The sequence below is a fragment of the Bacillus sp. EB106-07-01-XG149 genome (assembly GCF_058791555.1).
In genome coordinates, this window is sequence record NZ_JBYTDP010000002.1 from 460,081 (window position 1) to 517,518 (window position 57,438).

The window sequence follows — 57,438 nt, forward strand, 5'->3', positions numbered from 1 at the left end:
ATTCTGCTGTTTTATCACTGTTTTTCGGAAGGGCAATTGCTGCTCCTACTTCTTCTGGTGCTTCTTTAATTTCAATTCCTTGTAATTCTTTCATTTTTTCTAAATAATTTTTAGCAACTGTGTCTTCTATAATTGCAGCTTCAAAACGACCAGCTTTAATTTCTTGTACGATTTCTGGTATACGGTCACGTCCCTCAACTTTGAAATCTACTTGTTTTTTAAATTCTGCTGCTTTCTCTTCTTGGATAGATCCTGTTTGTACCCCTACTTTTTTCCCTTTTAAATCCTCTACAGATTGAATATTAGAATCCTTTTTAGAAACGACCATGTTTTTCGCAACAAAATATATATCTGTGAAATCAACATTATTTTTACGCTCTGCCGTTGGCGTCATACCTGCCATTACGAAATCAACTTTTCCTGAGCTAAGGGATGCTAATAAACCACCAAAATCCATATCTTTCACTTTCACTTCATAACCAAGTTCTTTTCCGATATATTTAGCAACATCAACATCAAAGCCGATAATTTCATCACTTTTTGAAGCTTCTACGTATTCATATGGTTTATAATCTGCTGAAGTCCCCATAACCAGTACTTTCTTATTTTTTCCACTAGCCTTTTCTTCCCCATTACTACAAGCACTGAACATACTTACAATTAAAATAAGTGCAAACGATATTGATAATAACTTCTTCATCTTTCTTCCCCCTAATAATGTATATTTAAAAGTTTAATAGAATATTTATTCGATGTTTGTATTGTATCAGCACTTTAATTTTTATGCAATATATAAAATAAAAATAAATAAAACATCAATACAAACACCGTTCGGTATGTATAAAATGTTGCATAAAATAACAAAACTATGCATGTCCCATAAATTTTAATACTAAATAAAAAAAGGCGGTACATCCACTTCATTGTGGACGTACCGCCTTTTCGCTTATATTTATAGTTCTTCACAATTCTCTTCGAAATAAGATTGTAGTTTTGCAATAACTTGCATTGGTTCATGACCTTCAATTTCATGACGTTCTACCATCGTTACAATTTTTCCATCTTTTAATAAAGCGAATGATGGAGAAGAAGGTGGATATCCTTCGAAATATTCACGAGCTGTTGCTGTCGCTTCTTTATCTTGACCTGCAAACACCGTTACAAGATGGTTAGGACGTTTATCATAATGTACGGAATGCGCAGCAGCAGGACGAGCAATACCACCTGCACAACCACATACAGAGTTTACCATTACAAGTGTTGTTCCATTTCTTTTAAACGCTTCTTCTACTGCTTCCGGCGTCGTCAATTCTGTATATCCAGCAGAGACAATCTCTTCACGCGCTTGGCGGACAACATCATTCATAAAAAAGTTAAAATTAATCAATCTTTTCCCTCCTCTAAAACTACCTATTTGTATCTTACCAGTTAATGTTTATGAAATACAAGTAAGTTTACTTGTATTTGGGTATAGAAAAGGTGTTAGAGCTCTTGCTCTAACACCTTTTTTAATGGCCACGATGCTTTTGCTTTGCTTTTTGTACTTTAATTAAGCGTCTTCTTTGTTTTTCAGCTTCTCGCTTCTCTTTAGACTGCACTTTCTTTTCTTGTTTATGCAGTTCATAAGATAAGCTAATTGCCTCTTGCGCCTTAGTAAAACGGTTTACATTTACTTCTTTTGCTGCTTGTCGTATAATCCGCTTTATAGTTTTTGGACGCTGTTTTTCTTTCACTTCCACACCACATTTTGCAAAGTGCTGAAAATACGCTAACATTGAACCGTTCACAAATATAAGCACTTCTTCGTCTGAAGGTTCCGTTCCAAAAATATACCTTGCTCCATACAACTTCCCTTTTTCTTTACATGTAATAATTCCTACGAAAAATTGACCATCGTGATATACTGTCAAATCCATTGACAGCCCCTCCTTTAAAAAATTAGAAATACTGGACATCCCGGAGGGGAAGGTTACTGACATAAAATCATGCGTCTGGACTACCAACCAGAGCTGTGTTTTTGTATTTCTTTCACTATTATTATATCTTTTTTTCCATAATCTTCATATATTCAACAATCATTTTTTTATGAGATCCTACAATATAGTCAGGTAGTTCTGTTACTTGAAAAAATTTAAGCTGAACCGCTTCTTCTTTATTCATAACAAAATCCCCTTCGTATTCATCTGTATAATAAGCGGTCGTTACAGATTGAAATTCATCACCGTTTGCTAATTTTGTAAAATAGTTCGCTCCAGAAAATACATTAATTAATCGTAAGTTCTTCACTTTTATTCCTGTCTCTTCATATACTTCCCGGTAAGCTGTTTCTTCTGGTGATTCACTAAGTTCCATGAGCCCACCAGGCAGCCCCCATTTTCCGTACGGCTCTGTTCGTTGCTGTAGTAATACATATCCATTTTCATTTATAACGAGTACAACAGCACCAACTAAAATTAAAGGGCGATGACCAACTATTTTTCGTAATTCTTCTACATATCCCATCGTATCCCTCCTTTTTCGTTGTCCACACTATTGTATCATATGTATGAAAAGACAAAATGCGTATATTTTTCATTTTTTTAACAAAATATTTATTTTATGCGCTTCATCCACTGTAGCTAACATAATGGATTCGATTTCCGCACTCTTCTCTAAAAACTCTTTCGCCCACTCTTCTGTTTTTCCTAATAAAGCTAGAACATCTTGCTGAATCCTCCCATCCTTTACTAATATAAAAGAAACTGGAGATTTTTTTCCCGCTACTTTCAGATCCAGCCGCGAGACTGCTTCATATTCTGGATACCGAAATATAGAAACAACACCGCTCGCTTCCCATAGTGCTAATTTAATCGTCTGAATATCGCTCACATTTCGCATACGAAGTTCCGAAAATAAATATTCCACAGTAATTCTCGCTTTTTTCAAATTGCTAAAATCAATGAAACCATTGTGTATAAGAATAATAGGTGCTGGCTCTAAAAAGCGTCTCCATCTATCCCATTTCAACATTAGAACTGAGCTTATAATGTGAAGTACAACGAGTATGAACGTTGTAATCATCGAACCGAGTAATCCCACTTTTTCATCAGATAATGCGTTAGAAATATTCCCACCAAGCAATAACACTAATACGACATCTAAAAAACGAAGTTGTGCGATGGACCTTTGCCCCATCGCTTTCGCAACTAATATTAAAAATATGTATGCTATAATAGCCCGAATAACCCATTCACTATTAGAAAGATGCCGTGCCCCTTCAAAAATATGCATATGCATCACTTTACACTCCTTACCCGTCTCAAACTGCTACTTTGTTTTAGTTTGCAACGTTTAAGAGCATATATGTAAAAAAGCTGATTCGTTTTTAAACGAATCAGCTTTTTTACTTGACGGAAAACATATACTTTTTATACGTTTTTCGTACGGATAATATGAGACCCATCATAATCATATTCGAGAACAAGGAACTTCCCCCATATGATAAGAACGGTAATGCAATCCCTTTTACAGGCATTAATCCAACGATCATACCGATGTTTTGGAATATTTGAACCGTTAATATCCCAATTGATCCAGCACATAATAATGTACCGAATAAATTATCAGCAGAATAACCGATAATAATTGTTCGATATAGTAATAATAGGAACAAGAATACAACTAACGCTGCTACGATAAATCCACCTTCTTCGGCAATTGTAGCGAAAATAAAGTCAGTATGCTTCTCAGGGATATAGACGTTCCCTTCGCCAAATCCTTTCCCTTCCATACCGCCACTACCTACAGCTAAAATCGATTGCTGTGTTTGATAACCTTGATCTGTATGTTCGAATGGATCTAACCAACCTAAAATACGTGATTGTTGGTGAGGTTTTAGTAACGTAACTAACTTATTAAAGAAGAAATCTTCATACCTTACGTAAATAAATATTAACGTAGATAATATGGTGACTGGAATAACTGTACATAACGCTATCAATTTCTTCTGAATACCTGACATAAATAAAATACATGCAATTGCAGCAGCATATAAGAACACCATCCCTGTATCCGGTTGGCTATATACAACAGCCATAGGCGGGAGGGATACTAACACAATTTTACCTACTAATTGTAAATCCGTTTGGAATGTCCTTGCCATATACTGTGCATTATGTTTCACTGCTATACTTGCTACTACGAGAAGCAATGAAATTTTGAAAAACTCAGATGGTTGAATTTGTCCAACTAACGGAAATACAAACCATCTTTTTGCACCTAATTTTTCAGGTGTGAAAGTGGAAACCGGTAGTATTTTCAAAAGAATAAGTGAACCAAATCCAACGATATAAAGTGGCCAAGACAATTTTTGTAATTGATCTAAGTCGATGCTTGCAACAAGCAATAACAATACAACTCCAATTATGTAGTTCAAACCCTGTTTCATCGCAAAGTTTGCCTCTCCATATTGGCCAGTTTGCTGACTGCTATATATAGCAGCTATACTTGTAACACATAATGCTAACAAAATTAATATTAATTTTACATCTAAACTTTTTAGAAACTCGGTACTTCTTTTCATGACATCCTCCTGAAACATTGTTACAGCAAAATAAAAAACCAGGAGTCAACATTCTTCATGTTTTGACGACTGATTACACATTATCTATAAAACACTTATATAGAATAACTCTCTTTTTCATACAATACAATATATTATACTACAGTTTCGTCAGTAAGATTTGCCAAAAAAATTATTCTTTTCTTATTTTATATCCATATACCATATATCAGCAATGTATTTTCATAAATTCCTAATACATAATCGTTCATTGTAAGATTACTGGGGAAGATATTATACATATAGTAGGATGTAGATGAAGAAATAAGATGATAAAAAGCTCGCATAAGCGAGCTTTTTATTAATATACAGATGTATTATTTTCTGACGTATTTTCTAAAATTTCTTTTACACGTCCTAAGAACTTACCACAAATTAAGCCATCTAGTACACGGTGATCAAGTGATAAACATAAGTTAACCATGTCGCGAGCACCGAACATACCATTATCCATAATTACTGGGCGTTTTACAATCGATTCAACTTGTAAAATAGCCGCTTGTGGGTAATTAATAATACCCATAGATTGAACAGAACCAAATGATCCTGTGTTATTAATTGTAAATGTTCCACCTTGCATTTCGTCCGCTTTTAACGATTTTGTACGTACTTTTCCTGCAAGCTCTGTAATTTCACGAGCGATACCTTTAATCGTCTTCTCATCCGCGTGTTTAATTACTGGTACAAATAGTTCGTCCTCTGTTGCAACAGCGATAGAAAGATTAATATCTTTCTTCTGAACGATCTTATCGCCAGCCCACATTGAATTGATTTGAGGATACTCTTTTAACGCTTGCGCTACTGCTTTTACGAAGAAAGCAAAGAACGTTAAATTAAAGCCTTCGCGCTTTTTGAAATCACCTTTAATTGAATTACGGTATGACACAAGGTTTGTCACATCTACTTCAATCATCATCCAAGCATGTGGTGCTTCGTGTTTACTACGTAACATGTTCGCTGCAATTGCTTTACGCACACCTGTTACTGGAATTTCGATATCGCCAGGCATTGTTGGTACAGAAACTGGTTTTGCAGCTTCTACTTTTTGTGCTACTGGCGCTGCTTTTGGTGCTTCTGGACGCGCTTCTACTACTGCTGCTACCGCTTCCTCTTTCTTCGCACCTGCTTGCGGAATATTTCCAGATTCCACTAGCTTTAAAATATCTTTACGAGTGATACGGCCATTTGCTCCCGTACCTTCTACTAAATCTAAATCAACATTATGCTCACCTGCAAGTTTTAAAACAGCTGGTGAAAAACGTGGTTTTCCATCAGTTGGTTGTTTTGCTTTCGGTGCTTTTTCAGGCGTAGCTACTTCTGCCTTTGGTTCTTCTTTTGTTTTTTCCTCAACAGCTGTCGCTGCTACTTCATCTGCGCCTTCTACTTGAATAACACAAACTACTTCACCTACAGCTAACGTCTCACCTTCACCAGCGATTAATTCTTTCACAATACCAGTGAAAGAAGATGGTACTTCAGCATTTACTTTATCAGTCATTACTTCTGCAAGCGGATCATACTTGTTTACGTGATCGCCAACATTAACGAGCCATTTACTAATTGTACCCTCTGTAACGCTCTCCCCGAGCTGAGGCATTGTGATATTTTCTACAGCCATGTATAGTCCCCCCGATTAAAATTCCGCAAGTTCACGCATTGCTTTTTCAACTTTATCTGGATTTACCATAAAGAATTTTTCCATTGTTGGTGCATATGGCATTGCTGGAACGTCTGGACCTGCAAGACGTGCGATTGGCGCATCTAAATCAAACAGACAGTTTTCAGCAATAATTGCTGCCACTTCACTTATAATACTTCCTTCTTTATTGTCTTCTGTTACAAGAAGAACTTTACCTGTTTTAGAAGCTGCTTCAATGATTGCTTCTTTATCTAATGGATATACAGTACGTAAATCAAGAACATGTGCAGAGATGCCATCTTGCGCTAACTTTTCAGCTGCTTGAAGAGCAAAGTGAACACATAATCCGTACGTGATAACAGTAATATCATCACCTTCGCGTTTTACATCTGCTTTTCCGATTGGTAATACGTAATCATCCTCTGGCACTTCACCTTTAATTAAGCGATATGCACGCTTATGCTCAAAGAATAATACTGGATCTTCATCACGAATTGCTGCTTTTAATAAACCTTTTGCATCATATGGTGTAGAAGGAATAACAATTTTCAAACCTGGTTGGTTCGCAAACATCGCTTCCACAGATTGCGAATGATACAATGCACCGTGAACACCGCCGCCAAATGGCGCACGAATTGTAACTGGACAAGTCCAATCGTTATTAGAACGATAACGAATTTTTGCTGCCTCAGAAACAATTTGGTTTACTGCTGGCATGATGAAATCGGCAAACTGCATTTCAGCGATTGGACGCATACCATACATTGCCGCACCAATTGCTACCCCAGCAATTGCAGATTCTGCAAGCGGTGCATCAAGCGCACGATCTTCACCAAATTGATCATATAATCCGTGTGTCGCTTTAAATACGCCACCTTTTTTACCAACATCTTCACCTAAAACAAATACTTTCTCATCGCGTTCCATTTCTTCGCGCATTGCTAATGTAATAGCATCAATATAAGACATTACAGCCATGAAACGTTCCCCCCTATTCTGCGTATACGTGCTTCAATGCATCTTCAGGTGCTGCATACGGAGCATTTTCTGCATATTCTGTTGCTTCATTTACGATATGCATAATTTCGTCTAACATTTGTTTTTCAAATTCCTCAGTTAACACGCCAGCTTCTTTTAAATAAGCTGCAAATGTTATAATTGAATCTTTTTTCTTTGCTTCTTCTACTTCTTCTTTATCACGATAAACACGATCATCGTCGTCACTAGAATGTGCTGTTAAACGATATGATACTGTTTCAATTAAAGTTGGGCCTTCACCACGACGGCCGCGGTCTGCTGCCTCTTTTACAGCTTTATATACTGCAAGCGGATCGTTTCCGTCTATTGTATATCCAGGCATACCGTAACCAATTGCACGGTCTGATACGTTTTTACATGCTAATTGTTTTTCAACTGGAATAGAGATTGCGTATTTATTATTTTCACACATGAAAATAACAGGTAGTTTGTGTACACCAGCAAAGTTTGCCCCTTCATGGAAGTCACCTTGGTTTGAAGAACCTTCTCCAAATGTAACAAACGTTACTAAATCTTTCTTTTCCATTTTTCCAGCTAATGCAATACCAACTGCATGTGGTACTTGCGTTGTTACTGGAGATGATCCTGTCACAATACGATTTTTCTTTTGCCCGAAGTGACCAGGCATTTGACGACCACCAGAGTTTGGATCTCCAGCTTTCGCGAAAGCAGACAACATAAGCTCTTTAGCTGTCATACCGAACGCTAGTACAACACCCATATCACGGTAGTATGGTAATGCATAATCTTTCTCTCTATCAAGAGCGAATGCTGCTCCAACTTGTGCAGCCTCTTGTCCTTGACAAGAAATTACGAATGGAATTTTACCCGCACGGTTTAATAACCACATACGTTCGTCGATTTTACGTGCAAGTAACATCGTACGGAACATTTCTAATACTTGCTCATCACTTAAGCCAAGCTCTTCATGGCGCTTTTCTTTTACTTCTGCCATTTTTCATAACCTCCTAAATCCACATTTTTATGCGTGTAACGCTTTTCCATCTACAGCTAATGCTGCTTCACCAATCGCCTCAGATAATGATGGATGCGGATGAATTGTATGTGCTACTTCCCACGGTGTTGCATCAAGTACTCTTGCAAGACCAGCTTCAGAAATCATATCTGTTACATGTGGTCCAATCATATGAACACCAAGAATGTCATTTGTTTCTTCATCAACTACAAGTTTTACGAAACCATCTGATTCGCCGTATACAAGTGCTTTTCCGATTGCACGGAATGAGAACTTACCTACTTTTAGCTTATAGCCTTTTTCTTTCGCTTCTTGTTCTGTTAAACCGACAGAAGCAACTTCCGGACTGCTATATACGCATTTTGATACCATAGAGTAATCAATTGGTGTAACTTCTTTACCAGCAATATGTTCTACTGCAACAATTCCTTCATGAGAAGCAACGTGAGCAAGTTGTAAGCCACCGATTACATCTCCAATTGCGTAAATATGAGATTCTTTCGTTTGATAAAACTCATTTGTTTGAATGTATCCTTTTTCCACAACGATATCCGTATTCTCTAAACCAATATTTTGCGTATTGGCTTGTCTTCCTACAGATACAAGCATTTTTTCTGCTTTAAATTCTTTATTCTCACCGTTATGTTCAGCTTGAATTGTTACTCCATTATCTTTTACCAATGTTTCTGGTAATACTTTTGCACCAGTTACCACTTTAATACCTTTTTTCTTGAATAGACGTTGCATTTCTTTTGAAACGTCCTGATCTTCTAGTGGTAATATCGTTTTCGCATACTCTAATACTGTAACTTCTACACCGAAGTCAGCAAGCATAGATGCCCACTCAATACCGATTACACCGCCACCAACGATAATAATTGAGCTAGGAAGCGTTTCCATTTTTAGAGCATGATCGGAAGACATTACATACTCTCCGTCTAATTCTAAACCTGGTAATGAATTCGGACGAGAACCTGTTGCAACAAGTACATTTTTTGGAATTAACATTTCATTCTCTTCTCCACTTGCAAGTTCAACTGAAATTGTCCCTGGCATTGGAGAGAAAATAGATGGGCCAAGAATACGGCCGATACCTTCAAACACATCAATTTTACCTTGTTTCATTAAGTGTTGAACACCTTTATGAAGTTGCGTTACAATCTTCTCTTTACGCTCTTGCACTTTCGCAAAGTTTAGTTCTACATTACTTGCAATAACTCCGAACTCTTCGCTTTTTTTAGCAGTTGCGTATACTTCCGCACTACGTAAAAGAGCTTTACTAGGAATACATCCTTTGTGCAAACAAGTACCACCAAGATTTTCTTTTTCAACAAGTGCAGTTTTTAAACCTAGTTGTGATGCTCGAATAGCAGCAACATATCCACCAGTACCACCGCCAACGATGACTAAATCATATTCTCTTGCCATTATCTCAACCCCTAGCTACTGTTTGTTTTTCTCGTACAACATACTCTTTCGGCGCTTCTTCTTCACGTAATACACGAAGTGCTCCTTCTGCTAATGCTTGTAATTCATCTTCCCCTGGATGTACGATAACATCTGCAATCCAGTCAACACGTTCTTTTATTTCATCAACAAGAATTTTACTGTACGCAAGTCCACCAGTTAAAACGATTGCATCAATTTTCCCTTGAAGTACAGCGCTAGCTCCGCCAATCTCTTTTGCAACTTGATATGCCATTGCTTTATAAATAAGAGTTGCTTCCGGATCACCTTTTTCAACCATTTGTTCTACTTTGATTGCATCATTTGTACCGATTAGGCTTACAAGTCCACCTTGTCCAACAAGTTTTTTAACCATTTCGTCACGGTAATACTCACCAGAGAAACACATCTCCACTAATTGCCCTACCGGTACTGTACCCGCACGCTCTGGACTAAATGGGCCTTCTCCGTTTAAGCCGTTATTCACATCAATAACTTTTCCTTTTTTATGAGCACCAACTGTAATACCGCCACCCATATGTGTAACTAATAAATTTAAATCCTCGTATTTGTGATTTAATTCTTCAGCCACTTTACGAGCAACCGCTTTTTGGTTTAATGCATGGAAAATACTTTTACGTTCCATACCAGCAATACCGCTTATACGAGCAATCGGCTCCATTTCATCTACAACGACAGGATCTACTATGAATGCCGGAATATTTAATCCAGAAGCGATTTCATATGCTAAAATGCCTCCAAGGTTTGAAGCATGATGACCGCTAAACCCATTTTTTAAATCTTCTAACATCGAATCGTTTACTGTGTATGTTCCGCCTTCAATTGGACGAAGTAATCCCCCACGCCCACAAACTGCGTTTAACTTTGAAATGTTAATACCGTGAGAATGTAGAACTTCTAAAATCGTTTCTTTGCGAAACTCATATTGATCGATAATTCGCTTATATTTTCCAATTTGTTCTTCGTCATGACGAATAGTTTCTTCTAAAACGGGCCTTTCATTATCAAAAACACCAATTTTTGTGGATGTACTACCCGGATTAATAACAAGAATTCGATTTAAAGACACTGTTGCTACCTCCACTAATAAATTCAAAAGGAGGTGGAAACCTCATAAGAGGTAACCACACCTTTTGTAAAAGTAATATATGAATGATTAGCGACGGCTAATAATGTCGTGACCGTTGCGTAAGTATGTGCTACGAGAGTTTTTCAAGCTTGCAATGCGCTCTTCAGCTAAACGATCTGCTGCTACATAAGTTGCAATGCCATCGCGTTTTGAAATTTCGATTACTTTTGCAATTGTGTCATAAATAGACTCAACACGTTTTAGTGCACGTTCTCTATTGTATCCATATAATTCGTCTGCTACGTTAATTACACCACCAGCATTAATAACATAGTCTGGTGCGTATACAATACCCATTTCATGAATCATGTCGCCGTGACGATTTTCTTTTAATTGGTTATTTGCAGAACCTGCGATTACTTTTGCTTTAAGTTGTGGAATAGTTTCGTCATTAACTGTTGCGCCTAATGCACATGGTGCGTAAATATCACATTCAACACCGTAAATTTCATTTGGCTCAACTGCTGATGCACCGAATTCTTCTACCGCGCGTTGTACAGCTTCTTTATTAATATCTGTAACGATTAATTTTGCTCCTTCAGCGTGTAAATGTTTGCATAGGTGATATGCTACGTTACCAACACCTTGAACAGCAATTACTTTTCCTTCTAAATTATCAGTACCGAAAGCCTCTTTAGCAGCTGCTTTCATACCACGATAAACACCGTATGCAGTTACTGGAGATGGGTTACCAGAAGAACCGAATGATGGTGAAATACCTGTTACAAAGTCAGTTTCTTCGTGAATAATATCCATATCATCTACTGTTGTACCAACATCTTCAGCTGTAATGTAACGTCCGTTTAGTCCTTGAATGTATCGTCCTAATGCACGGAACATCGCTTCGCTCTTATCTTTACGTGGATCACCGATAATTACTGTTTTCGCACCACCTAAGTTTAAGCCAGCTGCTGCGTTTTTGTATGTCATCCCTTTTGCAAGACGCAATGCATCTTCAATCGCCGCTTCTTCAGAATCATATGTCCACATTCTTGTTCCACCAAGAGCTGGTCCAAGTGTTGTATCATGAATTGCAATGATTGCTTTTAAACCAGATTCTTTATCTTGACAAAATACTACTTGCTCATAATCATATTTTTCTAAGTATTCGAAGATTTCTAATGTCATTGTCGTTTCCCCCTAGTGTTTTACCCTTTTTGGTTTATTTTGAAGCAGTCGCAACTGCCAATGCTAATGAATATACTTTTGTTTCTGCTGAATCAGCACGAGATGTTAAAACAATCGGTGCTTTTGCGCCAGCAATCATAGCTCCTACTTTTGCATCCGCAAAGTATACGAGTGATTTGTATAGCACATTTCCAGCTTCAATCGTTGGGACGAGTAAAATGTCTGCCTTACCTGCTACATCACTTACTATGCCTTTATGTTCTGCTGCAATTTGTGATACTGCATTATCTAAAGCAAGTGGTCCATCAACGACACAATTTTTAATTTGTCCGCGGCGATTCATTTGAGTTAACATCGCTGCATCAATTGTCGCTTGCATCGCAGGATTCACAACCTCTACCGCTGCAATTGGTGCTACCTTTGGCAAATCTATTCCTATTGCCTGGGCAACTTCTACAGTATTCTGTATAATAGCAGCTTTTTGTGTTACATCAGGTGCAATGTTCATCGCTGCATCTGTAACAAAGATAAGACGATCGTAATTTGGAACTTCAAATGCTGCAACGTGTGAAAGTACGCTACCTTTACGAAGTCCCCACTCTTTATTTAATACAGCTTTCAAAATATTTGCTGTCGGGATGTTTCCCTTCATAAGCACATCTGCTTCGCCATTTCTTACAGCTTTAACAGAAAGTTCTGCAGCCTCAGCACTTGACGCTGCTGCAATCACTTCAATGTGTTCTGAAGTTTGTAAACCATGTTCTTGTAGCATCCCCATTATTTTTTCTTGATTTCCATATAGACGAAATTGAGCTAGCTGTAATTTAATTGCTTTCGCTACAGCTTCAATTACTTCATGATCTTCAGCTACTGCTACAGCCACAGTTTTTTTAGGCTGTCCTGCTGCTTGATCAATTAAGTGTTCTAACTTCATATTTTGTAATCAACCCTTTCCGTCGTCCCTCGTCTATTTATAAAGCAAATACCGTGCCAACTTTTAAAAGTGGTCTTACCAATAATGAAAACGCATTCAAAATGCAGTAAAATCAATACTTTGGAAAATAACAAAACATTCTGTCTTTTTTTGTCGCATTTTGTATACCATGCAATAAATTGCATGGTACGCAATTTATTGCATGCTATTTTTTGCACACTCATACTTTTCTAGCTTGTAATATAAATTTCGAACCGAAATTCCTAATGCTCTTGCAGTTTTTGTTTTATTTCCATCAAACCTCTCTAAACATTCATGAATGATACGCCCTTCAAACTCTGTCACTAAATGTTCAAGTGGCTTTTCTTCTAATTCAGGTAATAATTTATTTTGTTTTACCTCAGTCTGCTCTTCCGTATGTAAAGGTGGTAAATGATGGACATCAATATATATTTCGTTATAATTCATAAAGATAATAGCTCGTCCTAAAATGTTTTCAAGCTCCCTCACATTTCCTGGCCATTCATATGATTGTAAATATGAAATAGCCGAATCAGTGAGCCCCTCTACATTCCGGCCATAATCTTGGTTAATTTTTTGAATCAATCTGTCTGCAATTGCTGGTATATCTCCTTTTCGCTGACGAAGAGACGGAATTTGAATTGGAATTTTATTTAATCGATAATATAAATCCTCTCTAAACTCTCCTTCTAGAATGCCCTTTTCTAAATTCACATGTGTTGCTGCAATTACCCGGACATTTATAGGTATCGCTTTCGTTCCACCAACTTTTACAATTTCTTTTTCTTGCAACACGCGAAGGAGTTTCGCTTGCGTATTTGCAGACAATTCTCCTATTTCATCTAAAAAGATACTACCGTTATTCGCTTCCTCAAAAAAACCTCGTTTTCCGCCTCTTTTTGCTCCTGAGAATGCACCTTCCTCATAACCAAATAGTTCACTTTCTAATAAAGTCTCGGAAATAGCAGCACAGTTTACCCGGACGAATTTATTATATTTTCGATTACTTCCATTATGAATTGCATGTGCAAACAATTCTTTACCCGTTCCAGATTCTCCGCGTAGTAATACTGTTGCTGGTGTATTCGCCCCAAGTTTCGCCTGCTCAATAGCAGCCGTTGTTTCATCTGAATTTCCGACAATGTCATCAAATGAATATTTCGCTTCTAACGTTCGAATAATTTGCCTTGCCCTATTCAATTCATTTGTTAACTTTTGAATTTCTGATACGTCACGAATTACACCAACGCTTCCTTTCAATATCCCATCCACTATAACTGGCGCTACGTTTACAATTACATCACGCTTCTTTTGTCCAATCTTCATATGTATTCCGCGTACCGCCCTACGCGTTCGAAGTACTTTCATATGCATACTTTCACCTTCTACAATATCAGTTGTAGCCGGTTTCCCAATAATGTCCTCTTCTGTTAAACCTGTTAATTTCGTATACGCAGGGTTAATTACTAATCCTCTTCCCTTTTCATCCACGACCGAAATTGCTTCCTCAGACGAGTTGATAATCGCCTCAAGTAACGTTTGAATCTCCTTTAAATCTGTAACTTCTTCCGCAAGATCTACAACCTCTGTTATATCTTTAAAAATCGCAAATGCCCCTTGCACCTCTCCTCCCTCTTTTAATATTGGAATACGGGTTGTAATAATTTTCTTTTCATTCTCTAATGTCAGTTCATAATTTACTTCTATTTGTTTCGTACGTATAATACGAAGCAACTTACTAGTCGGAATAACTTCTAAAATATATTTCCCTACCGCATCTTCTTTTTTATATCCGATAATACGCTCTGCACTTTTATTAAATAGGCGTACTTGTCCCTCTCGATCAATCACAATCATACCGTCATGCGTAGAATTTAAAATTAAATCCCCTTGCTGCGTCTGTTCTTCTAACTTTCCAATTAAACCTTCCTTCTCATGTGCTAATCTCGTAACAATTTTCGCAATATCACCTGGTATAAGAAGAGTATCTTTATGCTTTTTCTTTATTAAATCTTTATGTAAATCATCGTCACCCGTCATATCAAACATTACATCAATATGCATAGAAAGAAACGGCGTTACACTCTCTCCAATTGTAACCCCGTATTCCTTAGCCATTTGTAATCCCTTTGCTATCGGATTTATATCAATAATCCCTATAATTTGAAATATATTTGAACTTTGTAACAGATTCAGCAGTGTACTACCACCTTCACCTGCGCCAACAATTAAAACTTTTTGTTTCATATATTACACTTCCTCTCGAAGTATCTCTGCAAAATTTTTCACACCCTTATCTTACTCGTTCAGCCCCCTCTTGACAAACCCCCTTTTCATATAACATCATTAAAATAAACAAAATAATCTGAAAAGGAGCGTTTATATGCAGCGTTACCTTGCTCTATCATTAGCACTCATCCCTATTTCATTAGCTGTGTTTGGCATTAAGTTAATGAGAGATACTGTATTCGGGATTCTATTTCCTCCACTCTCTATACTATGGTTACAATTTTTAATCGGCGCTCTCTGCTTCGGGCTCGGGTTTTATATCTTCGGAGGCTTCGTCTTGCACCGAGACCGTAAACGAAATAAAGTACAAGCTCGCTTTAGAAGGTAGGAAGGCCCCACTATTTATAAATAAAAAATGAGACCGTTACATGCGGTCTCATTTTTTTATTGGCAATAACATTCTTGCCGTTTCAGGATAATCAGTAATAATCGCCGAAATATTCATATCAAAATATTTACGCATAAGCGTTTCTTCATTAATTGTATAAGGGCGAACCTCTACACCACTCTCCATCGTTAATTCAGCAACGGCATCTTGAAGATAACGATAATTAGGATGCACTGCTGTGGCGCCCATTTTTTTCGCATATGCCCACGGACTATGCAAACCTTCGCGATATAAAATCGCTGTTTGAATATCAGGAGCCATCATATGACACCTTTTCATACTGTAGTGATTAAATGAGGAAAATATAACACGATCTTCTAGATTACATTTCCGTACAAGCGTTATAACTTCTTCCTCTAAACCTCTGTATGAAATTTTATTATTTTTAAGTTCAATATTAAGTAGCAACTCTGTTTTTTCAATCCATTCTAACACCTCTTCTAAAAGAGGTATTTTACAAAAACCTACTTTATCACCGAATTTATAGCTCGCATCTAATTTACATAAATCCTCATATAAATAATTACGAACCGCACCTTTTCCATTTGTTGTCCGGTCCACTGTTTCATCATGAATGACGACAACTTTTCCATCTTTCGTTAATTGAACATCGAGCTCAATTCCATCTGCTCTAAAAGATTCAGCTGCTTCAAATGAAATCATTGTATTTTCTGGGTACGTTCCCGCTGCACCACGATGTGCAAATATAAGAGTCATCCTCACTCCCCCAATCTTATGCTATACTATACGAAAAAGGAGGTACTTCTATGAGACCATTACAAATTTCTCCAGACACTGCAGTCCGCCTATCAAAAGCATTAGGTGTTCCGCTTGAACAACTCATGCATATGCCGCAGCACATTTTAATTCAAAAGTTAGTTGAATTAGAAAAACAAAATAAAGACGAAGAATAATACAGTCCTGTTTTGCAGGGCTTTTTATTATTTTCTATTATATCACGGATGACTTCCCTACTAAAATCCTTTAACAGATATACTATGATTCCATTTAATCTTTTCTTCAAACATTTATAATCAATAAATTAAAACCCCTCTTTTAATAAAAGAGGGGTTTCTTACTACTCATTTCAGTTACTCAAATTATGCAGTTTTCTTTTCTTTGTTAAAAATCATAAACAATTTATACAATCCTAAAGAAGCTGGAATATTCATAAATGCAAATGCCTCATAAGTATAATGAGGAGCTGTTTCCCATAGTAATAAGAAAGTAAACACCCCTAACGTACTAATCATCGCAATTCGTATAACTTCCGATTCATTTTCATCTTTCTTTTTATAAAGAATAATAGCCGCTAGAACAGCTCCATACACGAATAATTTGATAACATACGAATATACAGTAACGATTTTATAATTCGTTGTACTATAGTTCGATACGTAATTAGTTACAGTGTCGTTCTTCTGCTCAAACCATTGTCCAATACGGTACATGGAGAACTGGCTCGATACCCATTCTCTAGTTATTTTTTCGTTTAAATGCTGTACATAACCCATTACGCCAAGTTCATTAAAACGCTGGACTATAACTTTTTTATTATGTTCATCCAAATCCTTTGTATTTTTTATATTTTCATCATTAATATAATCTGTATCTGCCTGATTCCAAACACCATACGTATCTTTATTCAAACCCATTTGCACCCAATGGGTATATGGAATTTTTTCAATTTCATTATCGGTGCTGAGATTTAACTTTGTCGTTATACCTTTAAAACTTACAATAAGGATTAAACAAAATAAAACACTACTTAACACCTTTACAGAATACTCCTTACGAAATTTAAAAATATTTTCAATTAAAATCGCTAACGCTACCGCCAATGCTGTCGGTCTTATAATATAAGTACAAGCCGCAAAAACTCCTAATAAAATCCATAAAATAATCTTCAGCCTTTTTGTTTCCGCTGTTTTCAAGCACAAATATGTATACATCGTTGCTGAAATAAAAAATATTACTAATGTATGCGTATAGAAAACTGGCGCCTGCCAATATATAAAAATGTTTAGCACAGATAACACAATCGATATGTGGGCAACTTTAAAGTTTGTAATTTTCTTTACAATCAATACATTTAAAATAATACTACCTGTTATACATACTATTGGTAATATTTTTATCGCCACATCTACGCTTCCTACTAATTTAGCAAAATATCCTCCTAATAATACAATATGTGTATTATATGGATAAAATAAAAGCTGTCCCATTTCTAAAAATTGATTATCTCCCTTAAACACAGAGACAATTCCTTCTTTAAGGATGGCATAATCTCCTACAACAGGGTTAAATGCTATGGAAGTAATAACTATTTCCATCGTCAAAATGATTATAATACCTAAAGCAATCATAATATTTGTGTACGTTTTTTTCATTGTATTAATAACCAATTTATAATACATAAAGAAGATCGCAAATAAAAGCAACGTCGCCGCTATAACAGCACCGACTTTTTTTGGAGTGTACTCCTCAGTCGGATAAGGGAATTCACCACTCATCAAAATTGTTTTTGGGATAAAAAATTTACTTACTATCATTGAAAATATAGATAAAAACACCGTCATAACAATGATTGGGTAAGCTCGATTCACTATTTTTTTAAAAGTCATTCATCCATTCTCCTATATCTCTAACTTTTCCCAATCAATGATACGTTATAGAGATTATGATGTCAAACCCACGTATTTCCTGTACATATCCTTCTTTTCACTACATTTTTCCACATAAATTTATATATTCCCTCAAAACCCTTAAATCGAAGGAAATAAAAAAACTCCCTAAAAGGAAGCTTCTTCATAATCTATAGTTTATCTCACTATTTATAGGCAGTAAGAATCCCGGCACACCATTTGAGGAAGGCGTTAGGTGCGGGATGGGAGCCCCTACTAATTAAAGGTTCATTTTATTGCACATGTGGCGCATCTCCTGAATCGTATAGTTCTTTCGCTTTTTCCTCCCCGAATGTAGTTAAAATATAATGTTGCTCTTCTACCGCATCCATCGCTCTAGTGGCTTTACAAGTGCTACCTTCTTGGGCATCCGAGAAATAATTGTGATCTTCTACAATTTGACTAAAATCTTTTTTCGCCCATCTATCAGCAATCTCTAAAAGCTCATTTTTTTTCGCAAAGCCACTCTTATTTATGATTTTTTTAATTTTTCAGCATTATTTTGAATCATTGGAATGGATTCTGATTTTCGTTCTGCCACTACTTTTTGATGAGTCATGTGATGCATCACTGTAATGACTTCGCTTTCAGTAGAATTTTCAGTAACATACACATCAACAAAGACTCCATCTACCTCTCTACCTACTATCGTTGGATCTTCTTTTTTTCTATTTGAGCATTCACTTCTTTATCTACTGGATTATCGGCAAGTTCTAACATTCCAAATGTAACTGCAACAGCAAGAACTCCCATAGCTGCTACTATTCCTAGCCAAGTTAATATTTTATTTTTCATTTCCCTTCTCCCTATCAATACCTATTTAATTATCTTATAAAAAAACTCACTTATATGTAATATTACTAAAAACAGGATTTATCTTCCATGATATCAAATGATCTCTTGTTCTCAATAAAATAAAAAGACCAACGAATTCTAAAATTCATTGGTCATTAAATAAAAAGTTCATTGGTTTTACATTTAATATCGAGTATAAATTTAAAGAATGATTAAGCTTTACTAAAACTTAAATCCCTTACTATCTTTACTCTCAGCTAGCCTTATGTTCAAGTCTCAGCTTATCGGCAACCATTGCGATGAACTCGGAATTCGTAGGTTTTGCTTTTGACATGGATACTGTATAACCGAATAAGGACGAAATAGAATCAATATTCCCACGACTCCATGCTACTTCAATTGCGTGACGGATTGCACGCTCGACGCGGCTTGCTGTTGTATTATATTTCTTCGCGATATCTGGATACAATACTTTCGTAATAGATCCAAGTAATTCGATATCATTGTACACCATAGAGATCGCTTCCCTTAAATACATATACCCTTTAATATGAGCAGGCACACCAATTTCATGAATGATACTCGTAATGCTTGCATCTAAGTTTTTCGGCTTTCCATCTATTGTCGTTGCTGAACGGAAAGATGGAAGTGGACGTTTAATGGTAGCGTTCGCCTTACCGCTCACTTGACGAATATGACTCGTTAAATTCTCCATATCAAATGGTTTTAATATGAAATATGAAGCACCTAAGTCAACTGCTTTTTTCGTCACATCTTCTTGTCCAAATGCTGTCAACATAATTACGCTAGGCTGTCTCAGCCTTTCAATATGTCGCATTTTCTCTAATACAGCTAAACCATCTAAATGTGGCATAATAATGTCTAAAACAAGTACATCCGGCTGCATATCATTTAATAAATTTAAACACTCTTGACCATTATAAGCAGTACCGATTACTTCCATATCATCTTGAGCAGCTACGTAACTCTCTAGCATTGATACTAATTCTTTATTATCATCCACAAGACATACTTTAATTTTCTCCACAGCTTTTCCTCCCTTACCGAATCGATTCTCCGACATGTGTATCCTTCTAGGCTACATGAATTGTTCGACAATTGTGTGAAAATTCCCTTTTAAAGTTTGTTACTTTCCGATAAAATCACAAAAAAATATGTTTATCGCTCATTTATTCCCTTTCGCAACACATTCCATCATAGAAATACAACGAAACGTTCAACCCTTTTCTTTTATTTTACAACAAAAAACACCTCTTGCGGAGCTTTTACAAAATTTCAACGAATTTTTCAACAGAAAAGCGAGCTAATTAATAATTAGCTCGCTTTTCTTTCTTGTTCATAAATGTTAATTCCAGCCTCATGTAACATCCATTCAATATGAACACCATATCCTGATGTTGGATCATTTACAAATACATGTGTAACAGCACCAATTACTTTCCCGTTTTGTACAATTGGACTTCCGCTCATGCCTTGTACGATACCACCCGTTTTCGCTAATAAACGTTTGTCCGTTACTTTTATTACCATGCCTTTTGTAGCTGGAAACTTTTGCGGTACTGTACTTACAACTTCAATATCAAACGCTTCCACTTTATCTTTATCAATAACTGTTAATATTTTTGCCGGTCCCTCTTTCACTTGATGAGATAGTGCAATAGGCATCGCTTTATCCATTACGCCATTTGGTATATTTGTATTTAATTTCCCGAATATACCAAACGGACTATTTATTGTAATATTACCAATCACTTCACGATCTGGTGAGAACCTCGCTAATTTCTCTCCTGGATTCCCATGACTACCTCTTTCAATTGATGTAACTGTCGAACGCATAATTTGTCCATCTTCGACTTGAATCGGTTTTTTCGTATCGTTATCAGAAATGACATGACCAAGTGCCCCATATTTCATAGAATCGGGATGAACAAATGTCATTGTTCCGATTCCAGCTGCCGAATCACGAATATATAAACCAATACGATAAGACGATTCTCCACTGTCTTTTTGTGGTGTTAACTTAGTGCGGATATGTTTTCCATCTCTTAACAAAACAAGATTAAGCGGTTCACCTGTTTCACCACTATTATGAATAAATGGTGCTACATCACTCATTCTTTCAATTGTTTTACCATTAATTTCAGTAATCATATCTCCAATTTGCACACCAGCCGTTTCACCAGGAGATACTTTCCCTTTTTCAGTTTGAATTAAATGATGGCCTACAACAAGTACCCCTTTTGTATTTAACTTCACACCAATTGATTGTCCACCTGGAATAACTTTAAAATCTTTCAATACTTTCACATTTACTTTTTTCACTGGAAAACCAGCAAGCTGAAACACCATATCTGCTTCACCATTTTGATGAGGATTTACCATAAGTCCTTGTTTTTGTTCATTGGAACTTACTGTAAACACATGACGATCTGTAGATGAAGCTTGAAAAACTGGTAATGAAGCTATTTCTGATTGTTGCCCTTCAAAAACAACAAGTTGCTTCGGGGATGAAATAAACGTCCGAAGCGGTTTAAAACACCCAATAAAAACTAAAGAAACAAGGAGACAAAGACCTATTATTTTGCGAAATCTTTCTAATCTCAATTTGTTCACTCTCCTCGCTCCTACCCCACATTCAGCCTCTTGGCTTCACTTTTTAATCTCTCCTTGCAATGCTTTATTTATAACCGGAAGAATTAAGAAATCATTATTTGAGAAAAAAAGCTATCCATTACTGGATAGCCTCTGCTGTCTGTTTAAAATGATGCGCTTGCGTAAGTAATTCTTTCGCATGTTCTGTCGTTAAATCTGTAATTTCCACACCAGAAATCATTCGAGCTATTTCTGTTACTTTATCCTCCATAGTTAAAACGGTAACTGATGTAATTGTCCGATCATTCGCTACTTGTTTTCGAATAAATAAATGTGAATCTGCCATTGAAGCTACTTGAGGTAAGTGCGTAATACAAAGTACTTGCGAGTTTACTGATACTCGATAAATTTTTTCCGCAATAGCCTGTGCAACTCGACCACTTACACCAGTATCCACTTCATCAAAAATAACAGATGCAACACCTTGATGCTTAGAAAAAATGCTTTTTAAAGCTAAAATAATTCGAGATAACTCTCCGCCAGAAGCGACCTTTGAAAGTGGTTTTAGCGGTTCACCTGGATTTGTCGAAATATAAAATTCCACATGATCGTAGCCATCCGCCGTAAGTCTTACCGGGGCCCCCTCCACAAGAGGCTCTTCAGCATTTCCTTCTCTCTTCATGATTCTCACTTCAAATTTTGTTTTCTCCATATATAATTCTTTTAATTCCTGATGAATGGCATTTGTAAGATGCTCTGCAAGCTCATGACGCATAGTACTTAACGACGTTGCTTCTTTCAGAATAACACTTTCTAATTCCTTTAACTGCTTCTTCGTCGTTTCAATATGAACGTCTTTATTTTCAATCGTAAAAATTTCTTGTTCAATTTTATCAGCATACGCTAAAATCTCTTCTACAGTATTTCCATATTTTCTCTTTAGCATACGAATTTCATTTAAACGCGTTTCAATTTCGTCTAAACGCTTCGGATCATATTCCATCATATCGAGCTTTTCTCTAAGTTGATATGCAACTTCTTCTAATAAGTAGTAGCTATTTGCAATTGAATCATGATTTTCTTGATACACTTCATCTAAATGTGTAATACTCTCCATTTGTCCCATTGCGCTTCGTACATTATCTAACCCTTGTCCGTCAGCACTTAACGAGCGATATGCATCGCCTAATGCTTTGTAAATTTTTTCGAAATTAGAAATTTGCAATCGTTCTTCAGTTAATTCAATTTCTTCATCCATCTTTAAATCTGCCTTACTGATTTCTTCATGCTGGAATTGAATTAAATCTAAGCGATGCGCCATTTGTTGTTCATTTTCACTTAACGATTTTAACTGTTTTTTTAATTTCTCATAGTCAGCGTATACATTTTGATATATACCCAATTGTTTAACAATGCGATCTCCATCAAAATGATCAAGCATAAACATATGACGCTCTTCATTCATTAAATCTTGTGTTTCGTGCTGCCCATGAATATCAACAAGTGTTTTTCCAATTTCCTTTAATATACTAAGGGTGACCAGTTTCCCATTTACACGACATACACTTTTTCCGTTTGCAGCGATATCACGCTTCAAAATAATCATGCCGTCTTCTATTTCTATATCCAACTCTTCTGCCTTTTCAATACACGGATGCTTTTCATCTTCTACATAAAATAGCCCTTCTATCTCAGCTTTTTCTGTTCCGTATCGAACAAATTCCGCTGAACCACGGCCACCTACAAGTAAACTAATCGCATCAATAATAATCGATTTTCCGGCCCCTGTTTCACCACTTAAAACCGTTAACCCTTTTTGAAAAGAAATATTTAATGCCTCAATAATAGCAAAGTTTCTAATCGATAATTCCGATAACAATGCCCCATTCACCTCGTTATAAACTAATCCCCTATTAAGGGCTTTTCTCAGTTCTTCATTCAAATAGTCATACTATATGTTTGTATGTATAAATTACTTTTCTAACCGCTCCATTGTACCAAACATTCGTTTTACGGGTCAATCCACCTATTTTCTAATTTTATTCAAAGAAAATATTATATTACAATTAAGAATTCACATTTTTAACCAATAAAAAAATCCTGTTCACTTTCCACTTTACAGAGGAAAGCAAACAAGATTTTTTTTACAACATATTTAAGAAACGATCAGAGACAACACCTGTATCTTCAGGTGTACGGCAAATAATTAAGCAAGTATCATCACCACAGATGGTTCCGATGATCTCATCCCACTCTAAATGATCAATAAGTGCTCCAAGTGAATGAGCGTTACCAGGCAGTGTTTTTAGCACAAGCATATGTCCTGCCGTGTCTAATTTTACAAATGAATCCACTAGATTGCGTTTTAATTTTTGTAACGGGTTAAATCGTTGATCTGCTGGCAAGCTATATTTATAGCGCCCATCATGTAATGGCACTTTCACTAAGTGCAGTTCTTTAATATCGCGCGATACTGTTGCTTGCGTTACATTAAATCCCTCATTACGTAAAATATCAACTAATTCATCTTGTGTTTCAATTTCTTTGTTCGCAATAATTTCCCTGATTTTAATATGGCGCTGACCTTTATTCATACATTTGCACCTCACACTATCTCTTACCATAGTTTAAACATTGGTATACTTCACTTATTTATGTTAACTTATAATTCGTTGCTTGTACACAATTGTTTTTACAATCATTATACAATTACAACAAAAAGAGGAACAACATATGTTATTCCCCTTTTCCTTTTTGTTTTAGGACATCATGCGCCTCTGTAACTACTTGCTCAACAGAAACTGGAGAATGATTTTCGCCATTCTCACGTTCACCATGCCATTTCAGATGAATTAAAAATTCAATATTACCATCCCCACCCGTAATTGGTGAGAATGTTAAACCTTCTACGTCGTATCCTTCTTTTATAGCAAAGTCGACAATCATTTCTACGACAGCCTCATGTACTTTTCGATCACGAACGATACCTTTTTTCCCAACTTGCTCTCTTCCAGCTTCAAACTGTGGTTTAATTAACGCTGCTACATCCCCATTAGGCATAAGCATTGTTTTTAAAACCGGCAATATAAGCTTTAATGATATAAATGAAACATCGATACTAGCAAATTGCGGTAAACCACGTTCTAAGTCTGCTGGTGTCACGTAACGGAAGTTTGTCCGTTCCATTACGACAACACGCTCATCTTGACGCAATTTCCACGCAAGTTGATTGTATCCTACATCTAATGCATAAGATAATTTCGCTCCGTTTTGAAGCGCACAATCTGTAAAGCCACCAGTTGATGAACCAATATCTATCATAACTTTATCTTGTAAATCCAGGTGAAATGTCTCCAATGCCTTTTCAAGTTTATAACCACCACGGCTTACATACGGCATAACTTGTCCCTTCACCGTAATCTCTGTATCTTGTGGGATCTTCTCTCCTGGCTTATCAAGTCTCATCTCATTCGCATATACAAGTCCGGCCATAACGGCGCGTTTTGCTTTCTCACGTGTTTCTATAAGTCCTCGCTCTACTAATAGTACATCTACTCTTTCTTTTTTTGCACTCATTTGTTACGCCCTTTTTTGTTTTGATGGAATCATTGTATGAATACGGTCTACAACAGCATCTGTCGTTAAACCAATTTCTTCTAATAATTTTGTTACACTACCGTGCTCTATGAAACGGTCTGGAATACCCATTCGTTCAATTAACGCACTATGGTACCCGTTCTCAGACGCAAATTCAACTACTCCCGTTCCAAAACCACCAATTAAGCAAGCTTCTTCAATCGTTAAAATCGGTATATTTTTCCCTAAGAGATCATGTAAATATGCTTCATCCATCGGTTTAATAAAGCGAGCGTTCACTACTTTCACTGAAACTCCAGCCTTTTCAAGACGCTCAGCTGCTTCCATTGCCATTGGTATTGTCGTACCAAATGTTAAAATAGCCGCTTGTGTACCTTCTTTTAACGTTTCCCAAGTACCGATTGGAATCGCCTTTAATTCTTCATCCATATGAACACCAAGTCCATTACCGCGCGCATAACGTAATGCGATTGGTCCATCTTCATATTGCATCGCCGTATATACTAAATGTTGCCCTTCATTTTCATCTTTCGGCATCATAAGTACCATATTCGGCAAATGACGTAAGAATGAGATGTCAAATACACCTTGATGCGTTTCACCATCTGCTCCTACTAAACCAGAGCGATCGATTCCGATGAAGACATTTAAATTTTGGCGGCATATATCATGAACAACTTGATCATATGCTCTTTGTAAAAATGTTGAATAAATCGCTAAGAATGGCTTCATTCCTTGCGTTGCCATACCCGCCGCCATTGTTGTAGCATGCTGTTCTGCAATACCTACATCAATCATACGATCCGGGAATTCTTTTTGGAATTTCTCAAGTTTCGATCCAACAGGCATTGCAGGTGTAATTGCAACGATACGCTCATCCGTTCTCGCTAGCTTAAGTACTGTATCACTAACAACAGCACTCCATGCTGGTGCAACTTCTTTCGGTTTAACGAAGTCACCTGATTCAATTTTATAAGGTCCTGTTCCATGCCAAGTTCCAATAACATCACTCTCAGCTGGTTTAAAACCTTTTCCTTTTTTCGTAATAACATGAACAAGCACTGGGCCTTTTGTTTTCTTTGCATATTGCAACGTTTCGAATAACTTTTCATAATCGTGCCCATCAACTGGACCTAAATATGTAAAGCCTAATTCTTCGAAAAAGACACCGGATACTAGTAAATATTTAAGACTATCTTTTATTTTCTCTGCTGTCGCAGCAACTTTCCCACCGACTGCTGGGATTTTCTTTAATATATACTCTAGTTCATCTTTTACCCAATGGTATTTCCCTGCGGTACGTAGACGTCCAAGTACATTATGAAGCGCACCAACGTTTGGTGCAATTGACATTTCATTATCATTCAAAATAACAATCATGTCTGTTTTTTCATGTCCAATATGGTTCAATGCCTCTAAAGCCATTCCGCCGGTTAGAGCACCATCTCCAATGATTGGTATAACATATTCTTTCGTTTTCTTTAAATCACGTGCTAGAGCCATTCCCATTGCAGCAGATAATGATGTCGAGCTATGGCCAGTTTCCCATACATCGTGCTCACTCTCGCAACGTTTTGGGAAACCACATAGACCTTGATATTGCCTTAATGTACCGAATTCCTTTGCACGTCCTGTTAAAATTTTATGTACATAGGATTGATGTCCTACGTCCCATAAAAATTTATCTTTCGGACTATCAAATAATTTATGCAGAGCAATTGTGAGTTCTACTACACCTAAATTAGGTGCAATATGTCCACCTGTTTGAGAGAGCTCTTCAATTAAAAACTTACGAATATCCTCACTCAATCCCTCTAGTTCACCGATAGACATATCTTTCAAAAAACTAGGGTTTTGAATTTGCGTTAGATCCACATGGATCACTCACTTTCATTTCATAATCTGTCAACATGTCAAATATTATAAAAAACATTTACACAAAACAAGAAATTATCTTTTTTTATTTTTCACCTTGTCCTGCAATTAACCAGTCTATTGCGCCCTAATCCTATTATAAACCATATTTCTTTAGGCGATGAAAAAAATAGCCGCTAACACGAAGTGATAACGGCAATGTAATCTACATATATTTTTGCCAATAACAAGAAAAGAAAAACCTTTTCCTACATTTATATCATAAAATGATGAATGACTCAACAAATGGAAACGCTGTTATATTAGTTATTACGTTTTGCAATCAAATCGCAAATAGATAGTAAATATTCATCTTGTAATTGCAAGGAACCAATAGCACCTTTTGCTTTTGCAATTGTTTCTTCTAAAATATCCTTTGCTCTATCTACAGTAAATAACGTCGTATATGTGCTCTTTTCGTTGGAAACATCACTACCAATCGGTTTTCCAATCTCTTCTTCGGTTCCTTCCACATCTAAAATATCATCTCGAATTTGGAAAGCTAGGCCGATATATTTTGCAAACGCAAGTAACTTTTCTTCTTGTTCTTCTGTGGCATCAGAAAGTATCGATCCTGCAAGTACAGCGAATTCAAGTAGTTTCCCAGTCTTATGCTTATGAATATACTCCAACTCATCAATCGTAAGCTGTTTCCCTTCAGCTTCCATATCTGCCACTTGTCCGCCAACCATTCCTTCTGGTCCTGCCGCTTTTGCAAGCTCAAGTACAAGTCTTACTTTTTTTTCAGCAGAGATTTCCTTTTGTTCATATGCCATAATAACTTGAAAAGCATAGGTCAACAAACCATCGCCTGCTAAAACTGCCATCGCTTCACCAAATACTTTATGATTTGTGGGCTTACCTCTTCTTAAATCATCATCATCCATACAAGGTAAATCATCATGAACTAACGAGTATGTATGTATCATTTCAAGAGCACAAGCTGCACCTATTCCAAGATTTCTTTCTTTACCAAACGCTTGTAATGTCGCAAATAAAAGTAACGGGCGGAGACGCTTTCCACCCGCTTCCAAAGAATATGCCATCGCTTCACGAAGTACATTTGGACATTGTAATTCATTTGCATAGCTTACAAGCTCCTCTTCTACGAAAGTTTTACTTTCTTTCAAAAAAGTATCAAAAGCAATAGTCACTATGCTTCATCTCCTAAAGCAGTAAACGGTTCAAGCTCTCCATCTTCCCCAAGAATAACTGCCATTTGTTCTTGTACGTTCTTCAACTTCTCATCACAAAGCTTAGATAATTCCATACCCTCTTTAAAATAAGAAATTGCTTCTTCTAAAGGTACGTCACCTTGCTCTAGCTTAGAAACGAGGTGCTCAAGTTGCGAAATTGCCTCTTCAAAGCTTAATTTATTTTCCATTATTCAATTCACGCTCCTCTATGCCTGATACGCTACAATCTAGTATTCCATCTTGTAATTGAACTGAAACAGCATCTCCAAGGCTGACATCTTTCACACTTTTTAACACTTGCTTCTCTTCATCATATACAAGCCCGTACCCTCTCATCATTACTTTAAGCGGACTTAACGCTTCAAGTTTTTGAGCAGCTCTGACAAAAGCAAATTCTTTCGTTTGAAGTAATGTTTGCATTTCACGTTGCAATTGCTTTTGCAATGTTTCAATCGCTACCTTCGTTTGCATAATTTTTTGAGCTGGGTGGTGCTTCTCTAAATAAAATGAAAGCTGTTTTAACTGATTTACCTTTTTATCAATATAGCGCTCTTTCGCTAAAACAAGCTGTTCTAACGCTCTATCTAATTGCTCTTCTTTTTGCTCATATACTTGTCTTGGATAACGGAACGCATAAGATTTTTGCAATACTTGTAGTTTTTCTTCTTTTTTATGTACTAACTCTCTCATTGCTCTTTGCAATCTTAGAGTTCTTTGTAATACCTTTTCTTGTAACTCTATAATGTTAGGCGCTGCCAGCTCAGCTGCTGCAGTCGGTGTTGGCGCACGTAAATCGGCAACAAAATCCGCAATTGTAAAGTCCGTTTCATGGCCTACTGCCGAAATAATAGGGATCTCACTCTTAAAGATTGCCCTTGCTACCATTTCTTCATTGAAAGCCCATAACTCTTCAATAGAGCCTCCCCCTCGCCCAACGATTAGGACATCTATCTCTCCCATTTCATTCGCTGTACGAATCGCTTGTACAATTGAGGGAGCTGCTGACTCCCCCTGTACAAGTACCGGAAACACAATAACATTTCCAATTGGATAACGACGTTTAATCGTTGTTATAACATCACGAATCGCTGCCCCTGTTGGCGACGTAATCACACCTATTGTTTTAGCATAAGGAGGAATTGTTTTTTTATAAACTTGAGAAAACAAACCTTCTTCCTCTAAACGAACCTTTAATTGTTCGTAAGCTAAATGCAGGTTTCCGACTCCGTCAGGCTGCATGTCTTGAATATAAATTTGATATGAACCACTCGCCTCGTAAACGGAAATTTTCCCTTTCACAAGTACCTTCATCCCATTTTCAGGTCTGAATTTAATATTACGATTATGACCCGCAAACATAACCGCTGCGATTCTTGCATTTTCATCTTTCAATGTAAAGTACATGTGGCCACGACTATGATTTTTAAAGTTGGAAATTTCACCTTTTAACCAAACAGACTGCAAATGCGGATCATATTCTATTTTTGTTTTTATATAGCGTGTTAACGCTGTAACGGTTAAATATTGTTTTTCCATTTCTCTCTCCTCATAGCCGACTCAAATTATTTACAAACGACACCTGCACGCTTAGCAGATTCAACAGTATTATGAAGAAGCATTGTGATCGTCATTGGACCAACACCCTTTGGCACAGGTGTAATGTAACCTGCAACATCTAACACGTTGTCAAAATCAACATCACCACAAAGTTTACCTGTTTCTAAACGGTTCACACCAACGTCGATTACAACCGCTCCTTCTTTAATATAATCAGCTGTTACCATTTTAGGTCGTCCAACAGCTACGATTAAAATATCAGCTAACTTCGTTAACTCTTTCATATTTTGCGTTTTAGAATGACAATATGTGACAGTTGCATTTTCATTTAAGAACAATTGCCCCACTGGCTTGCCGACAATATTACTTCTTCCAATTACTACAACATGTTTTCCCGAGATATCAAGATTTGTTTCTTTTACTAATTCTACAATACCGTGCGGTGTACATGGAAGGAATGTATCTTGTCCCGTCATCATACGTCCCACGCTGATTGGGTGAAATCCATCTACATCTTTTTCTGGTGAAATTCTTTCAATGATAGCTTTTTCTTCAATATGTTTTGGTAAAGGTAATTGCACTAAAATGCCATTAATACGGTCATCGCCATTTAAGCGATCGATTTCAGCAAGCAAACGCTCCTCAGTAATTGTTTCAGGAAGTTCAATTAGCTCTGAATAGATTCCTACTTGTTCACAGCCCTTTTCTTTTCCTTTTACATAAGAACGAGATGCTGGATCTTCTCCAACTAGAATAACTGCTAATCCTGGTACAATCCCTTGCTCTTTCAACTTCACAACTTCTTCTGTTAATTGTGCTCGTTTTTTCTCCGCAACTTCATTTCCTTTGATGATTACTGCTACCATTTTAAGATTCCCCCTTAAAGAAATTACAGTGTATCTTTTATATTAGATAAAACGCCGTTAATAAAACGACGAGATTCCTCATCCCCAAATGTTTTAGCAATTTCAATTGCCTCGTTAATTGTTACGTTGTGTGGAATTTCTTCCATGTATTTCATTTCATAAACAGCTACACGTAAAATACTGCGATCAACAATACTAATACGCTCCAGCTTCCATTTTTTTAAGTTTTGACGAATCGCTTCATCAATTACTTCTTTATTTTCTACAAAACCTACTACAAGTGATTCTAGAAACTCATTTGTTTCTTCACCTTCATCTAGCGTGTTTTCCACCGCTACTTTCGGTTCTAATTCACCTGTAATATCCATTTGGTATAATGCTTGCATAGCTCTTTCTCTAGCCGTCCTACGTTTCATTGTAACTCTCCTTTATGCTTCAAGTCTTTCCTTATGCTTTGTTATATTATTATAATTTATAAGCCGTCAATTCACTTACTCTTACAGTTTTCATTGATTTTCCAACCTTATAATACAATGATAATAACACAATTTATCGTTTCACACACGGGTTACAAGGCTGAAAAATAATAAAAAGATTAACTTCAAGTTCCATATCTTATCACAATGTACGTTTTTTGGAAAAACGAAACATCTTCTTTTTGATTTCTTATTTTTTGAAATAGTATAATAATTAGAGGGTTTTAATTTGTGAAGAAATGAAACGATAAAAAAGATGCCTATGTTACTAGGCATCTTTTTCATTCTTACACTGGTTCGATTTCTGTTTTTTGTGTTTCGAATGTTACGCCAACGATGTGAACATTCACTTCTTTTGGCTCAAGCCCTGTCATTGTAAAGAGTGCCTGGCGAATGTTGTCTTGAATCTTTTGTGCAACAACTGGAATTGCTACGCCAAAATACATTACAACATAAAGGTCAACGATAATATCTTCGTTTGCTAATTCAACCTTTACACCTTTACCATGATTTTTCTTACCTAACTTCTCAACAACATCTGTAGCAAAATTACCACGCATTGCCGCTACACCTTCTACTTCAGCAGCTGCAATACCTGCGATTACTTCAATTACTTCTGGTGCAATTTCTACTTTACCAAGAGTTGTATCTTGACCCATATCTAACATATGTTCAGCCATGAAAAAAACCTCCTTTAATGTATCACTGCGTCACAAGTTCATGCTCTTCCAAAAATTTCGTATTAAACTCACCTTTTACAAAATCAGGATGATCTAGCAATTGCAAATGGAACGGGATTGTTGTATGTACGCCTTCAATGACAAACTCACTGAGTGCACGCTTCATTTTTGCAATTGCCTCTTCACGTGTTTTTCCGTGAACAATTAATTTAGCAACCATCGAATCATAGAAAGGTGGGATTGAATATCCCGGATATACAGCTGAATCGACGCGAATACCAAATCCGCCTGGTGGCAAGTACATTTCTACTTTACCTGGAGATGGCATAAATTTTTTGGCAGGGTTTTCCGCATTAATTCGGCATTCAATTGCCCAACCATTAAATTGTACTTCTTCTTGCTGTAACGATAACTTTTCTCCAGAAGCAACACGAATTTGTTCTTTAATTAAATCCATCCCTGTTACCATTTCGGTAACTGGATGCTCAACTTGAATTCTCGTATTCATCTCCATGAAATAAAAGCTTTTCGTTCTATATTCATAAATAAACTCAACCGTACCAGCACCTGTATAATCAACCGCTACCGCCGCTTTAACTGCCGCATCACCCATCTGTTTACGAACATTTTCATCAAGTGCAGGTGATGGACTTTCTTCTAGTAGTTTTTGCAAGCGGCGCTGAATTGTACAATCACGCTCTCCTAAATGAATGGCATTTCCATGTGTATCTGCCATTATTTGAATCTCAACATGGCGGAAATCTTCAACGTACTTTTCTAAGTATACACCAGGGTTCCCAAAAGCGGTACTAGCTTCTTGCTGTGTAATTTGAATTCCTTTTACAAGCTCTTCTTCATGGCGTGCAACACGAATACCTTTTCCGCCGCCACCTGCAGTCGCTTTAATAATAACTGGATATCCAATTTGATTAGCAAGCTCGACCGCTTCTTCGGTATTTTTAATAATCCCTTGTGAACCTGGTACAATCGGAACCCCTGCTTCTTTCATTGTATCACGAGCAACGTCTTTTGTGCCCATCTTTGAAATAGCTTCTGGACTTGGACCGATAAAAATTAAGTTACATTCACGGCATAGCTCTGCAAAATCTGCATTCTCTGCTAAAAATCCGTATCCTGGATGAATAGCGTCGCAGCCTGTTAACTTCGCAACACTAATAATATTCGTCAAATTTAAATAGCTTTCTTTCGAAATCGTTGGCCCTACACAATACGCCTCATCAGCAATTTGTACGTGAAGTGACTCTTTATCTGCTTCTGAATAAATTGCGACCGTTTCAATATCCATTTCTTTACAAGCACGAATAATTCGTACAGCAATTTCCCCACGATTGGCTATTAATACTTTTTTTATCATCACAAAGACTCCCTTATTACGCTTTTACAAGAAATAGCGGTTGTCCATACTCAACAAGCTGTCCATTATTAACAAGAATCTCAACAATTTCACCATCTACATCTGCATCGATTTCGTTAAATAACTTCATAGCCTCGACAATGCATACGATAGAATCTTTCGATACTCTGTCTCCTACACTTACATATGCAGGTGTATCAGGCGAAGATGAAGAATAGAATGTACCTACCATCGGTGATGTAATTTTATGTAGGTTTTCATTTTGAACCGCTTTTTTCTCTTCTTGTTTTGGTACTTCCACTTGTGCTGCCGCTACTGTTGTTTCAACTTCAACAGGTGCTACTGGTTGCACGACTTGTTTTGCTACAGGTGCTTGCACCGCAACAACTTCATTACCACGCTTTTTCATTTTGATTGTCGTACCATCTTTTTTGTATTCAAATTCATCAATATTAGAGCTATCAATTAATTTAATTAATTCACGAACTTCTTGAATTTTAAACATGTAAAATCCACTCCCATACTCTTGTTTGTCCCGTTTTTACAGATTCTCGTCACTAAAACTAGATTGACTGTAAAAATACGATGTACTCTATTAGAAAATGCATTTCATTTACTAATAGAAATAGTTACTATTTCCATCTTACGATAAATTTTTTAAACATTCCAATTTATATTTCTTTATAATAAATCGAAACTCCTGTAAAAATATTATTCCAATAAAAATTTATTACCTAGTAATAATACCAAGTTTCACACAAAATTGGCAAGACCACTTCTAAAAAACATTCCTTACTTTTTTCACAATGCTACACAATAAACAGATCATTACCGCTCCACTCTTCACCTCATCTATAGTCAACAACATATTTTTACCAAATATTATTTTTTTGTTTACACACCGTTCATCATTCCTTCATATAAGAATAGTATGTTCAAAGTGTAGAAAATATATCGTATCGAGGTGTGGACATATGATATGGCTCATTCTCTTCTTACCTGCCGTAATGGTCTGGGCATTCGTTCTCTTCATCCACGTCAAATCCGGAAAAAGTAATCATCGTTACCATGAACCGCTAATCTTTTACTCACAACGTATTTCTCCATTCCGAGTTGAACATAATAAAAACAACTACAAAGACGAAACAGAAAAAAGCTATCGAAAATGATAGCTTTTTTTCTATAATTATTTTCAAACAATCCGATTCGTAAAAACTAATAATCCGCAGGGGAATCCCCCGCGGATTATTAGTTTTTATTTTGTCGGTGGATCAAATTTCACACCTACATCTTTTGATCCGCCTTCACTTCTTACAAGCTGTATAATTTTATTCGCTTCTTTTTGTGAATGCTTTGCTGCTTTCACAGTTACTCTAATGTCAGTTCCATCAGCTCTTACAAGGGCATCTTTATATCCTCCTTGAGACTTAATCACTGTCTCAAGTAATTCTTGCTTCGTTTCCATTGTAGTAATTGCATCAAAATTATCTTTCGCTTTACTCTTTTCTGTTGCTGAAGATTTTGCTGAATTCATCACTTCTTGTAATCTTGATTTTTGTTCACTTAGCTGATCTTCCATTTGCATACGTAGTGCTGTGAAATTTTCATCACTTGATTGAACTGTTACGTTAGCATCTTTTTTACTTGTTTCTTTGTTAGCACTCTCTTTTTTGTCTGTTTCTTTATTTGATGTTTCCTTGCTTGTATTTTCTTTTTTTGGCGTTTCTTTAGGTGCTTCATTTGTTACTGCTTTATCAGTACCTTGTTTTTCTTGTCCAATCTTTTCACCTGTTGCCGGCGATGCTGTATTCATTTTGTCAGGAGTTGTTACGTAATAAACAGATAGTACAACAACTAAACTTAACATCGTTAATAGCCAAACCGTTTGTTTTTTTAACACTTTATTTCCTCCCTATCAATTTTTCGGCGAAACTGAAACACGATGGGCTGGTACATCTAGCAGCCGTATTACAGCTTCTTTTACCATCGCTTTAACTTGTATATTATCCACTCCTTTTGCTACGACAAGAACACCTCGTACTTTCGGTTTCTCTGTTCGTAAAACAACGGGAGTTTCTTTATCACCTTCACGTATAATGACTGTCTTTTCATCAAGGGACTCATCTTCTACTTCCCTCTTACCACCTGTCTTATCTGTTTCACCTGTTGTTTGTGAACGTTTCACTGTATTTTTCTCTAATATTTTTTCTTCTGATGAATCTAAATTTACTTTAATTGTTACATCTTTTACTCCCGCTATTTCTTCTAAGGCTGCTTTTAATTCTTGTTCATACGCTTTTTCATACTTTTCTACATTTGACATACTATCATTATTTTTTTGTCCAAAAGTTGGTACGTCTTTTTCTTGGTTTTGCGTTTTTTGTTCTTTAAATACAGGTACTTCTTCTTTTTTACTTGAAAAAAGACTACTAGAAAACATAAGTAAAATCCCAAGTATGAGTAGGACAAGTAAAAACTTAGGTGTTATCTTTTTTCCCTTCTCATTGCTTTCTTTTTCATCCCCATTCAATAAGTTTCGAAAAAATGAGAACTTCGAATTTTTATCTTTATTGTCCATTTACTCTACCTGTCCTCCCTTCCATTTGAACTTGGATTTGTTTATTCTCTAGTTGCCACCTGCTTGAAAAGAAATCTTTCATTTCTACATTCGTTTCTTCTACTTTTTTCGGAGGTTCCTTCGTGTTAATTTCAACTGGTTTTACTGTTTCGATTGCATCATTTTTACTACGTTCTTTTTCTTTCAACGTCACAACAACAGTTTGAATATCTTTTGCTGACTTTACTTCCGCTGTACTTTCCGCTGCGACTATTTGTATTTCAGAGACTGTCATACCATACTTTTTCTCGAATTCTTTTCCTACTTCTTTTTTCATTTTGGTAGCCATCTCTTCTAAACTATATGCACGTGTTAGAGCTTGTATTTCTTTTTTCTTCGAATCTATTGAATTTTTTACAGATCCTTCTGCTACGTACTTCTCTTCATTAAAATTTGCGATTACTTCATTCACATCTGTTTGCAGTAGTTTAAAAAGGGGCGTTAAGATTAATACAACTAATAATAGACTTACAACGAATTTAACGTACTTTTGCAAATTTGAATTTGGAAGAATAAGATGAAGCATTGTCGCTAAAAGTAAAAAAACGATAATATTTCTAATCCACTCTGTAACAAATTGCATATCCTTCACCCCCTACCGCATCATAAGTGTAATGTTCCCCGCAGCAATAATAATTGTGATACTTAAAAAGAACATAAATGATACGATAGCTAAGCAAGCAAATACATAAATGATGCTTCGCCCGATAATATCTAAACATTGAATAATTGCTCCACTGCCAACTGGCTGTAATACTGCTGCTGCGAATTTATAAATAAACGCGATACAAAAAATTTGAATCGCTGGAAAAGCAACAATTAAGCATAGAATGACGAGCCCGATAATTCCGACTGTGTTTTTTAATAATCCCGATGCACTAATAACAGTATCCGCCGCCTCTGTAAACATTCTTCCTACTACGGGAATAAAGTTCCCTGTTACAAATTTAGCTGTTTTCACAGCGATTCCATCAGCAACAGCTGTCGCTGTTCCTTGTACAGATAATACCCCTAAAAAAATCGTTAAAAAAATACCGATAATCCCAACGCTAACGTTTTGCAGAAGCTTGGACAATTTCGTAACTTTATATTGATCACTCATCGTACTTACAATACTTAATATCGTTGCAAGTAATAAAAGTGGTAGAACGATATAATTCATCAAAAGTCCGCTCGTGTTCATTAAAAAGATGATAATCGGATGAAAAAACGATACAGATACAACACCACCTCCAGTTGCTATGAGTGCAAGCAAGATTGGCAATAGCGCTAATATGAAATCTACCATTGTTTGTATCGTTTCTCTTGCATATGTCATGACGACATAAAAACTATTTAAAGCGAAAATAATAAGTACCATATATACAACTGCATCCGCAATTTTACTTACACTACTCTTTGAAAATGCAGATTGCAGTGATTGCAACAATGCACTAAAAATTGTAAGCATAATGAGCGTTCCCAGCAGCTTCCCATTTGCAACAAGCTCGTGAAATAAATACTTTAATAAACCTAGCATCCACTCTTTTATAGAAATTTCTTTTTCTCCCTTTACAAACTCCATAAAACTACCTTTTTGACTCTCTGGTAAATAACCTCCATATTTTGTAACAAGCCCGTCCCAAAATTGCTTCACATCTTCAATTCCGAGCTTATCCAATTGTTGATCAACGACGTTTGTTTCTACAGGAGAAGCTTGTACAACAACCGGTAAAGAAAAGAAAAGGAAGCAAGCAAATAGCAGCTTAGCTCCAAACCCCTTCAACATTCACTCCCCCTTATCCCGTCGGTAAAAATCCGAGAATAGTTTCAATGACAACCGTCAAAATAGGAATCGCCATTACTAAAATTAAGATTTTTCCAGCTAATTCAATTTTTGAAGCGATTGCACCCTGCCCTGCATCTTTTGTAATTTGTGCTCCAAACTCAGCAATATAAGCAATCCCAATAATTTTTAGCAACGTTTCTACATATACGTTGCTAACTTTCGCTTCACTCGCTACTCTCTCAATCATTTGTAAAATAGAGTGAATTTGATCAATTAAAATAAGAAACATCACGCTACCTACGAACACAATAAATAACGACGTAATGCTAGATTTATGCTGATTTAATACAGCCGCTAAAAACGTAGCAACGAGGCCTAATCCGACAATTTGTATAATTTCGATTCGAACCGCCTCCTTTACTGGAAGAGAAAGACACTCTTAATCTTGTCGAATAGCGTATTAATTAAAAATGCCACATGAAATAAAATAACGACAAAACCGACAAGGATAACCCAATTTGCAATATCCTCTCGCTTTAATTCTTTTAGTACGGTATGAATAAAAGCTAAAACAATGCCGATTCCGGCGATTTGAAATATTAATCCAACATCAATGGACATCGCCTTTCTCCCTCCTATAGCAGTAAAATTACGATAAGTAGCCCCGCTAGTACCCCTAAGCTCTTGATCATTTTTTCGTATTGCAGTTGTAATGCTTTCGCTTCTTCTTCTTCTCTCTCTAAATGTGTAATGCATAAGCGAATATGTTTTTGTTGTGATTCACGATCATGCTGTCCGAGCGTTTCGCCAAATTGCTGCAAAATCTCGTACTCAGTTTGTTGAAATGCTGTTAGCTTCCAATTTTCTTTCAAACTATCTATCCAAGCTTCTCTTACTGTTTGGTCTCCACTTTCTAGCCTTCTAGCGAAACTTTGAAATATCCAATTTAACGGCTTCGGCATTTGTTTCACTAATCGCTCAGCGGCTTCAGATAAAGGTGTATGCCCATACATAATTTCTGCCTCTAATGATTGAAGTGCCGCTTTTAATAATCTAAGTTGCCTTGGTCTCTCACTGTATCTTTTAGCGTATGAAAACCCGAAAAAGGTGCTGACCGCAACGATTAACACTGCACCAAATATTTTTACCATACGCCCTCAGCCTTTCTATGAGGTAATACCGATTTTCCATATTTATCTTTCACTTGCATAACTGTTCCTGGTCCTCTTGCTTTTGATAGCTCCACAAACCTATCAAATATACCGAGCTCCAGCACCGCTTTTAGTGATGGACGTTTCACAACATCATCATAAGAAAATCCATGTGCGCTTATAAAAAGCTGAACCCCTGCATGCACCGCCTCCATAATTGCTTCACTATCTTCTTTACGCCCAATTTCATCTACAATCAAAACATCTGGACTCATAGAACGAATCATCATCATCATTCCTTCAGCTTTTGGACATGCGTCTAACACATCTACTCGCGCTCCAAAGTCATATTGCGGAATACCTTTCACGCAGCCTGCAATTTCTGACCGTTCATCTACAATCCCGACTTTACACGAAGGTATTTTCGAAGCACTTACACCTTGACTCATACAACGTGCTACATCTCTTAAAAGTGTTGTTTTTCCCGTTTGCGGCGGGCCAATTACCATCGTGTTTAACCATCTTGACTCATACAAATACGGCAAAAGTGGTTCAGCAATTCCTATTTTTTGACGAGCGATACGAATATTAAAGGAAGAGACATCTCGAATCATTTTCACTGCGCTTTTTTCTGTAATGACTTTTCCAGCTAAGCCGATTCTATGTCCTCCTCGAAGTGTCACATACCCACGTTTTAATTCCTCTTCCATCGTATAAATTGAGAATTGACTTAACTTATTCAATAAGTAAATGGCATCCTCTGCTGTAACGACATAGTCATAAAAAAACACTTCGCCATGAGCAATACACTCTAGCGGTCTTCCAATTCGAACACGAATTTCCTCTAGAGCATCGTATTGCTTACAACTTTCCACTAGCTGCTTCATCGTTTTCGGTAAAACTTCTAATACTTCTTTCATCAGCTTCTCCCCACTATACTCGACTTACTATTTCAACAACGCGATAAAAATGCAGCCAATTCCAAGCGCTAGAAAAAAGAGTTTCAAGAAAGAAATCTCACTTGCCACACTCGCTATGCCTATTGTCATTGTTAAAATTAATACGGTCGGTCCAACAAACGCCAACATACCATTTATAAACAATGCTTTCTTCGCATCATTCACATAAAGCATAAGCAAAGCGGCGAATATTTCCGCGCTACCTGAAAACAACCGAAGTAACCCCATTACAAGCACGGATGTTTCCATTGCCGCTAGCCACTGTTTCATTCTCCCACCTTCTCCCATAACGGTTACTATTGCTACATTCCAAAAAAGAATATATTTGTACAACCATATGCAGGGGTTGTCTATTTCAGAAGTAAAAACATAATATTTCTCTATCTTCTATCTGTAGTCCGAATATTCGTATTTTTTAACGGAATATTATGGTATATTTAATAGTTATAGGGAGTATAGACGATGCAGCATGAGAGATAGAACTAAAGTCATCTCGTGTACTACATATCGTATCGCGCCATTTTTAAAAATTGACTATATGTGCAAAATGAGGGGGGGGAAAATATGAAGGTATTGAAAATTAGTTTAACAATTGTAATAGAATTAGCTCTTATTTATCTTTTTTCAAAATTGGTCGGTTGGTCATTTATGGAGACCTTTTTCCTTGGTAGTTTAGCGATATTTGCAATTATGTGGTTAATTATTATGAATACTCATAGAAACAACATTACGGATCACGCAATAAGTAAAACACTGACTGGCGTTGAGACTGGCGAAATAAAACCATTTCAAATTGTTTTCACTCCATATATGGCGGGTACTCTTTCACTTGTTTTAGTTAGTTTTATTATCACTGCTATTTACTATCTACCCTATTTCCTATAAAAAAAAGCACTCGTGATGATCACGAGTGCTTTTCTACTATGCACGAGAAACGTATTTACCTTCACCAGTGTTGATGATAAGCATTTCGCCTTCGTTAATGAAGATTGGTACTTGTACAACAAGACCAGTTTCTAATGTAGCTGGTTTTGTTACGTTAGAAGCTGTATCGCCTTTAATACCAGGCTCTGTTTCTGACACTTTTAATTCAACTGTGTTCGGAAGTTCAACACCAAGTACTTCATCTTGGTATGTCATAATAGATACTTCCATGTTTTCTTTTAGGAATTTAAGTTCGCGCTCGATTTGGTTTTCACCAAGTTCGATTTGCTCGTAAGTTCCGTTATCCATAAATACGTGAGACTCACCGCTCGCGTATAAGTATTGCATACGACGGTTTTCGATGTGTGCTTTTTCTACTTTTTCACCTGCACGGAATGTTTTCTCTTGAACAGATCCTGTGCGAAGGTTACGTAGTTTAGAGCGAACGAATGCAGCACCTTTACCTGGCTTTACGTGTTGGAAATCCATTACTTGCCAAAGGGCATTGTCCACTGAAATTGTTAAACCTGTACGAAAATCGTTTACTGAAATCATGTAAAAAAATCCTCCTGTATATTACAAAATAATAAGTTCTTTTGGTGATTTCGTAATTACTTCATTACCTTCACTTGTTACAATGATATCATCTTCAATACGTACGCCGCCAATACCTGGAATATAAATACCTGGTTCTACTGTTACAGCCATTCCTGGTTCAAGTACTGTATCAGAACGGAACGCTAAACCTGGTGCTTCATGGATTTCAAGACCAATTCCATGACCAGTAGAGTGTCCAAAGTATTCACCATATCCTTTTTCCGTTATGTAATCGCGCGTTAACGCATCCGCTTCACGGCCTGTTAAACCAGCTTTAATACCGTTCACACCACGTAATTGTGCTTCTAAAACGATATTATAAATTTCTTTCAATTTATCAGATGGTTCACCAACTGCAATCGTACGAGTAATATCAGAACAATATCCTTTGTAATAAGCGCCGAAGTCTAATGTAACGAAATCTCCTGTTTCTATCACTTTTTCAGATGCCACGCCGTGCGGTAATGCCGAACGAAGACCTGAAGCAACGATAATATCAAACGAAGAAGATGTTGCTCCTTGTTTTCTCATGAAAAATTCAAGTTCATTTGACACTTCAATTTCAGATACTCCCGGGCGAATGAATGATAGAATATGTTCAAAGGCAGCATCTGCAATCTGTGCAGCTTCCTTTAATATCTTAATCTCTGAATCAGTCTTTATCAAGCGTAACTTTTCTACAAGCCCAGAAGTTGGGATAAATTCAGCATCGATTACTTCTTTATGCGCTGAATAAGAACTATATGTAAGAGTATCTTGCTCAAAGCCAAGCTTTTGAATTCCCAGTTCCTTCACTCGCTTTGCAACTTCATCAATGATTAATCCTGCATGCTGTACAATCTCGTATCCAACCGCTTGTTTACTAGCCTGCTCTACATAACGGAAATCTGTAATAAATTGAGCACGATTTTTCGAAATCAGTACAACACCAGCTGTTCCTGTGAAGTTAGCCATATATCTACGACTATGTTCATTTGTTAACAAAATACCGTCAATACCAGCCTCATCAAATGCACTTCTTACTCTTTCGATTTTCTCCATTACTTTATGCCTCCCTCAATTTCTCCATTAATGCAAATAACGCTAACTTATAGCCATAAAAACCAAATCCAACAATTTGTCCCGCACAAACAGCTGCCGTCACAGATTCGTGACGGAACGACTCACGCTGGTGAATGTTAGAAATATGTACTTCAATAACAGGAATCGAAATGCTCGCAATTGCATCTCGAATCGCATAGCTATAATGCGTAAATGCTCCAGGATTTAAAATGATCCCTTCATATATATCTTCCGCCTCATGAATACGATCGATAATCGCACCTTCATGATTCGATTGGAAACATTCTAACTCCACTCCCATTTTTTCTGCTTCTTGCTTCATATCTGCTTCAAGTGTCGCTAGCGTGCCCTTTCCATATACATTTACCTCCCTGACACCGAGGCGATTTAGGTTAGGACCGTTTACGAGGAGTACCTTTTTCATATGTTTAAAACTCCTTAATATTAAATATCTATACAACATTTTAACATAGGAGTCACTTATTTGAATAGTTTGTCTTCTCTTCCCCTTCTCGCTCAGCTTTATTGGTATTTACTGCGTAGGAAACAGAGTATGCTATAAACACACCATACAATATAAAAATACATATCGTCGTCACAATTGTTTCTTTCGGTAAATGGAGTGCACTTTTAATGGCAGGCGCTATTAATCCCATTCCGAAAAATAGTAACGCCCACCAAAATAGCCCATAAATCATCCCTGGAATAATTCCTTCAAACTTTGCCAAAAACGCTTTATACAAAAAGGCAATTAAAATCGAAAGTAGTCCCATACAAACAATTCCTGACACATTGCCCCATACCCCTTCTTTCCAGCTTCCAAAGGCAAATGGTAAAAGTAAATAGTTCGGTCCTGCTTCCGTAAATGAAAATATATGAAGGAAATACCATATCCCTCCCCAAAAGATTCCACCAAATAAACCAATTTGTACAAAATTCCTTGTTCCTAATTGTTCTTGACTCACATCGACACCTCCGCTCAATAGTATGCCCGAAACTATTTTGAACCATGTTTAAATACTGCGAAATTTGTCTATAAAAAGAATAAGAAATGTCCGACTCTCGTAACATTTTTCCTTGTCATATACTTGTATTTGTCGATAAAATAAAGGAAACTCGGTGATTGTCTTATTTCAAAATGACAGAACCCAGTATGACAATTGCCTCTTTTTCTACATAAGAGAGAAACAAATACAGGTTGGTGTTAACATGGCAGAAGAGTCAAAACAAATATATGGCGGGCAAGCAGTCATAGAAGGAGTTATGTTTGGCGGTAGAGAATATACTGTTACAGCGGTTCGTCGTAAAGATAAATCGATTGAATTTTATCGATTACCACGCGTTCGTAATAAAGCATTATCTATCCTGAAAAAAATTCCATTTTTACGAGGGATTGCCGCTATTGTGGATGCAAGTGCGAATGGAGCAAAACATTTAAACTTTGCTTCAGAACGATTTGATGTCCACCCAGAAGAAGACGAACAAATCGCAAATAACAAAGAAGAACAATCGAAATTAACGATGGTATTAGGAGTTGCAGCAGTTGGCGTTTTATCTTTCATATTCGGTAAAGTCATTTTCACAGCAGTTCCTGCACTACTAGCTGAATTAACGAGACCAATTTTCCCTTCTCATACAGGGCAAATCATTGTCGAAAGTGTCATTAAGCTCATGCTATTATTGAGCTATATATACTTTATTTCTTTAACCCCACTTATTAAGCGGGTATTTCAGTACCATGGTGCGGAGCATAAAGTAATTAATGCCTATGAGAATAATCTTCCAATGACTGTAGAAAATGTTCAAAAACAAACTCGCCTTCATTATCGCTGTGGCAGTAGTTTTATTATATTTACAGTCATTATTGGAATGTTTGTTTATTTCCTTGTCCCTACAGACCCACTTTGGGCCAGAGTCGTAAACCGAATTTTATTAATTCCAGTCGTTCTCGGCATTTCTTTTGAAGTGTTACAATTTACAAATCGATTACGCGATATTCCAGTATTACGCATACTTGGATATCCCGGATTATGGCTGCAACTATTAACAACGAAAGAACCAACAGATGATCAAGTGGAAGTAGCCATTGCATCGTTTGAAGAATTATTACGTTTAGAAAACAAACAATAATTATTTAAAATTGGTGTTCAACTCCTTTCCTCATCGTTAATATACTAATTTTAATATATGTTTTTAGGAGGTGTCCCTTATGAACGGTCGTTCGTTTACATTCGCTATAGTTATGCTTATTATCGGATTAGCAATATTCGGCCTTGTTTCATCTGTCATTACAAATCCAATGGGTGTATTAAGAAATATCGGGTACATGTTACTTGTTGTCGGTATCTTTTATTTGCTATACAAGATGTTTACAAATTCTAGTGGTTCTGCAAATTCGCAAAGCTCTTATAAGCGTGCAGCGAAACAATCGAACCGCAAACATAAGAAACAAAATGTAGCACCCCTAAGCAATTCTTTCTTGAAATCCAACGCTTCTAATGACAAAGGTAAGAAAGGCGCTCCTTCCACTTTGAAGCGAAAAAGAAAACAATCTCATTTAACTGTCATTGAAGGTAAAAAAAACAAAAAGAAAGACCGTGCTTCCTTTTAGGAAATACGGTCTTTTTTTATATTTTGCAGTACTTCTTTCAAACTTTTATCTTTCATACTTTCAATTCGAAGGTGATGATTTTCAAATGGTAAATTCCTTGTCACATCATTAGGTACAACAACGCACTTTAATCCTGCTGCAATCGCTGCTTTTAATCCGTTTAACGAGTCTTCAAATACAACAGCTTCAGACGGATCAATTCCTAAATCTTCTATCGCAATTCGATAAAGTGCTGGATCCGGTTTTACCTTCTCAACATCTTCCCTTGTTTTAATGACTTCAAAATAATCTCGAATTTGTAGCTCTTCCAAAAAAGAAGTAACCCATTCTCTAGATGAACTGGAAGCTAATGCGATTTTCAATCCCATTTCTTTCGCTTCCTCTAAATATTCTTTTACCCCGTCACGAGCTTCTGGTATTTTCATTTTCTCTTTATGTAAAGTTTTCACTTTTTCTTTTAATGCATCCTTGTTAAACTTCTCTTTTAATTGCTCATTTAAATATGCGTAAAGCACATCGTCTGTCGTTCCAATACATTTCGCAAATTCCGCTAAAGGTAACTCCCCACCGTACTCACGAACAGCGTCTCTGAAAGAGTGAAACCATATTGTTTCTGTGTCTACAATTAATCCATCAAAATCAAAAATAATTGCTTTCATAATTTCCCCATCCTTTTCGGTTGAAATAAAAAAGGAAACGACATACGTTCCCCCTTAATTACTTTTCTCTTCATTTGCTTTTTGAACGCCACGAAGTGTTTCCACTCGAACCTCATCTTGTTCAAAATATTGCACTAGATCACCAATGCGGTCAATTGCTTCCCAACTTAAATGATGTTCAATTCCTTCTACATCATTGTAAATTTTACTTTCATCCAAACCGATAATACGCATAAATTGCTCTAGCAAGTCATGACGATATACGAGACGTTCTCCGATTTTTTTACCTTTTGATGTTAATACAAGCCCTCTATATTTTTCATAAATTAGATATTCATCTTTGTCTAATTTTTGCACCATTTTCGTTACAGAGGATGGATGTACACTCAGCGCTTCAGCAATATCAGATACGCGGGCATAACCCTTTTCATCAATCAACAAATAAATTTGTTCAATATAATCTTCCATACTAGGGGTAGGCATCGGTTTCCTCCATCCAATTTCATTTTGCTCATTCCGTACGAAGCAATCAATAAAATGATACACCAGAAAGAATAACGTGACAAGTTGAAAACAAGCCTAAATATTTAAAAGAAAAAAGAACTTGCATTCCAATACAAGTTCTTTTCATGTAAAATATTGAATTTCTGCGTTAGGAAAAAAGTGATGAATATATCCTCTAATCGTTTCTTCCAATACTTCTGCATCATCTTTTTTATATACGTATTTCCCGATGCCATATCGTCCCCATTTATATTTGCGCTTCTCTTCATCCATTTCAAGCTTCGTATTCGGATAACGCTCTTGAATGACCTTTTTTGCTGGTTTTGTAAAGCGATGTTGAATTAATTCAAATGTTAAATTCGGTATCGACAAATCTTTTAGCGCATTGTACAGTCGCTCAAATAGTTCACGATATCCTTCTTCCCATCCTTCATGCATATAAAGTGGTGCAACTATAAACCCAAGTGGATAACCCGCACCTGCTACTTTACGAGCCGCTTCAATTCGTTCTTCAAAAGGTGATGTCCCCGGCTCAAAATTTTTGATTACATACCGTGAATTAATACTAAATCGAAAACGAGTTTTCCCATTATGTTTTGCATCTAATAAATGATCAACGTGCGAATATTTCGTAACGAAACGTAAACGCCCATGCTCACTTTCTCCAATGAATTCAATCGCCCGCTTTAATGCATGTGTTAAATGATCAATTCCAACAATATCTGATGTACAAGCCGCTTCAAACCTTGTTATTTCTGGTGCTCTTTCATCCATATACTGCTTTGCCTTCTCAAATATTTCATCAAGATTGACATACACGCGAACGTAAGGCTTACTCCCAAGTGTCGTTTGCAAATAGCAATAATGACAATGTCCCATACACCCCGTTGCGAGCGGGATTGCATATTCAGCTGACGGTTTTGACGTATCAAACTTTAATGTTTTCCTCACCCCAACGACAAGTGTTGCCTTTGCATTACGATACTTTTGCAAATCATTTTCACCTGGCAAATTTCTAATTTGATTATGGGATGTCGTTTCACGAATTTCTAATCCCATCTTCGTAAACTTCTCATACAGCTCTTTTCCAAGCGGATATTCGAGTGCCTTCGGTTCAAAGTAAACGAGTTTTGGCATAAATGGTTTCATATGCTTCCCTCCTCTCGTTAGTATGGGAAACGATGAAGAATTAACACTCATTAAAGTTTTCCACTTCAGTAACTTGCGTTGCAAGTTACTGAATGTTATAATTTGGATAACAGCTACCTTGCAACGCAAGTTACCTGAGTAAAAGGTGGTGAAATCATGCACAGCCAAATGTTAAAAGGTGTGCTCGAAGGTTGCATCCTATACATCATTTCACAAGAAGAAGTGTACGGATATGAACTGAGTACAAAATTAAATAAACACGGATTTACATTCGTAAGTGAAGGAAGCATATATCCGTTATTGTTACGTATGCAAAAAGAAAAATTGATTGAAGGAACATTAAAAGCTTCCTCACTCGGTCCAAAGCGAAAATATTATCACGTAACCGACAAAGGATTAGAGCAGCTTGAAGAGTTTAAACAAAGTTGGGGAATGGTTTCAACAACCGTAAACAACTTATTACAAGGGGAGTGATAGGAATGAAGGCGAAAGATTTAATCGAACTAAATAACCAAAAGCGTAAATTATTAACTAAGAAAAATGAAAACGCCTATAGCGACATGTTAATATACATCCGCTTAGCTAAAGTGCCAGAGTACCACGCGGAAGAACTACTAATTGAAATTCTAGATCATCTTATTGAAGCCCAGCAAGAAGAAAAAAGTGCTTATGATATTTTTGGCGACGACTTACAGGCATACTGTGACGAACTAATTGCTGCTCTACCGAAGCCAAGTTTATGGGAACAATTATCGATTCCTTTATTTATAACTAGTTATCTGTTAGCAATATACTTTGCTATTTCTTCCGTAATTGCATTGGTATTCCCCCTATTTTCAAATGAAGCACGTTTTAAATTTGTACACATTGATTTCATTTATCTGCTCGCATTTATACTGTCCATACATCTCATCATACGTTTTGTTTTCGACTTTATTAACATTGATTTATTTAAAAACAAAACAACTATTTGGAGGCATATAGGCAGTTTTTTAATACGCCATAGCCTATGGATACTATTAATCGGTATTTCCTTTTTATTTATTAAACAGCCCTATACTACATTACAAATCTCACCTTGGATCGGCACTTTACTTGCCATCTCTTGCTATGCACTATACAAAATCTTCTTCAAAAAAGAATATTTAGCCTTTAAAAAGGAGTGACGATACGATGACTGAAAAAGAATTGATTAAGTTAAACAATGAAAAAAGAAATTTATTAACAGCTGAAAACGAAGCTGTTTATGGTGATATGCTTATTTATTTACGCCTTACTAGCGTTCCTCAAAAGCAAATGGAGGAATTACTTTTAGAAATATTGGATCATCTTTTAGAAGCGCAAGAAGACGGTAAAAATGCACATGATATTTTCGGGGAAGATTTAAAAACTTACTGCGATGAATTGATTAGCTCTTCAGAACATCAAAATTCTCTCCAACAAGCTGCCGTTATTGGATTTGCAGTTAGTTTATTATTAGCTATTCAAATTGGATACGATACATTCAGTACTCTTATGCAAAAACTATTTTCAGATACAAACACTTCAGGAATTCCATTTAGTATTCCTGGAACAATATTATCTGCTATCGTTTTAACAATTAGTGCTTTCATAACTTTTTCCTTGTTTAGACGTTTTTCTTTTACAATACTGGTTTCCTGGAAACAAAAAGCAATTCTCTTATTATCAGTATTCGTACCTTTTGTCTTATCAGTTTTTTTAAACGTATTTTTTAAAACGAAACCGTACTTATTTTATAATTTATCTATTTGGCAAGGTGCTCTTGTTACACTTTCTTTTTATATTTTGTACAAATTTTTATATAAAACATCTAAATTTTAACAGCCTTTCAAAAGGCTGTTTTTCTTCTGTCTAATTTTACAAATTGAAAAATTTCATAAAGAAAATAAGAAAAATGCAAAATAATTAAAGTTAATTGTTGACGTGATGCTTTTATTATCGGTATCATAAATCTTCGTGAGCAATTATTTTTCGTTATACGATTTTTTTATTATTACTGAATTTTTGAGAGGAGAAATTAGATGTCAGTTAAGAAGAAAACGCAAGTACGCACCGGCAAAATGGTACGTGAACTAATGTTAGCAGACGAAGATGTAAATGCTTCGCTAATTATGGTATATAGTGAAAACGGTGTAAACGCAGAAATTAAAATCGAGGGCTTAACGCCGAAATGTAACGAAGAATTATTTTTGAGCGGAAACGTGGATTGGAACAAGAGTGTTATTTATAAAATTGTTGATTTCACTGGAAACGCTGAAGTTGGTAAAGTTACATTAACAGCGATGAACAAAAACAATGTTTCTCTAGAAGTTGAACGCGTTATGTGGAGCAAAGAGAATAAAGAAGCTGCTGAGCAAGAAGAAACTGTTGTAGAAGCTCCAAAAGCAGTTACACCGGCTCCAAAACCTGTTACGCGAGTAGAAACACCTGCAGCACCTAAACCTACTCCGGTACCAACACCGAAGCCAGTAAGTGTAGAAGCTGCTGTGGAATTATCTACTCCAGCACCTGTGAAAAAAGCAGTACCAACTCCAGTTACAAAGCAAGAGACAGCACCGGTCGCGCCTGCAAAACCGAAGCAACCTGCTTTGACTGAAACAAATACAAAACTACAAGAAAATTATGTGAAACTCGTGAAAAAGACAATTGAAGTTTGTCAAGATTACGAGCTTGGCATCGACATAGATGATTCTATTGAAAGCTTAAAACAAGAACTACAAAGCCAAGGTATTAGCGTCACATTTGACAAAGAAATTATGGACGTTGTAAATCGCCTTCGTTCTTTACAAGATAAAGGAATCAAAGTAGAAAAAGTACTTAATTTACTATAAAAAAATAAGAGGTGGCAATTGCCACCTCTTATTTTTTATAATTCCATTCCTTACTTTCATACTTCTCTTTTGCTAATGTTTGCACTTCATGTAACTGTTCTTCTGTTAATTCATACGGAACAAGCTCTACATCTAATCCTTTTTCAAACCCAACCTCAAACGCTTTAATTAACTGTTCGATTGTAAACGTACGGTCTGTTAATTCATTAATTGCTACCGCTTTAGAAGAGAACATACTCTTCATACGCTCTTTTACACGTTCATTCGGGAATAAAAACAGATCGTATAATTCATCTAAATCTATTTCTAACGGAATCGATCCGTGCTGTAAAATCACACCTTTTTGACGTGTTTGAGCACTACCTGCGATTTTTCTTCCTTCTACTACAATTTCATACCAAGATGGTGCATCAAAGCATACGCCTGAACGTGGATTTTTTAAATTTTCACGGTCTGCTTCTGTTTTTGGAACTGCATAATATGCTTCTAATCCTAATGCCTTAAAACCGTCTAATAAACCTTGCGAAATAATACGATACGCTTCTGTAACTGTTTTTGGCATATTTGGATGATCTTCAGACACAATAACACTGTACGTTAATTCTTTATCATGTAGTACACCCCTGCCGCCTGTTTGACGACGAACGAATCCATATTTCTTTTCGTTAACTACATCCATATTAATATCTTTTTCAACACGCTGGAAATACCCAACTGTTAATGTTGGTACTTCCCATTCATAAAAACGAATGGTTGGTGGCATTTTCTTTTCACTTTGCCAATTTAATAAACATTCATCTAACGCCATATTAAATGCCGGTGAACATTGACCAGAGTTAATATAACACCATTTTTCTTTTCCCATCCTGCACCTCATATAACCAATTATTTTTCACATTCTCTAGTCTACCAAATTCGACAAAATTTGTGAAAGAATACGAAATTTCTTCTTATATGCAAATGAATCTGTTGCATAAATACATACGGGCATTATAATATTGAAAGTAGGATAAGAAAAAAGGGAGCGATAGAACCGTGTCAACAACTTGGATTATTTTATTAGCCGTAATCGTAGCGTTCATCGGCTACACTGTATGGATGTATTTCTATCAGAGAAAATTAATTAAAACACTTTCAGAAGAAGAGTTTCGCGCTGGCTACCGCAAAGCACAGCTTATCGATATTCGCGAAGCAGACGAATATACTGCAGGACATATTTTAGGCGCACGTAACATTCCATTATCACAAATTCGCCTTCGTCATAAAGAACTTCGCAAAGATCAACCAGTTTACTTATACTGCCAAAGCGGATTTCGTACTGGTCGTGCAGCTCAATACTTAAAGAAACAAGGCTACAAAGATTTCTACCAGTTACAAGGTGGATTCAAAACGTGGACTGGAAAAATTAAAAAGAAATAATAACATACAAAAACTAGCTGAATCATTCAGCTAGTTTTTTCATTCCATATTATTCGCAATGTATACTAAATTTTGCTTAATCACATCTTTATCATTCTCTTGCACATTACGATACAGCAGCTGATATTCAAGTCCTTTCTCTTTCCAAATAAGCGTAGCGAATTCATCTCCTCGCCCAGAGTCATCCTTATTTTTAAAATAAGCGAATGCTCCACTATTCAATTTCATTTGTTCTTGAAATCGCTTCTCTTCCACGAGATCCGGAAAACTATAAGGAAAGTTCGCAACATTTAACTCAATATACTCATTTCTACCTGGCTCCCGCTGTTTATATTTAATCATTAAGACAGCGTTCTTTTTCCCAATCGCTCTAACTTCCCCCTTCACATCACTCGTAATGTCATACGGTAAAAACGCCGGAACTTTAAATTTCACTGGAAAATATTTCGGAAGCTCCTTTAGCGGAATAGGATCCGTAACACGATCCATCGCTCCCCCTGTTGTTCCCACAAAATTTTTTTCTTCTTGCATCGTTTGCTGAAACGAACATGAACTTAGCACTAGACTAGAAAACACGAAACAAATGATTCTTTTTTTCAATTTGTTTCCGCCCTTTCTTCATACCGCTCTCTTTATGAATAAAACGTTAATGCCCGATTGGTGGAGCTAATAATCCGCGGGACATGCCCGACTGATTAAAGTTTCACTTTGTATGCTATTCATATTCGCCTCATTTACAAACTCCCCCTTTGAAAACTTTCCACGTTATTCTCACACATTTTGACAAAAATTCTTTTATAGACGCAAAAAAGACCCCCATCATTCTCACGCTCAACTAAAAAGGTTACGCGAATAACAGAAGTCATGTTTATAACATAGTTTGTGAAAAGCTTTTCAGGTCAAGATTTTTTCATTCTTATTATTTTCCCTTTATAATAAAGGAAAGAGGTGATACATATGGCCAATATAAAACAAATTGCAAAAACCGCTGGTGTATCCATATCAACTGTTTCCCGCGTCCTTAATAATCACCCTTACGTAAAAGAAGAAAAACGTAAGCGTGTTCTAGATGCTGTTGAAGAATTGAACTATGCAAAAAATATAAATGCTATTCATTTAATAAAGGGAAAAACATATACAATCGGGGTTATGCTCCCTTTCATTAATCTTCCATACTTCAGTACAATTATTGAAGGAATCGGAAACGAAGCGTTAGCAGCTGGATATCACATTAATTTATGTCAAACAAATTACGATAGCCTCGAAGAGATTCGTGTTCTTGAAATGATGAAAATGAAACAATTCGATGGAATGATTATTTGCTCTCGAACGAGTTCTTGGGAACAAATTGAACCTTTCGCAAAATTTGCCCCTATTATTTCATGTGAAAAGATAAAGCATCCCCTCATTTCATCCGTCTACGTAGATCACTATGAAGGCTTCCGTCTCGGCACTGCCTATTTACTCAGTAAAGGCCATGAAAAAATCGGAATCTGTTTAGCAAGAAAAACGAGTGCAAATTCTATAGAGCGCGAAAAAGCATTTGCTGATACGCTGCATAACGAAGGTAAAACGGTACATCCAGATTGGATTTTTCATCAATGCTATACGATGCAGGATGGTGCAAAAATACTTCATCGCATTTTAAACATGAAAAATCGCCCAACCGCTATTTTTACAGCGAACGATCAAGTTGCAGCTGGTTTATTAACAGAGGCGCGAAAATATGGCATTCGAGTCCCTGAAGAACTTGCTATCCTTGGATTTGATAATCATGAAATTTCAAAGGCGTTAGAAATTTCCACAATTGAACACCCCGGTCTCGCAATGGGCTCACATGCTTTTTCTTTATTCCATAAACAAATCCAAAGCGAGCAAATTGCTGGGAAGGCAGAAGAGCTTTCATTCCATTTAATTGGGCGAGATACTGTCTAAAAAAAGAGCGTTACCTGTAGCGCTCTTTTTCAGCTCTTCACCTATTGACTTTATATTTTCCATCTCATATAATAAACCTAACGAACGGTAGGTAGGGGATGAAAATGACAGCAAACCGCATTAAAGCTGTAGCACTTTCTCATTTCGCACGCTACGGCTACGAAGGAACTTCATTAGCAAATATTGCTCAAGAAGTTGGGATTAAAAAACCATCGATTTACGCACACTTTAAAGGAAAAGAAGAGCTATATTTTATATGCTTAGAATCCGCTCTTCAAAAAGATTTACAAAGCTTCACAGACGATATCAAAAATTTTTCAAATTCGTCTACTGAAGAATCGCTCTTACAGTTACTAAAGGGCTATGCAAAACGATTTGGTGAAAGCGAAGAATCAATGTTTTGGTTACGAACTTCTTATTTTCCGCCCGATGCATTTCGCGAACAAATTATCGAAAAAGCGAATACACACATTGAGAACGTCGGAAAACTTTTATTCCCTATATTTAAACGGGCAAACGAGCAAAGTGAACTGCATAACATTGAAGTAGAAGACGCTCTAGAAGCCTTTCTATGCTTACTAGACGGACTTATGGTTGAACTACTATTCGCAGGTTTAAATCGCTTTGAGACTCGTTTAAACGCCTCTTGGCAAGTATTTTGGCGAGGCCTTTCAAACTGACGGATTGCTCCTTTGCAATGCGTCGTTTTTAAGCCCTTTACCTAACGACTGGTAGGAAGGAGAAATGACATATGGCATGGATTTATGTAATCATAGCTGGTATTATTGAAATCTTTTGGGTGATTGGACTAAAAAAAGCGGAGGCACCACTTGAATGGGCTGGTGTTGCGCTATTAATTACAATTAGTTTCGTCTTATTATTTAGAGCTTATAAAGATTTACCTGTCGGCACTGTATACGCAGTCTTCACAGGAATTGGAGCTGGCGGAATCGTTCTTACAGAGATTTTCGTCTTCGGAGAACCTTTCTCTATTGTAAAAGTATTATTAATTGGTTTAATCTTCTTTGGCGTAATTGGTTTAAAACGAGTAACAGAAGAAAAAGAAGCGAAGGAGGCCGCATAAAATGGCTTGGGTATTTTTAATTCTAGCTGGTATTTGTGAAATTATTGGTGTACTCTTTATGAAAGTAGCCACTGAAAAGAAAGGCTGGGCACCAAAAGTTATTTTAATTGCTAACTTCGGCGTAAGTTTCTTCTTCTTATCTCTTGCGATGAACACGTTACCGATGGGAACTGCTTACGCGATTTGGACTGGAATCGGAACTGCGGGAAGTGCACTTCTAGGTATTCTTATTTTCCGCGAATCAGCGGATTGGCGTCGTCTTGCCTTCTTAAGTTGCATTCTATGCGGCGCTGTTGGCTTAAAACTATTAAGCTAACGTGAGGTGACTGTCATGTGGAAAGAAAAAGGAAAACAAATGTTAGCATGGATTACACTCGGGATCGTCATTCTATTGCAAATCAGTTTTCATATAATAGAATGGTTGTTTCATAGAGTCGTATCCATTCTTACATTTCTTCCTAACATGGCACTTGAAATTGCATCTATTGTTTGGTCCATTATTGCCTCCATTGCAATCGTCATTATATGGAGTATCGCCAAACTATGGAATAAATTATTTAAAAAGGACAGTACTTCTGAAAAAGAGTAACTGTCCTTTTTTATATTCATTCAGACTTTCTGTAGAAGTTTGATGTGATAAGACAAAGAAGACCAACTATGACAATGCTTATACCAATCCCTTTATGCAAATTAGGAAATGGCGATGGTATATCTGCATAAAAATTTGCTAATATGAGACCGATTGAAAATAAAAATATCCCTATTCTATATAACCATTTTCTTTTGTTCATCATTCTCCCTCCTAACATTTTTCATACACTCCTTTCCTTTGGACATACTACCTAAAAAAGGAGTGAATACTATGCAAAATTCTATACATAAGCAGATCCTATTTTTATTTTTCCTCTTTCTCATTCTCGTTATCATTTTCAGCTTTATATTACATACTCCGAAAGATGTTGTACCGAATAGCCTCTCTGTTTATAAACTCTTACTTTCATATTGTCGTTATTGAAGAAGGTGCCTTATATAAGGCACCTTTTAAAATTCTCTCTTCTCATACAATTTCACTGAAACGAAGATAGATGCTATGAACATGCATATGGAACCGATGAATAACAAGCTGTTATATAGCTGAATTTGTTCTAGGTTGATTCCAAAGAAAATAGAAGAAACAGCCATAGGTGCTATTAGTATAAAAATCACAATAAAAATAGTTTTTTTATACGCTAACCAAAACGATATTGGTAAAACAAAACTTAAATACATTAAAATAAAGCTAATACTAGCAAGCATTGTCGTTTCAATAAATTCAAATAGGTTACCCCCACTCTTCATTCCCATCGTGAAACAACCAACCGTTACGCTTATAAAAAGAGTAATAATTGCTACTATATATTTCGCATACACAATTTGTTTTCTCAATATTGGTAAACTATTTACTATAACTTCACTCTCATTTTTACTATCTGCTTCAAATGTTTTTACTGTTGCCCCAATTGTAAAAATTACTGACATAATTATGAACAGATTTTCCGTATCTGTTACGGCCATATAAAAGAAAACAGGATACAGTATGTACCAAATTAAAAATTTCCATTGCACGATAAAGTCTTTTATTATAAGTTGCTTCACAATCGCTCCCTCCTTATAAATCACGTTCATTGTACAAATGAATTGAGAAAAACATAGACATAACATATAAAAGAAGGAGTCCTGCTATAAAACAAATATTTACGACTAGACTCGTGTTGCAAGCATTCTCTACATCTAACCATACGTTACTTACAATCAATCCACTTAAATACCCAAATGCAATTCCGATGAAAGGAGCAATTTGTTTTGCACTGCTATATCCTACTGAAAATTCGATTAGGAGTACAATCATGCTATAAACCAATCCTCCCGTTATTCCGCCAAGAATCTCTCCCCATAGCATAAATACAGTTATATGTTCATTTTGTAACTGAATTAAACCAACTACAAGTGAGAAAATCCCACCTAAAACAACTAAAATACTTACAAATATGTATTTTGCTATGACAATTTCTTTACGCTCAAACGGCAAACTATTTACTATCATCTCACTTTTATTTTTCCCCTCATAACTCATTGACAGTACCATACCAAGAAAAGGTATAGATACACTAATCGTCATAAGGAAACTATCACTACGAAAATCAACAATAGCAAGGAAAAACAAACATATAAGATAAGCAAACCCTAACTTTCTTTGCAACATCATATCTTTTAAGACTAATTGCTTGATCATGTTTTACCCTCCTAATATGAAAATGTCCCTTCTATAACTCTGCCTCCTGAAACATTTTCATTGAGAGAAACATTGACATGACTATACTTACTAACACTCCGATACCAAGAACACTCATTGCTAGTGTAGCCTCTTGAGAGTGGAGTACTTTTAACATAATTGTTTTATCACCAAAAATATTGCACATAAGACCAATCATACCCATTAGAGGAAATAGCATAATCACATTCAAGACAGTAATAGCTTTATATCCCCCAATGTAATTAGCAGGTATCGTTACTACACAATAAATTAAAGTTGCTACTATTGCTGAAAATATTGCATATCCAGGAATAACTATATCTCTGTTCAACAAAATATTTCCTAATATTACGACTATAGAAGTTATACTCAAACCGACTATAATAAATAATGTGCTTGAAATATATTTAGCTATAACTATCTCTTTTCTCATTATAGGCAAACTCACTAATACTTTTTCTGTTTTACTTTTTTCTTCATAATAAAAAG

At 36.3% G+C, this 57,438-nt stretch carries 68 protein-coding genes and 1 pseudogene (2 of these 69 cut by a window edge); 16 read left to right on the top strand and 53 right to left on the bottom strand.

Annotation, left to right across the window (positions count from 1 at the left end):
• The 14 genes from AC3WTA_RS08420 to AC3WTA_RS08485 form a co-directional block, all read right to left on the bottom strand.
• Positions 1-700, bottom strand: the 5' portion of a protein-coding gene (locus AC3WTA_RS08420) for a transporter substrate-binding domain-containing protein (protein WP_000735469.1). The gene continues 80 nt to the left of window position 1, outside the view; only the first 700 of its 780 coding nucleotides appear in the window; its start codon is at positions 698-700; its stop codon lies beyond the left edge, outside the window.
• Positions 701-952: 252 nt separating this feature from the next.
• Positions 953-1,366: a BrxA/BrxB family bacilliredoxin gene (locus AC3WTA_RS08425; protein ID WP_002008492.1), complete on the bottom strand. Its 414-nt coding sequence runs from the start codon at positions 1,364-1,366 to the stop codon at positions 953-955.
• Between the two features lie 142 nt (positions 1,367-1,508).
• Positions 1,509-1,916 (bottom strand): YjdF family protein, encoded by a 408-nt coding sequence (locus AC3WTA_RS08430; protein ID WP_000366595.1) that lies wholly within the window; start codon positions 1,914-1,916, stop codon positions 1,509-1,511.
• A 121-nt stretch (positions 1,917-2,037) separates the two neighbouring features.
• A complete protein-coding gene (locus AC3WTA_RS08435) occupies positions 2,038-2,502 on the bottom strand; it encodes an NUDIX hydrolase (protein WP_002096322.1) in 465 nt (154 codons plus the stop codon).
• A 69-nt stretch (positions 2,503-2,571) separates the two neighbouring features.
• Complete coding sequence (locus AC3WTA_RS08440) at positions 2,572-3,276, bottom strand: DUF421 domain-containing protein (protein ID WP_000550955.1); 705 nt, start codon at positions 3,274-3,276, stop codon at positions 2,572-2,574.
• 106 nt (positions 3,277-3,382) lie between these two features.
• On the bottom strand, positions 3,383-4,561 hold the full coding sequence (locus AC3WTA_RS08445; protein WP_000831203.1) for an FtsW/RodA/SpoVE family cell cycle protein: 1,179 nt from the start codon (positions 4,559-4,561) through the stop codon (positions 3,383-3,385).
• Positions 4,562-4,901: 340 nt separating this feature from the next.
• A complete protein-coding gene (locus AC3WTA_RS08450; protein WP_000257676.1) occupies positions 4,902-6,218 on the bottom strand; it encodes a dihydrolipoamide acetyltransferase family protein in 1,317 nt (438 codons plus the stop codon).
• 15 nt (positions 6,219-6,233) lie between these two features.
• The gene (gene bfmBAB / locus AC3WTA_RS08455) at positions 6,234-7,217 is read right to left on the bottom strand and encodes a 3-methyl-2-oxobutanoate dehydrogenase subunit beta (RefSeq protein ID WP_000290073.1); all 984 of its coding nucleotides are present in this window, start codon (positions 7,215-7,217) and stop codon (positions 6,234-6,236) included.
• Between the two features lie 13 nt (positions 7,218-7,230).
• Positions 7,231-8,232 carry a 3-methyl-2-oxobutanoate dehydrogenase subunit alpha gene (gene bfmBAA / locus AC3WTA_RS08460; protein WP_000852549.1) on the bottom strand — a complete coding sequence of 334 codons (1,002 nt, stop codon included), beginning with the start codon at positions 8,230-8,232 and terminating at the stop codon, positions 7,231-7,233.
• A gap of 27 nt (positions 8,233-8,259) precedes the next feature.
• Positions 8,260-9,681 (bottom strand): dihydrolipoyl dehydrogenase, encoded by a 1,422-nt coding sequence (gene lpdA, locus AC3WTA_RS08465; protein ID WP_000090438.1) that lies wholly within the window; start codon positions 9,679-9,681, stop codon positions 8,260-8,262.
• Between the two features lie 4 nt (positions 9,682-9,685).
• Entirely contained in the window at positions 9,686-10,789 is a 1,104-nt protein-coding gene (gene buk, locus AC3WTA_RS08470) for a butyrate kinase (RefSeq protein WP_000056196.1), read from the bottom strand.
• Positions 10,790-10,876: 87 nt separating this feature from the next.
• Entirely contained in the window at positions 10,877-11,977 is a 1,101-nt protein-coding gene (locus AC3WTA_RS08475; RefSeq protein WP_000171359.1) for a leucine dehydrogenase, read from the bottom strand.
• Between the two features lie 34 nt (positions 11,978-12,011).
• Entirely contained in the window at positions 12,012-12,911 is a 900-nt protein-coding gene (gene yqiS, locus AC3WTA_RS08480; RefSeq protein WP_000763067.1) for a phosphate butyryltransferase, read from the bottom strand.
• 195 nt (positions 12,912-13,106) lie between these two features.
• Complete coding sequence (locus tag AC3WTA_RS08485) at positions 13,107-15,179, bottom strand: sigma-54 interaction domain-containing protein (RefSeq protein ID WP_000810987.1); 2,073 nt, start codon at positions 15,177-15,179, stop codon at positions 13,107-13,109.
• Between the two features lie 136 nt (positions 15,180-15,315).
• On the opposite strand from AC3WTA_RS08485, the gene AC3WTA_RS08490 reads away from it, so the two are divergent.
• Positions 15,316-15,549, top strand: coding sequence for a DUF2627 domain-containing protein (locus AC3WTA_RS08490; protein WP_001190198.1), 234 nt, complete (start codon positions 15,316-15,318; stop codon positions 15,547-15,549).
• A 48-nt stretch (positions 15,550-15,597) separates the two neighbouring features.
• Here the strand turns inward: AC3WTA_RS08490 and AC3WTA_RS08495 are convergent, their stop codons facing one another.
• Positions 15,598-16,326, bottom strand: coding sequence for a glycerophosphodiester phosphodiesterase (locus tag AC3WTA_RS08495; RefSeq protein ID WP_000172570.1), 729 nt, complete (start codon positions 16,324-16,326; stop codon positions 15,598-15,600).
• 50 nt (positions 16,327-16,376) lie between these two features.
• On the opposite strand from AC3WTA_RS08495, the gene AC3WTA_RS08500 reads away from it, so the two are divergent.
• On the top strand, positions 16,377-16,523 hold the full coding sequence (locus AC3WTA_RS08500) for a YycC family protein (RefSeq protein ID WP_001247671.1): 147 nt from the start codon (positions 16,377-16,379) through the stop codon (positions 16,521-16,523).
• 186 nt (positions 16,524-16,709) lie between these two features.
• Here the strand turns inward: AC3WTA_RS08500 and AC3WTA_RS08505 are convergent, their stop codons facing one another.
• From AC3WTA_RS08505 to accB, 16 genes and pseudogenes are all read right to left on the bottom strand, one after another.
• Entirely contained in the window at positions 16,710-18,236 is a 1,527-nt protein-coding gene (locus tag AC3WTA_RS08505; protein WP_000143143.1) for a glycosyltransferase family protein, read from the bottom strand.
• A gap of 293 nt (positions 18,237-18,529) precedes the next feature.
• Positions 18,530-19,091: pseudogene (locus AC3WTA_RS08510) on the bottom strand (PRK06770 family protein).
• A gap of 253 nt (positions 19,092-19,344) precedes the next feature.
• Complete coding sequence (gene spo0A / locus AC3WTA_RS08515) at positions 19,345-20,139, bottom strand: sporulation transcription factor Spo0A (protein ID WP_033657730.1); 795 nt, start codon at positions 20,137-20,139, stop codon at positions 19,345-19,347.
• Between the two features lie 287 nt (positions 20,140-20,426).
• Positions 20,427-21,725, bottom strand: a complete 1,299-nt coding sequence (gene spoIVB / locus AC3WTA_RS08520; RefSeq protein WP_002096319.1) for a SpoIVB peptidase — start codon at positions 21,723-21,725, stop codon at positions 20,427-20,429.
• A gap of 118 nt (positions 21,726-21,843) precedes the next feature.
• Complete coding sequence (gene recN / locus AC3WTA_RS08525) at positions 21,844-23,583, bottom strand: DNA repair protein RecN (protein WP_000947769.1); 1,740 nt, start codon at positions 23,581-23,583, stop codon at positions 21,844-21,846.
• 265 nt (positions 23,584-23,848) lie between these two features.
• The gene (gene argR / locus AC3WTA_RS08530) at positions 23,849-24,298 is read right to left on the bottom strand and encodes an arginine repressor ArgR (protein WP_001032581.1); all 450 of its coding nucleotides are present in this window, start codon (positions 24,296-24,298) and stop codon (positions 23,849-23,851) included.
• Between the two features lie 142 nt (positions 24,299-24,440).
• Positions 24,441-25,280, bottom strand: coding sequence for a TlyA family RNA methyltransferase (locus AC3WTA_RS08535; RefSeq protein ID WP_001274751.1), 840 nt, complete (start codon positions 25,278-25,280; stop codon positions 24,441-24,443).
• 3 nt (positions 25,281-25,283) lie between these two features.
• Positions 25,284-27,176 (bottom strand): 1-deoxy-D-xylulose-5-phosphate synthase, encoded by a 1,893-nt coding sequence (dxs, locus tag AC3WTA_RS08540; RefSeq protein WP_000366437.1) that lies wholly within the window; start codon positions 27,174-27,176, stop codon positions 25,284-25,286.
• Positions 27,177-27,478: 302 nt separating this feature from the next.
• Entirely contained in the window at positions 27,479-28,369 is an 891-nt protein-coding gene (gene ispA, locus AC3WTA_RS08545) for a (2E,6E)-farnesyl diphosphate synthase (protein WP_492332862.1), read from the bottom strand.
• Entirely contained in the window at positions 28,369-28,599 is a 231-nt protein-coding gene (gene xseB, locus AC3WTA_RS08550) for an exodeoxyribonuclease VII small subunit (RefSeq protein ID WP_000428423.1), read from the bottom strand. The genes ispA and xseB overlap by 1 nt, the downstream gene beginning before the upstream one ends.
• On the bottom strand, positions 28,589-29,947 hold the full coding sequence (xseA, locus tag AC3WTA_RS08555; RefSeq protein ID WP_000415268.1) for an exodeoxyribonuclease VII large subunit: 1,359 nt from the start codon (positions 29,945-29,947) through the stop codon (positions 28,589-28,591). Before xseA ends, xseB begins: the two co-directional genes overlap by 11 nt.
• A gap of 26 nt (positions 29,948-29,973) precedes the next feature.
• Positions 29,974-30,834, bottom strand: coding sequence for a bifunctional methylenetetrahydrofolate dehydrogenase/methenyltetrahydrofolate cyclohydrolase FolD (gene folD, locus AC3WTA_RS08560; RefSeq protein WP_000226735.1), 861 nt, complete (start codon positions 30,832-30,834; stop codon positions 29,974-29,976).
• Between the two features lie 23 nt (positions 30,835-30,857).
• Complete coding sequence (gene nusB, locus AC3WTA_RS08565; protein ID WP_000830249.1) at positions 30,858-31,250, bottom strand: N utilization substance protein NusB; 393 nt, start codon at positions 31,248-31,250, stop codon at positions 30,858-30,860.
• A 347-nt stretch (positions 31,251-31,597) separates the two neighbouring features.
• Positions 31,598-31,990 carry an Asp23/Gls24 family envelope stress response protein gene (locus AC3WTA_RS08570; protein ID WP_000807630.1) on the bottom strand — a complete coding sequence of 131 codons (393 nt, stop codon included), beginning with the start codon at positions 31,988-31,990 and terminating at the stop codon, positions 31,598-31,600.
• A 22-nt stretch (positions 31,991-32,012) separates the two neighbouring features.
• A complete protein-coding gene (accC, locus tag AC3WTA_RS08575; protein WP_088107362.1) occupies positions 32,013-33,365 on the bottom strand; it encodes an acetyl-CoA carboxylase biotin carboxylase subunit in 1,353 nt (450 codons plus the stop codon).
• 16 nt (positions 33,366-33,381) lie between these two features.
• Entirely contained in the window at positions 33,382-33,870 is a 489-nt protein-coding gene (accB, locus tag AC3WTA_RS08580; RefSeq protein ID WP_000472874.1) for an acetyl-CoA carboxylase biotin carboxyl carrier protein, read from the bottom strand.
• Positions 33,871-34,339: 469 nt separating this feature from the next.
• Between accB and AC3WTA_RS08585 the strand changes: the two genes are divergently transcribed.
• The gene (locus AC3WTA_RS08585) at positions 34,340-34,534 is read left to right on the top strand and encodes a hypothetical protein (RefSeq protein ID WP_046957516.1); all 195 of its coding nucleotides are present in this window, start codon (positions 34,340-34,342) and stop codon (positions 34,532-34,534) included.
• Positions 34,535-34,620: 86 nt separating this feature from the next.
• Here the strand turns inward: AC3WTA_RS08585 and AC3WTA_RS08590 are convergent, their stop codons facing one another.
• From AC3WTA_RS08590 to AC3WTA_RS08630, 9 genes are read right to left on the bottom strand one after another with little or no spacing between them, the layout of a single operon-like run.
• Entirely contained in the window at positions 34,621-35,265 is a 645-nt protein-coding gene (locus tag AC3WTA_RS08590) for a SpoIIIAH-like family protein (protein ID WP_000914706.1), read from the bottom strand.
• Between the two features lie 15 nt (positions 35,266-35,280).
• Positions 35,281-35,943, bottom strand: coding sequence for a stage III sporulation protein AG (gene spoIIIAG / locus AC3WTA_RS08595; RefSeq protein WP_000368869.1), 663 nt, complete (start codon positions 35,941-35,943; stop codon positions 35,281-35,283).
• Positions 35,933-36,565 (bottom strand): stage III sporulation protein AF, encoded by a 633-nt coding sequence (gene spoIIIAF, locus AC3WTA_RS08600; protein ID WP_001161039.1) that lies wholly within the window; start codon positions 36,563-36,565, stop codon positions 35,933-35,935. Before spoIIIAF ends, spoIIIAG begins: the two co-directional genes overlap by 11 nt.
• A gap of 12 nt (positions 36,566-36,577) precedes the next feature.
• Positions 36,578-37,750, bottom strand: coding sequence for a stage III sporulation protein AE (gene spoIIIAE, locus AC3WTA_RS08605; RefSeq protein ID WP_000911620.1), 1,173 nt, complete (start codon positions 37,748-37,750; stop codon positions 36,578-36,580).
• Positions 37,751-37,760: 10 nt separating this feature from the next.
• Entirely contained in the window at positions 37,761-38,144 is a 384-nt protein-coding gene (gene spoIIIAD / locus AC3WTA_RS08610) for a stage III sporulation protein AD (RefSeq protein WP_077393170.1), read from the bottom strand.
• 23 nt (positions 38,145-38,167) lie between these two features.
• On the bottom strand, positions 38,168-38,371 hold the full coding sequence (gene spoIIIAC / locus AC3WTA_RS08615) for a stage III sporulation protein AC (RefSeq protein WP_000020914.1): 204 nt from the start codon (positions 38,369-38,371) through the stop codon (positions 38,168-38,170).
• Between the two features lie 14 nt (positions 38,372-38,385).
• Positions 38,386-38,901, bottom strand: a complete 516-nt coding sequence (gene spoIIIAB, locus AC3WTA_RS08620) for a stage III sporulation protein SpoIIIAB (protein WP_000238694.1) — start codon at positions 38,899-38,901, stop codon at positions 38,386-38,388.
• Complete coding sequence (gene spoIIIAA, locus AC3WTA_RS08625) at positions 38,895-39,821, bottom strand: stage III sporulation protein AA (protein ID WP_000665894.1); 927 nt, start codon at positions 39,819-39,821, stop codon at positions 38,895-38,897. Before spoIIIAA ends, spoIIIAB begins: the two co-directional genes overlap by 7 nt.
• A 27-nt stretch (positions 39,822-39,848) precedes the next feature.
• Positions 39,849-40,130, bottom strand: a complete 282-nt coding sequence (locus tag AC3WTA_RS08630; RefSeq protein ID WP_000816054.1) for a YqhV family protein — start codon at positions 40,128-40,130, stop codon at positions 39,849-39,851.
• A 294-nt stretch (positions 40,131-40,424) separates the two neighbouring features.
• Here AC3WTA_RS08630 and AC3WTA_RS08635 point away from each other — a divergent pair, with 294 nt between their 5' ends.
• Positions 40,425-40,745: a hypothetical protein gene (locus tag AC3WTA_RS08635; protein WP_000866176.1), complete on the top strand. Its 321-nt coding sequence runs from the start codon at positions 40,425-40,427 to the stop codon at positions 40,743-40,745.
• Positions 40,746-40,781: 36 nt separating this feature from the next.
• On the opposite strand, the gene efp is transcribed toward AC3WTA_RS08635, so the two are convergent.
• Genes efp through AC3WTA_RS08655 form a run of 4 tightly spaced genes read right to left on the bottom strand, consistent with a single transcriptional unit; the run spans position 40,782 to position 43,408 of the window.
• Positions 40,782-41,339 (bottom strand): elongation factor P, encoded by a 558-nt coding sequence (gene efp / locus AC3WTA_RS08640; protein ID WP_000626521.1) that lies wholly within the window; start codon positions 41,337-41,339, stop codon positions 40,782-40,784.
• 21 nt (positions 41,340-41,360) lie between these two features.
• Positions 41,361-42,422 carry a Xaa-Pro dipeptidase gene (gene pepQ / locus AC3WTA_RS08645; RefSeq protein ID WP_000411062.1) on the bottom strand — a complete coding sequence of 354 codons (1,062 nt, stop codon included), beginning with the start codon at positions 42,420-42,422 and terminating at the stop codon, positions 41,361-41,363.
• A gap of 4 nt (positions 42,423-42,426) precedes the next feature.
• Positions 42,427-42,867: a type II 3-dehydroquinate dehydratase gene (gene aroQ / locus AC3WTA_RS08650; RefSeq protein WP_000757084.1), complete on the bottom strand. Its 441-nt coding sequence runs from the start codon at positions 42,865-42,867 to the stop codon at positions 42,427-42,429.
• Positions 42,868-42,919: 52 nt separating this feature from the next.
• On the bottom strand, positions 42,920-43,408 hold the full coding sequence (locus AC3WTA_RS08655; protein ID WP_000076890.1) for a YqhR family membrane protein: 489 nt from the start codon (positions 43,406-43,408) through the stop codon (positions 42,920-42,922).
• 244 nt (positions 43,409-43,652) lie between these two features.
• Here AC3WTA_RS08655 and AC3WTA_RS08660 point away from each other — a divergent pair, with 244 nt between their 5' ends.
• The gene (locus AC3WTA_RS08660; protein WP_000807116.1) at positions 43,653-44,573 is read left to right on the top strand and encodes a DUF1385 domain-containing protein; all 921 of its coding nucleotides are present in this window, start codon (positions 43,653-43,655) and stop codon (positions 44,571-44,573) included.
• 79 nt (positions 44,574-44,652) lie between these two features.
• The gene (locus AC3WTA_RS08665) at positions 44,653-45,054 is read left to right on the top strand and encodes an SA1362 family protein (protein WP_001014468.1); all 402 of its coding nucleotides are present in this window, start codon (positions 44,653-44,655) and stop codon (positions 45,052-45,054) included.
• On the opposite strand, the gene AC3WTA_RS08670 is transcribed toward AC3WTA_RS08665, so the two are convergent.
• The 3 genes from AC3WTA_RS08670 to splB form a co-directional block, all read right to left on the bottom strand.
• A complete protein-coding gene (locus AC3WTA_RS08670; protein WP_000643917.1) occupies positions 45,051-45,713 on the bottom strand; it encodes an HAD family hydrolase in 663 nt (220 codons plus the stop codon). The two genes, AC3WTA_RS08665 and AC3WTA_RS08670, sit on opposite strands and share 4 nt — an antisense overlap.
• Before the next feature lie 54 nt (positions 45,714-45,767).
• Positions 45,768-46,196 carry a transcriptional regulator MntR gene (gene mntR, locus AC3WTA_RS08675; protein ID WP_001143071.1) on the bottom strand — a complete coding sequence of 143 codons (429 nt, stop codon included), beginning with the start codon at positions 46,194-46,196 and terminating at the stop codon, positions 45,768-45,770.
• 144 nt (positions 46,197-46,340) lie between these two features.
• The gene (gene splB / locus AC3WTA_RS08680; RefSeq protein WP_000802100.1) at positions 46,341-47,366 is read right to left on the bottom strand and encodes a spore photoproduct lyase; all 1,026 of its coding nucleotides are present in this window, start codon (positions 47,364-47,366) and stop codon (positions 46,341-46,343) included.
• A gap of 156 nt (positions 47,367-47,522) precedes the next feature.
• Between splB and AC3WTA_RS08685 the strand changes: the two genes are divergently transcribed.
• The 4 genes from AC3WTA_RS08685 to AC3WTA_RS08700 all read left to right on the top strand — a co-directional run bounded on the left by AC3WTA_RS08685 (position 47,523) and on the right by AC3WTA_RS08700 (position 50,218).
• On the top strand, positions 47,523-47,840 hold the full coding sequence (locus AC3WTA_RS08685; protein ID WP_000556083.1) for a PadR family transcriptional regulator: 318 nt from the start codon (positions 47,523-47,525) through the stop codon (positions 47,838-47,840).
• Between the two features lie 5 nt (positions 47,841-47,845).
• Positions 47,846-48,532: a DUF1129 family protein gene (locus AC3WTA_RS08690; RefSeq protein ID WP_000644720.1), complete on the top strand. Its 687-nt coding sequence runs from the start codon at positions 47,846-47,848 to the stop codon at positions 48,530-48,532.
• A gap of 7 nt (positions 48,533-48,539) precedes the next feature.
• Complete coding sequence (locus AC3WTA_RS08695; RefSeq protein WP_000136515.1) at positions 48,540-49,208, top strand: DUF1048 domain-containing protein; 669 nt, start codon at positions 48,540-48,542, stop codon at positions 49,206-49,208.
• 200 nt (positions 49,209-49,408) lie between these two features.
• Positions 49,409-50,218 (top strand): hypothetical protein, encoded by an 810-nt coding sequence (locus AC3WTA_RS08700; protein ID WP_000111928.1) that lies wholly within the window; start codon positions 49,409-49,411, stop codon positions 50,216-50,218.
• Between the two features lie 28 nt (positions 50,219-50,246).
• On the opposite strand, the gene AC3WTA_RS08705 is transcribed toward AC3WTA_RS08700, so the two are convergent.
• Complete coding sequence (locus tag AC3WTA_RS08705) at positions 50,247-51,083, bottom strand: lipoate--protein ligase family protein (protein WP_000514071.1); 837 nt, start codon at positions 51,081-51,083, stop codon at positions 50,247-50,249.
• Between the two features lie 170 nt (positions 51,084-51,253).
• On the opposite strand from AC3WTA_RS08705, the gene AC3WTA_RS08710 reads away from it, so the two are divergent.
• Positions 51,254-51,637 carry a rhodanese-like domain-containing protein gene (locus AC3WTA_RS08710; protein WP_000108656.1) on the top strand — a complete coding sequence of 128 codons (384 nt, stop codon included), beginning with the start codon at positions 51,254-51,256 and terminating at the stop codon, positions 51,635-51,637.
• A gap of 39 nt (positions 51,638-51,676) precedes the next feature.
• On the opposite strand, the gene AC3WTA_RS08715 is transcribed toward AC3WTA_RS08710, so the two are convergent.
• Entirely contained in the window at positions 51,677-52,213 is a 537-nt protein-coding gene (locus AC3WTA_RS08715) for a hypothetical protein (protein ID WP_033657729.1), read from the bottom strand.
• A gap of 381 nt (positions 52,214-52,594) precedes the next feature.
• On the opposite strand from AC3WTA_RS08715, the gene AC3WTA_RS08720 reads away from it, so the two are divergent.
• From AC3WTA_RS08720 to AC3WTA_RS08740, 5 genes are all read left to right on the top strand, one after another.
• Positions 52,595-53,572 carry a LacI family DNA-binding transcriptional regulator gene (locus AC3WTA_RS08720; protein ID WP_001273971.1) on the top strand — a complete coding sequence of 326 codons (978 nt, stop codon included), beginning with the start codon at positions 52,595-52,597 and terminating at the stop codon, positions 53,570-53,572.
• A gap of 98 nt (positions 53,573-53,670) precedes the next feature.
• On the top strand, positions 53,671-54,252 hold the full coding sequence (locus tag AC3WTA_RS08725) for a TetR/AcrR family transcriptional regulator (protein ID WP_002096317.1): 582 nt from the start codon (positions 53,671-53,673) through the stop codon (positions 54,250-54,252).
• Between the two features lie 71 nt (positions 54,253-54,323).
• On the top strand, positions 54,324-54,656 hold the full coding sequence (locus tag AC3WTA_RS08730; protein WP_000312344.1) for a DMT family transporter: 333 nt from the start codon (positions 54,324-54,326) through the stop codon (positions 54,654-54,656).
• Between the two features lies 1 nt (position 54,657).
• The gene (locus AC3WTA_RS08735) at positions 54,658-54,972 is read left to right on the top strand and encodes a DMT family transporter (RefSeq protein ID WP_000312623.1); all 315 of its coding nucleotides are present in this window, start codon (positions 54,658-54,660) and stop codon (positions 54,970-54,972) included.
• Positions 54,973-54,987: 15 nt separating this feature from the next.
• Complete coding sequence (locus tag AC3WTA_RS08740; RefSeq protein WP_000265393.1) at positions 54,988-55,245, top strand: DUF3975 family protein; 258 nt, start codon at positions 54,988-54,990, stop codon at positions 55,243-55,245.
• Between the two features lie 16 nt (positions 55,246-55,261).
• On the opposite strand, the gene AC3WTA_RS08745 is transcribed toward AC3WTA_RS08740, so the two are convergent.
• The 4 genes from AC3WTA_RS08745 to AC3WTA_RS08760 all read right to left on the bottom strand — a co-directional run.
• Positions 55,262-55,450 (bottom strand): hypothetical protein, encoded by a 189-nt coding sequence (locus AC3WTA_RS08745; protein ID WP_002008512.1) that lies wholly within the window; start codon positions 55,448-55,450, stop codon positions 55,262-55,264.
• Between the two features lie 247 nt (positions 55,451-55,697).
• A complete protein-coding gene (locus tag AC3WTA_RS08750) occupies positions 55,698-56,294 on the bottom strand; it encodes an ABC-2 transporter permease (protein WP_492332890.1) in 597 nt (198 codons plus the stop codon).
• Between the two features lie 10 nt (positions 56,295-56,304).
• A complete protein-coding gene (locus AC3WTA_RS08755) occupies positions 56,305-56,928 on the bottom strand; it encodes an ABC-2 transporter permease (RefSeq protein ID WP_000595364.1) in 624 nt (207 codons plus the stop codon).
• 31 nt (positions 56,929-56,959) lie between these two features.
• A protein-coding gene (locus tag AC3WTA_RS08760; protein WP_001186567.1) for an ABC-2 transporter permease crosses the window boundary here: on the bottom strand, positions 56,960-57,438 show its 3' portion. The gene runs 154 nt beyond the window's last position; the window shows 479 of its 633 coding nt (coding positions 155-633); its start codon lies off the right edge, out of view; its stop codon occupies positions 56,960-56,962.

Excerpts from the sequence above, each read along its gene's own strand:
- yqiS (WP_000763067.1), bottom strand. The coding sequence starts at position 12,911 with ATGAAGTTAGAACACTTAATTGATCAAGCAGCAGGACAGCCTAAAAAA.
- AC3WTA_RS08505 (WP_000143143.1), bottom strand. The coding sequence starts at position 18,236 with ATGACTTTTAAAAAAATAGTGAATCGAGCTTACCCAATCATTGTTATG.
- spoIIIAB (WP_000238694.1), bottom strand. The coding sequence starts at position 38,901 with ATGGTAAAAATATTTGGTGCAGTGTTAATCGTTGCGGTCAGCACCTTT.
- folD (WP_000226735.1), bottom strand. The coding sequence starts at position 30,834 with ATGGTAGCAGTAATCATCAAAGGAAATGAAGTTGCGGAGAAAAAACGA.
- AC3WTA_RS08495 (WP_000172570.1), bottom strand. The coding sequence starts at position 16,326 with ATGACTCTTATATTTGCACATCGTGGTGCAGCGGGAACGTACCCAGAA.
- xseB (WP_000428423.1), bottom strand. The coding sequence starts at position 28,599 with ATGGAAAATAAATTAAGCTTTGAAGAGGCAATTTCGCAACTTGAGCAC.
- AC3WTA_RS08475 (WP_000171359.1), bottom strand. The coding sequence starts at position 11,977 with ATGACATTAGAAATCTTCGAATACTTAGAAAAATATGATTATGAGCAA.
- spoIIIAG (WP_000368869.1), bottom strand. The coding sequence starts at position 35,943 with ATGGACAATAAAGATAAAAATTCGAAGTTCTCATTTTTTCGAAACTTA.
- spoIIIAA (WP_000665894.1), bottom strand. The coding sequence starts at position 39,821 with ATGAAAGAAGTATTAGAAGTTTTACCGAAAACGATGAAGCAGCTAGTG.
- AC3WTA_RS08685 (WP_000556083.1), top strand. The coding sequence starts at position 47,523 with ATGCACAGCCAAATGTTAAAAGGTGTGCTCGAAGGTTGCATCCTATAC.
- AC3WTA_RS08485 (WP_000810987.1), bottom strand. The coding sequence starts at position 15,179 with ATGAAACAAAAAGTTTTAATTGTTGGCGCAGGTGAAGGTGGTAGTACA.
- AC3WTA_RS08635 (WP_000866176.1), top strand. The coding sequence starts at position 40,425 with ATGAAGGTATTGAAAATTAGTTTAACAATTGTAATAGAATTAGCTCTT.
- bfmBAA (WP_000852549.1), bottom strand. The coding sequence starts at position 8,232 with ATGGCAGAAGTAAAAGAAAAGCGCCATGAAGAGCTTGGCTTAAGTGAT.
- AC3WTA_RS08665 (WP_001014468.1), top strand. The coding sequence starts at position 44,653 with ATGAACGGTCGTTCGTTTACATTCGCTATAGTTATGCTTATTATCGGA.
- AC3WTA_RS08695 (WP_000136515.1), top strand. The coding sequence starts at position 48,540 with ATGACTGAAAAAGAATTGATTAAGTTAAACAATGAAAAAAGAAATTTA.
- bfmBAB (WP_000290073.1), bottom strand. The coding sequence starts at position 7,217 with ATGGCTGTAATGTCTTATATTGATGCTATTACATTAGCAATGCGCGAA.
- AC3WTA_RS08720 (WP_001273971.1), top strand. The coding sequence starts at position 52,595 with ATGGCCAATATAAAACAAATTGCAAAAACCGCTGGTGTATCCATATCA.
- AC3WTA_RS08700 (WP_000111928.1), top strand. The coding sequence starts at position 49,409 with ATGTCAGTTAAGAAGAAAACGCAAGTACGCACCGGCAAAATGGTACGT.
- spoIIIAC (WP_000020914.1), bottom strand. The coding sequence starts at position 38,371 with ATGTCCATTGATGTTGGATTAATATTTCAAATCGCCGGAATCGGCATT.
- spoIIIAF (WP_001161039.1), bottom strand. The coding sequence starts at position 36,565 with ATGCAATTTGTTACAGAGTGGATTAGAAATATTATCGTTTTTTTACTT.
- aroQ (WP_000757084.1), bottom strand. The coding sequence starts at position 42,867 with ATGAAAAAGGTACTCCTCGTAAACGGTCCTAACCTAAATCGCCTCGGT.
- AC3WTA_RS08740 (WP_000265393.1), top strand. The coding sequence starts at position 54,988 with ATGTGGAAAGAAAAAGGAAAACAAATGTTAGCATGGATTACACTCGGG.
- splB (WP_000802100.1), bottom strand. The coding sequence starts at position 47,366 with ATGAAACCATTTATGCCAAAACTCGTTTACTTTGAACCGAAGGCACTC.
- AC3WTA_RS08730 (WP_000312344.1), top strand. The coding sequence starts at position 54,324 with ATGGCATGGATTTATGTAATCATAGCTGGTATTATTGAAATCTTTTGG.
- AC3WTA_RS08745 (WP_002008512.1), bottom strand. The coding sequence starts at position 55,450 with ATGATGAACAAAAGAAAATGGTTATATAGAATAGGGATATTTTTATTT.
- AC3WTA_RS08660 (WP_000807116.1), top strand. The coding sequence starts at position 43,653 with ATGGCAGAAGAGTCAAAACAAATATATGGCGGGCAAGCAGTCATAGAA.
- AC3WTA_RS08535 (WP_001274751.1), bottom strand. The coding sequence starts at position 25,280 with ATGAGTGCAAAAAAAGAAAGAGTAGATGTACTATTAGTAGAGCGAGGA.
- efp (WP_000626521.1), bottom strand. The coding sequence starts at position 41,339 with ATGATTTCAGTAAACGATTTTCGTACAGGTTTAACAATTTCAGTGGAC.
- AC3WTA_RS08450 (WP_000257676.1), bottom strand. The coding sequence starts at position 6,218 with ATGGCTGTAGAAAATATCACAATGCCTCAGCTCGGGGAGAGCGTTACA.
- AC3WTA_RS08500 (WP_001247671.1), top strand. The coding sequence starts at position 16,377 with ATGAGACCATTACAAATTTCTCCAGACACTGCAGTCCGCCTATCAAAA.
- spoIIIAE (WP_000911620.1), bottom strand. The coding sequence starts at position 37,750 with ATGTTGAAGGGGTTTGGAGCTAAGCTGCTATTTGCTTGCTTCCTTTTC.
- mntR (WP_001143071.1), bottom strand. The coding sequence starts at position 46,196 with ATGCCTACCCCTAGTATGGAAGATTATATTGAACAAATTTATTTGTTG.
- AC3WTA_RS08445 (WP_000831203.1), bottom strand. The coding sequence starts at position 4,561 with ATGAAAAGAAGTACCGAGTTTCTAAAAAGTTTAGATGTAAAATTAATA.
- xseA (WP_000415268.1), bottom strand. The coding sequence starts at position 29,947 with ATGGAAAAACAATATTTAACCGTTACAGCGTTAACACGCTATATAAAA.
- pepQ (WP_000411062.1), bottom strand. The coding sequence starts at position 42,422 with ATGGAGAAAATCGAAAGAGTAAGAAGTGCATTTGATGAGGCTGGTATT.
- AC3WTA_RS08430 (WP_000366595.1), bottom strand. The coding sequence starts at position 1,916 with ATGGATTTGACAGTATATCACGATGGTCAATTTTTCGTAGGAATTATT.
- accC (WP_088107362.1), bottom strand. The coding sequence starts at position 33,365 with ATGATAAAAAAAGTATTAATAGCCAATCGTGGGGAAATTGCTGTACGA.
- AC3WTA_RS08570 (WP_000807630.1), bottom strand. The coding sequence starts at position 31,990 with ATGGCTGAACATATGTTAGATATGGGTCAAGATACAACTCTTGGTAAA.
- AC3WTA_RS08690 (WP_000644720.1), top strand. The coding sequence starts at position 47,846 with ATGAAGGCGAAAGATTTAATCGAACTAAATAACCAAAAGCGTAAATTA.
- AC3WTA_RS08630 (WP_000816054.1), bottom strand. The coding sequence starts at position 40,130 with ATGAAACAGTGGCTAGCGGCAATGGAAACATCCGTGCTTGTAATGGGG.
- nusB (WP_000830249.1), bottom strand. The coding sequence starts at position 31,250 with ATGAAACGTAGGACGGCTAGAGAAAGAGCTATGCAAGCATTATACCAA.
- AC3WTA_RS08725 (WP_002096317.1), top strand. The coding sequence starts at position 53,671 with ATGAAAATGACAGCAAACCGCATTAAAGCTGTAGCACTTTCTCATTTC.
- AC3WTA_RS08755 (WP_000595364.1), bottom strand. The coding sequence starts at position 56,928 with ATGATCAAGCAATTAGTCTTAAAAGATATGATGTTGCAAAGAAAGTTA.
- AC3WTA_RS08425 (WP_002008492.1), bottom strand. The coding sequence starts at position 1,366 with ATGAATGATGTTGTCCGCCAAGCGCGTGAAGAGATTGTCTCTGCTGGA.
- accB (WP_000472874.1), bottom strand. The coding sequence starts at position 33,870 with ATGTTTAAAATTCAAGAAGTTCGTGAATTAATTAAATTAATTGATAGC.
- AC3WTA_RS08490 (WP_001190198.1), top strand. The coding sequence starts at position 15,316 with ATGCAGCGTTACCTTGCTCTATCATTAGCACTCATCCCTATTTCATTA.
- lpdA (WP_000090438.1), bottom strand. The coding sequence starts at position 9,681 with ATGGCAAGAGAATATGATTTAGTCATCGTTGGCGGTGGTACTGGTGGA.
- AC3WTA_RS08440 (WP_000550955.1), bottom strand. The coding sequence starts at position 3,276 with ATGCATATGCATATTTTTGAAGGGGCACGGCATCTTTCTAATAGTGAA.
- AC3WTA_RS08735 (WP_000312623.1), top strand. The coding sequence starts at position 54,658 with ATGGCTTGGGTATTTTTAATTCTAGCTGGTATTTGTGAAATTATTGGT.
- AC3WTA_RS08585 (WP_046957516.1), top strand. The coding sequence starts at position 34,340 with ATGATATGGCTCATTCTCTTCTTACCTGCCGTAATGGTCTGGGCATTC.
- AC3WTA_RS08670 (WP_000643917.1), bottom strand. The coding sequence starts at position 45,713 with ATGAAAGCAATTATTTTTGATTTTGATGGATTAATTGTAGACACAGAA.
- AC3WTA_RS08705 (WP_000514071.1), bottom strand. The coding sequence starts at position 51,083 with ATGGGAAAAGAAAAATGGTGTTATATTAACTCTGGTCAATGTTCACCG.
- AC3WTA_RS08435 (WP_002096322.1), bottom strand. The coding sequence starts at position 2,502 with ATGGGATATGTAGAAGAATTACGAAAAATAGTTGGTCATCGCCCTTTA.
- argR (WP_001032581.1), bottom strand. The coding sequence starts at position 24,298 with ATGAATAAAGGTCAGCGCCATATTAAAATCAGGGAAATTATTGCGAAC.